Origin of the sequence: Achromobacter sp. GD03932, assembly GCF_029839485.1 — a bacterium.
Classification (GTDB): domain Bacteria; phylum Pseudomonadota; class Gammaproteobacteria; order Burkholderiales; family Burkholderiaceae_B; genus Achromobacter; species Achromobacter bronchisepticus_A.
This window is the reverse complement of the sequence record NZ_JAOCAT010000032.1, coordinates 1-54592: the sequence shown is the minus strand read 5'-3', so window position 1 is coordinate 54592 and position 54592 is coordinate 1. Positions and strand designations below refer to the sequence as shown.

At 66.9% G+C, this 54592-nt stretch carries 54 protein-coding genes (1 of these 54 cut by a window edge); 29 read left to right on the top strand and 25 right to left on the bottom strand.

From position 1 onward, the window contains the following. The 6 genes from N5C88_RS25475 to N5C88_RS25450 form a co-directional block, all read left to right on the top strand. Positions 1-996 carry the 3' portion of a beta-ketoacyl-ACP synthase gene (locus N5C88_RS25475; RefSeq protein ID WP_280016475.1) on the top strand. The gene continues 204 nt to the left of window position 1, outside the view, so 996 of the gene's 1200 nt are visible here — the last part of the coding sequence; its start codon lies off the left edge, out of view; it ends in the stop codon at positions 994-996. Then, positions 993-1448 carry a hotdog family protein gene (locus N5C88_RS25470; protein WP_280016474.1) on the top strand — a complete coding sequence of 152 codons (456 nt, stop codon included), beginning with the start codon at positions 993-995 and terminating at the stop codon, positions 1446-1448. The genes N5C88_RS25475 and N5C88_RS25470 overlap by 4 nt, the downstream gene beginning before the upstream one ends. Further along, a complete protein-coding gene (gene fabG / locus N5C88_RS25465; protein ID WP_118934558.1) occupies positions 1445-2176 on the top strand; it encodes a 3-oxoacyl-ACP reductase FabG in 732 nt (243 codons plus the stop codon). The genes N5C88_RS25470 and fabG overlap by 4 nt, the downstream gene beginning before the upstream one ends. Beyond that, positions 2176-3399 (top strand): beta-ketoacyl-ACP synthase, encoded by a 1224-nt coding sequence (locus tag N5C88_RS25460; protein WP_059380545.1) that lies wholly within the window; start codon positions 2176-2178, stop codon positions 3397-3399. Before fabG ends, N5C88_RS25460 begins: the two co-directional genes overlap by 1 nt. Before the next feature lie 47 nt (positions 3400-3446). After that, positions 3447-3887: a hypothetical protein gene (locus N5C88_RS25455; protein ID WP_059380544.1), complete on the top strand. Its 441-nt coding sequence runs from the start codon at positions 3447-3449 to the stop codon at positions 3885-3887. A 112-nt stretch (positions 3888-3999) separates the two neighbouring features. Next, positions 4000-4461, top strand: coding sequence for a GatB/YqeY domain-containing protein (locus tag N5C88_RS25450; RefSeq protein WP_280016473.1), 462 nt, complete (start codon positions 4000-4002; stop codon positions 4459-4461). A gap of 37 nt (positions 4462-4498) precedes the next feature. On the opposite strand, the gene dinB is transcribed toward N5C88_RS25450, so the two are convergent. Beyond that, on the bottom strand, positions 4499-5578 hold the full coding sequence (gene dinB / locus N5C88_RS25445; RefSeq protein WP_059380543.1) for a DNA polymerase IV: 1080 nt from the start codon (positions 5576-5578) through the stop codon (positions 4499-4501). A gap of 102 nt (positions 5579-5680) precedes the next feature. Here dinB and N5C88_RS25440 point away from each other — a divergent pair, with 102 nt between their 5' ends. After that, positions 5681-6103, top strand: a complete 423-nt coding sequence (locus tag N5C88_RS25440; protein WP_054458193.1) for a PaaI family thioesterase — start codon at positions 5681-5683, stop codon at positions 6101-6103. A 36-nt stretch (positions 6104-6139) separates the two neighbouring features. Here the strand turns inward: N5C88_RS25440 and N5C88_RS25435 are convergent, their stop codons facing one another. Beyond that, on the bottom strand, positions 6140-6595 hold the full coding sequence (locus tag N5C88_RS25435; protein WP_059378359.1) for a hypothetical protein: 456 nt from the start codon (positions 6593-6595) through the stop codon (positions 6140-6142). Between the two features lie 67 nt (positions 6596-6662). After that, a complete protein-coding gene (locus N5C88_RS25430; RefSeq protein ID WP_059378362.1) occupies positions 6663-7478 on the bottom strand; it encodes an IclR family transcriptional regulator in 816 nt (271 codons plus the stop codon). A gap of 108 nt (positions 7479-7586) precedes the next feature. Between N5C88_RS25430 and N5C88_RS25425 the strand changes: the two genes are divergently transcribed. The 3 genes from N5C88_RS25425 (at position 7587) to N5C88_RS25415 (ending at position 12693) form a co-directional block, all read left to right on the top strand. After that, complete coding sequence (locus N5C88_RS25425; protein ID WP_280016472.1) at positions 7587-9659, top strand: metallophosphoesterase; 2073 nt, start codon at positions 7587-7589, stop codon at positions 9657-9659. 29 nt (positions 9660-9688) lie between these two features. Continuing rightward, entirely contained in the window at positions 9689-10654 is a 966-nt protein-coding gene (locus tag N5C88_RS25420) for a tripartite tricarboxylate transporter substrate binding protein (RefSeq protein WP_280016470.1), read from the top strand. 122 nt (positions 10655-10776) lie between these two features. Beyond that, the gene (locus N5C88_RS25415; protein WP_280016468.1) at positions 10777-12693 is read left to right on the top strand and encodes a S9 family peptidase; all 1917 of its coding nucleotides are present in this window, start codon (positions 10777-10779) and stop codon (positions 12691-12693) included. Here N5C88_RS25415 and N5C88_RS25410 read toward each other — a convergent pair. Next, positions 12683-13894 carry a GGDEF domain-containing protein gene (locus N5C88_RS25410; protein WP_059378373.1) on the bottom strand — a complete coding sequence of 404 codons (1212 nt, stop codon included), beginning with the start codon at positions 13892-13894 and terminating at the stop codon, positions 12683-12685. The genes N5C88_RS25415 and N5C88_RS25410 overlap by 11 nt on opposite strands. Positions 13895-14442: 548 nt before the next feature. On the opposite strand from N5C88_RS25410, the gene pgaA reads away from it, so the two are divergent. Genes pgaA through pgaD form a run of 4 tightly spaced genes read left to right on the top strand, consistent with a single transcriptional unit; the run spans position 14443 to position 20748 of the window. After that, positions 14443-16914 (top strand): poly-beta-1,6 N-acetyl-D-glucosamine export porin PgaA, encoded by a 2472-nt coding sequence (gene pgaA, locus N5C88_RS25405; protein ID WP_280016467.1) that lies wholly within the window; start codon positions 14443-14445, stop codon positions 16912-16914. Between the two features lie 20 nt (positions 16915-16934). Beyond that, positions 16935-18968, top strand: a complete 2034-nt coding sequence (gene pgaB, locus N5C88_RS25400) for a poly-beta-1,6-N-acetyl-D-glucosamine N-deacetylase PgaB (RefSeq protein ID WP_280016466.1) — start codon at positions 16935-16937, stop codon at positions 18966-18968. Beyond that, the gene (pgaC, locus tag N5C88_RS25395) at positions 18965-20305 is read left to right on the top strand and encodes a poly-beta-1,6-N-acetyl-D-glucosamine synthase (RefSeq protein WP_118934541.1); all 1341 of its coding nucleotides are present in this window, start codon (positions 18965-18967) and stop codon (positions 20303-20305) included. The genes pgaB and pgaC overlap by 4 nt, the downstream gene beginning before the upstream one ends. Continuing rightward, positions 20302-20748, top strand: coding sequence for a poly-beta-1,6-N-acetyl-D-glucosamine biosynthesis protein PgaD (gene pgaD / locus N5C88_RS25390; RefSeq protein WP_118934539.1), 447 nt, complete (start codon positions 20302-20304; stop codon positions 20746-20748). Before pgaC ends, pgaD begins: the two co-directional genes overlap by 4 nt. A 62-nt stretch (positions 20749-20810) precedes the next feature. Here pgaD and N5C88_RS25385 read toward each other — a convergent pair whose 3' ends face one another. Then, on the bottom strand, positions 20811-22055 hold the full coding sequence (locus N5C88_RS25385; RefSeq protein ID WP_059378384.1) for an MFS transporter: 1245 nt from the start codon (positions 22053-22055) through the stop codon (positions 20811-20813). 182 nt (positions 22056-22237) lie between these two features. Between N5C88_RS25385 and N5C88_RS25380 the strand changes: the two genes are divergently transcribed. Continuing rightward, entirely contained in the window at positions 22238-23038 is an 801-nt protein-coding gene (locus N5C88_RS25380; RefSeq protein ID WP_251880838.1) for a helix-turn-helix transcriptional regulator, read from the top strand. Positions 23039-23145: 107 nt separating this feature from the next. Next, a complete protein-coding gene (locus N5C88_RS25375) occupies positions 23146-25743 on the top strand; it encodes a PBP1A family penicillin-binding protein (RefSeq protein ID WP_187774057.1) in 2598 nt (865 codons plus the stop codon). Positions 25744-25779: 36 nt separating this feature from the next. Here N5C88_RS25375 and N5C88_RS25370 read toward each other — a convergent pair whose 3' ends face one another. After that, positions 25780-26493 carry a metallophosphoesterase gene (locus tag N5C88_RS25370; protein ID WP_059378388.1) on the bottom strand — a complete coding sequence of 238 codons (714 nt, stop codon included), beginning with the start codon at positions 26491-26493 and terminating at the stop codon, positions 25780-25782. A 177-nt stretch (positions 26494-26670) separates the two neighbouring features. Here N5C88_RS25370 and N5C88_RS25365 point away from each other — a divergent pair, with 177 nt between their 5' ends. Both N5C88_RS25365 and N5C88_RS25360 read left to right on the top strand, forming a co-directional pair. After that, positions 26671-27846: a PepSY-associated TM helix domain-containing protein gene (locus tag N5C88_RS25365; RefSeq protein ID WP_059378389.1), complete on the top strand. Its 1176-nt coding sequence runs from the start codon at positions 26671-26673 to the stop codon at positions 27844-27846. Beyond that, on the top strand, positions 27843-28028 hold the full coding sequence (locus N5C88_RS25360) for a hypothetical protein (protein ID WP_054458208.1): 186 nt from the start codon (positions 27843-27845) through the stop codon (positions 28026-28028). The genes N5C88_RS25365 and N5C88_RS25360 overlap by 4 nt, the downstream gene beginning before the upstream one ends. Positions 28029-28061: 33 nt before the next feature. On the opposite strand, the gene N5C88_RS25355 is transcribed toward N5C88_RS25360, so the two are convergent. After that, positions 28062-28889, bottom strand: a complete 828-nt coding sequence (locus N5C88_RS25355; protein ID WP_059378391.1) for an aldo/keto reductase — start codon at positions 28887-28889, stop codon at positions 28062-28064. Between the two features lie 335 nt (positions 28890-29224). On the opposite strand from N5C88_RS25355, the gene N5C88_RS25350 reads away from it, so the two are divergent. Then, positions 29225-31030 (top strand): ABC transporter ATP-binding protein/permease, encoded by a 1806-nt coding sequence (locus N5C88_RS25350; protein WP_165867890.1) that lies wholly within the window; start codon positions 29225-29227, stop codon positions 31028-31030. 51 nt (positions 31031-31081) lie between these two features. Then, entirely contained in the window at positions 31082-31471 is a 390-nt protein-coding gene (locus N5C88_RS25345; RefSeq protein WP_118933301.1) for a Rieske (2Fe-2S) protein, read from the top strand. Between the two features lie 34 nt (positions 31472-31505). On the opposite strand, the gene N5C88_RS25340 is transcribed toward N5C88_RS25345, so the two are convergent. After that, positions 31506-32489, bottom strand: coding sequence for a bile acid:sodium symporter family protein (locus N5C88_RS25340; protein WP_059378394.1), 984 nt, complete (start codon positions 32487-32489; stop codon positions 31506-31508). A 107-nt stretch (positions 32490-32596) separates the two neighbouring features. Between N5C88_RS25340 and N5C88_RS25335 the strand changes: the two genes are divergently transcribed. Continuing rightward, the gene (locus N5C88_RS25335) at positions 32597-33439 is read left to right on the top strand and encodes a LysR family transcriptional regulator (RefSeq protein WP_118933302.1); all 843 of its coding nucleotides are present in this window, start codon (positions 32597-32599) and stop codon (positions 33437-33439) included. 194 nt (positions 33440-33633) lie between these two features. Here N5C88_RS25335 and N5C88_RS25330 read toward each other — a convergent pair whose 3' ends face one another. The 3 genes from N5C88_RS25330 to N5C88_RS25320 all read right to left on the bottom strand — a co-directional run bounded on the left by N5C88_RS25330 (position 33634) and on the right by N5C88_RS25320 (position 35900). Further along, a complete protein-coding gene (locus N5C88_RS25330; RefSeq protein ID WP_280016465.1) occupies positions 33634-33966 on the bottom strand; it encodes a hypothetical protein in 333 nt (110 codons plus the stop codon). A 72-nt stretch (positions 33967-34038) separates the two neighbouring features. Next, on the bottom strand, positions 34039-34908 hold the full coding sequence (locus N5C88_RS25325) for an N-formylglutamate amidohydrolase (protein ID WP_251880846.1): 870 nt from the start codon (positions 34906-34908) through the stop codon (positions 34039-34041). A 2-nt stretch (positions 34909-34910) separates the two neighbouring features. Next, on the bottom strand, positions 34911-35900 hold the full coding sequence (locus tag N5C88_RS25320) for a tripartite tricarboxylate transporter substrate binding protein BugE (RefSeq protein ID WP_054458219.1): 990 nt from the start codon (positions 35898-35900) through the stop codon (positions 34911-34913). Positions 35901-36012: 112 nt separating this feature from the next. Between N5C88_RS25320 and N5C88_RS25315 the strand changes: the two genes are divergently transcribed. Next, positions 36013-36945, top strand: a complete 933-nt coding sequence (locus N5C88_RS25315; RefSeq protein ID WP_118933303.1) for a LysR substrate-binding domain-containing protein — start codon at positions 36013-36015, stop codon at positions 36943-36945. Positions 36946-37044: 99 nt separating this feature from the next. Here N5C88_RS25315 and N5C88_RS25310 read toward each other — a convergent pair whose 3' ends face one another. The 6 genes from N5C88_RS25310 to N5C88_RS25285 form a co-directional block, all read right to left on the bottom strand. Next, a complete protein-coding gene (locus tag N5C88_RS25310; protein ID WP_042792993.1) occupies positions 37045-37260 on the bottom strand; it encodes a hypothetical protein in 216 nt (71 codons plus the stop codon). 103 nt (positions 37261-37363) lie between these two features. After that, positions 37364-38470: an AGE family epimerase/isomerase gene (locus N5C88_RS25305; RefSeq protein WP_280016464.1), complete on the bottom strand. Its 1107-nt coding sequence runs from the start codon at positions 38468-38470 to the stop codon at positions 37364-37366. 148 nt (positions 38471-38618) lie between these two features. Then, positions 38619-38831 (bottom strand): hypothetical protein, encoded by a 213-nt coding sequence (locus N5C88_RS25300; protein WP_008159938.1) that lies wholly within the window; start codon positions 38829-38831, stop codon positions 38619-38621. A gap of 326 nt (positions 38832-39157) precedes the next feature. Beyond that, positions 39158-39382 carry a hypothetical protein gene (locus N5C88_RS25295; RefSeq protein WP_118933304.1) on the bottom strand — a complete coding sequence of 75 codons (225 nt, stop codon included), beginning with the start codon at positions 39380-39382 and terminating at the stop codon, positions 39158-39160. 70 nt (positions 39383-39452) lie between these two features. After that, the gene (locus tag N5C88_RS25290) at positions 39453-40199 is read right to left on the bottom strand and encodes a sulfite exporter TauE/SafE family protein (protein ID WP_280016463.1); all 747 of its coding nucleotides are present in this window, start codon (positions 40197-40199) and stop codon (positions 39453-39455) included. A 98-nt stretch (positions 40200-40297) separates the two neighbouring features. Then, complete coding sequence (locus tag N5C88_RS25285) at positions 40298-41209, bottom strand: DMT family transporter (RefSeq protein ID WP_059378405.1); 912 nt, start codon at positions 41207-41209, stop codon at positions 40298-40300. A gap of 160 nt (positions 41210-41369) precedes the next feature. On the opposite strand from N5C88_RS25285, the gene N5C88_RS25280 reads away from it, so the two are divergent. Beyond that, a complete protein-coding gene (locus N5C88_RS25280; RefSeq protein WP_006226939.1) occupies positions 41370-41840 on the top strand; it encodes an Lrp/AsnC family transcriptional regulator in 471 nt (156 codons plus the stop codon). A gap of 100 nt (positions 41841-41940) precedes the next feature. Next, on the top strand, positions 41941-42174 hold the full coding sequence (locus N5C88_RS25275) for a hypothetical protein (protein WP_059378407.1): 234 nt from the start codon (positions 41941-41943) through the stop codon (positions 42172-42174). Between the two features lie 68 nt (positions 42175-42242). Here the strand turns inward: N5C88_RS25275 and N5C88_RS25270 are convergent, their stop codons facing one another. The 3 genes from N5C88_RS25270 to N5C88_RS25260 form a co-directional block, all read right to left on the bottom strand. Further along, positions 42243-42836 carry a YSC84-related protein gene (locus tag N5C88_RS25270; protein WP_059378409.1) on the bottom strand — a complete coding sequence of 198 codons (594 nt, stop codon included), beginning with the start codon at positions 42834-42836 and terminating at the stop codon, positions 42243-42245. A 120-nt stretch (positions 42837-42956) separates the two neighbouring features. After that, a complete protein-coding gene (locus N5C88_RS25265) occupies positions 42957-43433 on the bottom strand; it encodes a hypothetical protein (protein ID WP_251880851.1) in 477 nt (158 codons plus the stop codon). Continuing rightward, positions 43409-44272, bottom strand: coding sequence for a MurR/RpiR family transcriptional regulator (locus N5C88_RS25260; RefSeq protein WP_251880854.1), 864 nt, complete (start codon positions 44270-44272; stop codon positions 43409-43411). The genes N5C88_RS25265 and N5C88_RS25260 overlap by 25 nt, the downstream gene beginning before the upstream one ends. Before the next feature lie 117 nt (positions 44273-44389). Between N5C88_RS25260 and N5C88_RS25255 the strand changes: the two genes are divergently transcribed. Next, positions 44390-45388, top strand: a complete 999-nt coding sequence (locus N5C88_RS25255) for a tripartite tricarboxylate transporter substrate-binding protein (protein ID WP_280016462.1) — start codon at positions 44390-44392, stop codon at positions 45386-45388. Positions 45389-45399: 11 nt separating this feature from the next. Next, the gene (locus N5C88_RS25250; protein WP_054458229.1) at positions 45400-46353 is read left to right on the top strand and encodes a succinylglutamate desuccinylase/aspartoacylase family protein; all 954 of its coding nucleotides are present in this window, start codon (positions 45400-45402) and stop codon (positions 46351-46353) included. Positions 46354-46383: 30 nt separating this feature from the next. Here N5C88_RS25250 and N5C88_RS25245 read toward each other — a convergent pair whose 3' ends face one another. Beyond that, positions 46384-46818 (bottom strand): GNAT family acetyltransferase, encoded by a 435-nt coding sequence (locus N5C88_RS25245; protein ID WP_059378415.1) that lies wholly within the window; start codon positions 46816-46818, stop codon positions 46384-46386. Positions 46819-47067: 249 nt separating this feature from the next. Continuing rightward, positions 47068-47973: a PhzF family phenazine biosynthesis protein gene (locus N5C88_RS25240; protein ID WP_280016461.1), complete on the bottom strand. Its 906-nt coding sequence runs from the start codon at positions 47971-47973 to the stop codon at positions 47068-47070. A 142-nt stretch (positions 47974-48115) separates the two neighbouring features. Between N5C88_RS25240 and N5C88_RS25235 the strand changes: the two genes are divergently transcribed. After that, the gene (locus N5C88_RS25235; protein ID WP_280016460.1) at positions 48116-48544 is read left to right on the top strand and encodes a hypothetical protein; all 429 of its coding nucleotides are present in this window, start codon (positions 48116-48118) and stop codon (positions 48542-48544) included. 86 nt (positions 48545-48630) lie between these two features. After that, positions 48631-49269: a hypothetical protein gene (locus tag N5C88_RS25230; RefSeq protein WP_187523997.1), complete on the top strand. Its 639-nt coding sequence runs from the start codon at positions 48631-48633 to the stop codon at positions 49267-49269. A 19-nt stretch (positions 49270-49288) separates the two neighbouring features. On the opposite strand, the gene N5C88_RS25225 is transcribed toward N5C88_RS25230, so the two are convergent. Further along, positions 49289-50278 carry a 2-hydroxyacid dehydrogenase gene (locus N5C88_RS25225; protein ID WP_280016459.1) on the bottom strand — a complete coding sequence of 330 codons (990 nt, stop codon included), beginning with the start codon at positions 50276-50278 and terminating at the stop codon, positions 49289-49291. 134 nt (positions 50279-50412) lie between these two features. On the opposite strand from N5C88_RS25225, the gene N5C88_RS25220 reads away from it, so the two are divergent. Then, positions 50413-51306, top strand: a complete 894-nt coding sequence (locus N5C88_RS25220) for a LysR family transcriptional regulator (RefSeq protein ID WP_059378420.1) — start codon at positions 50413-50415, stop codon at positions 51304-51306. A 2-nt stretch (positions 51307-51308) separates the two neighbouring features. Here N5C88_RS25220 and N5C88_RS25215 read toward each other — a convergent pair whose 3' ends face one another. Both N5C88_RS25215 and N5C88_RS25210 read right to left on the bottom strand, forming a co-directional pair. Then, the gene (locus tag N5C88_RS25215; RefSeq protein WP_280016458.1) at positions 51309-53045 is read right to left on the bottom strand and encodes a dihydroxy-acid dehydratase; all 1737 of its coding nucleotides are present in this window, start codon (positions 53043-53045) and stop codon (positions 51309-51311) included. Positions 53046-53065: 20 nt separating this feature from the next. Next, on the bottom strand, positions 53066-54076 hold the full coding sequence (locus N5C88_RS25210) for a tripartite tricarboxylate transporter substrate binding protein (protein ID WP_118933312.1): 1011 nt from the start codon (positions 54074-54076) through the stop codon (positions 53066-53068). Positions 54077-54592 lie beyond the last annotated feature (516 nt).

Genomic DNA, 54592 nt, shown 5'->3' with positions numbered 1-54592 from the left:
AACAACCAATTGCTGCTGGCAGCCGCGTTGCAGATCGAGCCGCAATTGCGCGCCGCCGTGGCCCGCCATGGCGCCCACCGCGTCGCCGTGGTGCTGGGCACCAGCACTTCCGGCGTCAACGACAATGCGCCCGCCTTCCGCCAGTTGGCGGCGCAAGGCGCATGGCCGGACGGCTACGACTACCGCCGCCAGGCCTTGTCGTCTCCCGCCGCGTTTTTCGCGGACTGGCTGGGCGCCACCGGCCCCGCCTATACGCTGTCCACGGCCTGCACCTCCAGCGCCCGCGCCCTGCTGTCCGCGCGCCGCCTGCTCGCCTCGGGCCTGTGCGACGCCGTGGTCTGCGGCGGCGCGGACACCCTGTGCCGCCTGACCATCAACGGCTTCGCCACGCTGGAAGCCATCGACGACACGCTGTGCCTGCCCTTCTCCGCCAACCGCCGCGGCATCAACATCGGCGAAGCCGGCGTGCTGTTCCTGATGGAGCGCGAGCCCGCAGGGGAGCGCTCCGTGGCGCTGCTGGGCGGCGGCGCCAGCTCCGACGCCTGGCACATGTCCGCGCCCGAGCCCAGCGGCGCCGGCGCGCGGGCAGCCATGCAGGCCGCGCTGCAATCCGCCGGCGTGGACGCGGCCAGCATAGGCTGGGTCAATCTGCACGGCACCGGCACGCTCCACAACGACGCCATGGAAAGCCTGGCCATGCATGCCGTTTTTCCGCAAGGCGTGCCCTGCGCCTCGACCAAGGCGCTGACCGGCCACGCGCTGGGCGCGGCAGGCGCGCTGGAAGCGGCGCTGGCCTGGGCCACGCTGTCGGCCGGCAATGCCGAAGGACGGCTGATGCCCCACGTCTGGGACGGACAGCCCGATCCCGCCCTGCCGGCGCTGGATTTCAGCACCGCGCAGCACCGCTACGCCCAAGGCCGGCCGCGCTTGGCCATGAGCAATTCCTTCGCCTTCGGCGGCAACAACGCCAGCCTGATCCTGGGAGCCCAAGCATGACGACCTGGCCCGTCTCCAGCCTGCTGCCGCACGCCGGCGACATGATCCTGATCGACGAGGTCTGCAGCCACGACGCCGACAGCCTGACCGCGCGCGCCCTGGTCAAGCCCGGCCCCTACTCGCTGCCCGACGGCTCCTTGCCGCCGTGGCTGGGCATGGAGCTGATGGCGCAAGCCGTGGGCGCCTGGGCCGGTTGCCAGGCGCGCCAGGCGGGCGCCCCCGTCAAGCTGGGCTTCCTGCTCGGCACGCGGCGCTACGAAAGCCATGCCGACGCGCTGCCCGCCGGCGCCCGCCTGACCATACACGCGCGCCGCGGGCTGGTCGACGCCAGCGGCATGAGCGTCTTCGAATGCGAACTGCGCGACGACGCGCGCCTGCTGGCCGAGGCCAGGCTGAACGTCTATCAGCCCAAGGACCCCACCGCTTTTATCCAGGAAGAATCACCCGAATGAGCGCTGCCCCCATACTCGTAACCGGCTCGAGCCGCGGCATCGGCCGCGCCATCGCGCTGGCCCTGGCCGACGCCGGCCACGACCTGGTGCTGCACTGCCGCCAGCAACTCGACCAGGCCCAGGCCGTGCAGGCCGAGGTCCAGGCGCGCGGACGCCAGGCGCGCGTGCTGCAATTCGACGTGGCGGACCGCCAGCAATGCGCCGCCGCCCTGCAGGCCGACATCGACGCGCACGGCGCCTATTACGGCGTGGTCCTCAACGCCGGCCTGACCCGCGACGGCGCGTTTCCCGCTTTGACCGGCGACGATTGGGACCAGGTGCTGCGCACCAACCTGGACGGCTTCTACAACGTGCTCAGTCCGCTCGCCATGCCCATGATCCGCCGCCGCGCGCCTGGCCGCGTGGTCTGCATGGCGTCCGTGTCCGGCCTGGTGGGCAACCGCGGCCAGGTGAACTACAGCGCCTCCAAGGCCGGCCTCATCGGCGCCGCCAAAGCCCTGGCCGTGGAACTGGCCAAGCGCCAGATCACCGTCAACTGCGTGGCGCCGGGGCTGATCGACACCGACATGATCGACGAGCACGTGCCGGTCGAGGAAATCCTGAAGGCCGTGCCAGCGCAGCGCATGGGACGGCCCGAGGAAGTGGCCGCCACCGTCGTGTTCCTGATGTCTCCCGGCGCCGCCTACATCACGCGCCAGGTCATCGCCGTCAACGGAGGACTGTGCTGATGAAACGCGTCGTCATCACCGGCATGGCCGGCATCAGCGCGCTCGGCAACGACTGGGCCAGCGTGCAGCAGGCGTTCCAGACGGGCCGCAGCGCCATCCGCGTCATGCCCGACTGGTCGCGCTACGCCGAACTCAACACCCGCCTGGCCGGCCCCATCGAGGACTTCCGCACGCCCGCGCACTGGACCCGCAAGCAACTGCGCAGCATGGGACGGGTTTCCCAACTGGCGGTGCGCGCCGCGGAACTGGCGCTGGACGACGCGGCGCTGCTGGGCGATCCGCGCATCGCCGACGGCCGCATGGGCGTGGCCTGCGGCTCGTCGGTGGGCAGCACGGCGGAGATCCGCGCCTTCGGCAACATGCTGCTCAACGGCGTCACGGACGACCTCAACGCCAATTCCTACGTCCGCATGATGCCCCACACCACCGCGGCCAACGTCGGCATCTTCTTCGAACTGAAGGGCCGCATCATCCCGACGTCCAGCGCCTGCACCTCGGGCAGCCAGGGTATCGGCTACGCCTACGAGGCCATCCGCTACGGCCGCCAGGAGCTGATGCTGGCGGGCGGCGCGGAAGAGCTGTGCGCCAGCGAAGCCCTGGTGTTCGACGCGCTCTACGCGACCAGCCAGAAAAACGACACGCCCGAACTCACGCCCCGCCCCTACGACCGCGACCGCGACGGCCTGGTGATCGGCGAAGGCGGCGGCATGCTGGTGCTGGAATCGCTGGACCACGCGCTGGCGCGCGGCGCGCGCATCCATGCGGAAATCGTCGGCTTCGGCAGCAATTCGGACGGCACCCACATCACGCGCCCGGAAGCCAGCACCATGCGCATTGCGATGGAAATGGCGCTGGCCGACGCCAGCCTGCCACCGCAAGCCATCGGCTACGTCAACGGCCACGGCACTGCCACGGAACAGGGCGACATCGCCGAAACGCAGGCCACGCACGGCCTGTTCGGCAGCCGCATGCCCATCAGCTCGCAGAAGAGCTACCTGGGCCACACATTGGGCGCCTGCGGCGTGCTGGAGTCGTGGTTCAGCATCGAGATGCTCAACCGCGACTGGTACGCGCCCACGCTCAACCTGCGCAACGTCGATCCGCGTTGCGGCGAACTCGACTACCTGACCGAGGGCCGCAGCATGAGCAACGAATATGTCATGAACAACAACTTCGCCTTTGGCGGCATCAACACCTCATTGATCTTCCGCCGCTGGCGCTGAAGTCCGCAATACCCGCGTTTTTCCCTCTCACGAATGGAATGCCAGACATGAACGCTTCTTACCAGTTGTCCGCCGCCCTGCTCCTGTCGCTCGCATGCTCGGCGCAAGCCCTGGCGGCAGACCGTACCGTCCATCTGCCCATGCAGACCGCGATCGACGCCGCCCAGGCCGCCGGCAAGATCGATGGCAGCGTCAAGTTCTACCTGGCCGGCACCGGCCCCAAGGGCACGGTGCTGGAATCCGGCGTCGTCACCAACCGCAAGACCAACGCCTTCGCCAAGAAGGACGAGGACGCCTGCCTGTGGGTGGCCCAATCCGCCATCATCGCGCTGCATGAAGCGGCCAAGAAGGCCGGCGCGAACGCGGTGACCAATATCGTCAGCTACTACCGCAAGAACGAATACAGCAGCAAGACCGACTATGAATGCCATGCCGGCGCCATGGTGGCCGGCGTCGCCCTGCGCGGCGACCTGTCCAAGGTGAAGTAAGGCAGATCGCCAGCCGCCGGAAAACGCCGGCCGCCGGAACACGCCGGCCGCCGGAAAACGCCGGCCGCCGGTTTAAACTGCTTGTTTGTCGCCACACCACAAAGGTTTACCCATGAGCACTGCTACGCTCAAGACCCGCCTCTCCGATGCCGTCAAGGACGCGATGCGCGCCAAGGCCTCCGAACGCCTGACCACGCTGCGCTTCCTGCTGGCGGCCGTCAAGCAGAAGGAAGTGGACGAACGCCGCGACCTGAACGACGCCGAGATCACCGCCATCATCGAAAAGCAGGTCAAGCAGCGCCGCGAGTCCATCGCCGCGTTCGAACAGGCCGGCCGCACCGAAACCGCCGAACAGGAAAAGGCCGAACTGCTGGTGCTGCAGGAATTCCTGCCGCAAGCCGCCACGCCCGAGGAAGTCGCCGCCGCCATCGACGCCGCGCTGGCCGATGTGGCCGCCCAGGGCGTGACCGGCGCGCCCGCCATGGGCAAGGTCATGGCGCTGCTGAAGCAGGCCCTGGCCGGCCGCGCCGACATGACGGCGCTGTCGCAGCAAGTGAAGGCCCGCCTGGCCTAAACCCTGCCGGGGTTGGCTGCCAGCCGCCCCGCTCAGCTCAGAACGCGCCGCCGAACAGATCGGGCTGGCGCGACTGCTCCTGCGGGTCGGCGAAATTGCTCATCCCCACCCCCGCCAGCCGGTACAGCGTTTCCGGCGGCAAGTCCACGCGTTCGCACAGCAGCCTGGCGACGGCGGCCAGCTCCGCCGCCGATCCAGGCGGACTCAGGCTGGTCTGACTGCGCGTGAGGATCCGGAAACGGTCCGTCTTCAATTTGAGCACCACCGTGCGGCCCAGGGCGCCCTTCTTCAGCGCCTGGTCCCACACGCGTTCCGCCATGCGGTCGATGGCCTCGCCCACCGCGTCCAGGCGGATATCCTCAGAGAACGTGGTCTCCGACGAGACCTGCTGCAAAGGCTGGTCCGTCTGCACCTCGCGCTCGTCGATGCCGCGCGCCAATTCGTACAGGCGCCGGCCGTAGCGGCCGAAGTAATGCTCCAGTTCCTGGGCGCTGTGCGTGGCCAGGTCGCCCACGGTATGGATGCCCAGCTGTTCCAGGCGCGCCTGCGTCACCTTGCCCACGCCCGGCACCTTGCGCACCGGCAGGGGCTCCAGGAAGGCCAGCACCTTGGCGGGCCGGACCACGAACAGGCCGTCCGGCTTGTTCCAGTCGGACGCGATCTTGGCCAGGAATTTATTGGGCGCGACGCCGGCCGAAGCCGTCAGTCCGGTTTCCTCGCGGATCTGTTGCCGGATGACCTGCGCCACCTCGGTGGCCGAGGGCAGGCCCAGCTTGTTGACCGTGACGTCGAGATAGGCCTCGTCCAGCGACAGGGGTTCGATCATGTCGGTATGGCGGGCGAATATCTGCCTGACCTGGCGCGAGACCTCGCGGTAGCGGTTGAAATCCGGCGGTACATAGATCGCATGCGGACACAGGCGCTCCGCGCGGGCGGCGGACATGGCCGAATGGATGCCGAACCGCCGCGCCTCGTAGGACGCGGCGCACACCACCGAGCGCGGCCCGGTCCAGGCCACGACCACGGGCTTGCCGCGCAGTTCGGGGTTGTCGCGCTGTTCCACGGACGCGTAGAACGCGTCCATGTCCACGTGCACGATCTTCCGTAATTCAATCATGGTGGTGCTGCCCCCATGAGCCGTTCATCGCCTGAAACCCCGTGGCAAAACATATATTATGACCGGCGACAACCGACTTCCCATTCCTGCCCGCAACGGTCCATGACTGCAGCCTCAACGCCCCAAACCGACTACTTCGGCCTGACCATTCCCTTCATGCATTTCATCGGCCTGGTGCCCGAGAGCATCGCGCCGGCCTATGCCCGCACCTCGCTGCCCTGGCGCGCCGACCTGACCAACAGCCGCGGCGACGTGCATGGCGGCACGCTGATGAGCGTGCTGGACTTCACGCTCAGCGCCGCCGCCCGCGGCTCGGCCGACGGCACGGAAGGCATGGCCACCATCGATATGAACACCTCGTTCCTGTCGCCCGGCACGGGCGACCTGGTGATCGAGGCGCGCTGCCTGCGCAAAGGGGCCTCGATCGCTTTCTGCGAAGGCGAGGTCCGGCGCGCCGACGGCGAACTGGTGGCGCGCGCCACCGCCACCTTCAAGATCATCCGCCGCCGCCCGGGCGGGGACTGAGCGCGCCGGCGGCGGCAAGCCGCCGGCCCCTGCGCCTCAGTTGGGCAGGTCTCGCGAAGGCTTGACCGGCGGACGCGGATCCAGCGGCATATAGCTGCTGCACGACACCAGGCTGTAATAGATGGCGTCCTGCATGGCGCGCATGGCGGCCGCGTCCCAGGTGCCCTTGCCCCACACCGCGATGCGCACATCGGTGGTCTTGGGGCCGGCGGCCTTCAATTCGACCCGCGTCATCTCGTTGTCGCTGTAGGGCGCCAGCACCTGCACCACGCCGGACTGCGCGCTTTCGTTCATGGTGTCCACCACGCGGTAGGCGTTGTCGGTGCTGCGCAGGCAGGCATTGGCCTGCCGGATCGCCGCGTCGTAGGCGTCCTTGAAGGCCACCGGGGCCTTGAATTCGCTGTGCGGCGACGCGCTGCCGGACGAAATGCCCATCGAGCAGCCTGCCAGGCCCAGGGCCAGCGCCGAAGCCGCGACCAGTTTCCAGTACATGTGTATCTCCAGATCAGTGCCCGCGATTATCCCGCATATCGGCTGCGCGCGATAAGCGCAGCCGCGTTCACATGATCCCGATGCGGTACTCCAGGTTCTTCACCAGGGTCCGCAGGCGCGGGCCCAGGGTCTCGTACACGTGCTTTTCGTCCAGGTTATCGGCCGGGATCGTCACGTTGAAGGCCAGCGGCAAGTCATTGGAGCGATAGCGCATCGGCGTGGCGATGCCGCACAGCTCCGCCCGCCAGTCCTTGCTGACCACGCAGAAGCCGTGCTGATCGATGGCCTCGAACGCGGGCTGCAATGACGGCCCAAAACGCTCCCAGTCCTCGGGAAATTCCTCCGCGAGCCGCCCGCAGATAAGTTCACGCTCGTCCGGCGTCTGGGCATACAGCAGCGCGCGCCCGGTGGCGGTGCGCAGCAAGGGGCGGGCCGAGCCGATATCCGGGCGCGAGGCGTTCGACGCGCCGTCATGCACGGTTTCGACGTAGACCACCTGCAGGCGGTCGCGGATGGCCATGGACACCGGTCCCTTGGCATAGCGCGCCAATTCGATCATGTCGTGCGCCGCCAGTTGCCGCAGCGTCAGGTGCACCAGCAAGGGATAGCCCAGCGTCAACACGGCCGGACCCAGCGAGTACTTGCCGGTGCGTTCGTCGCGCCGCAGATAGCCCAAACCCACCAGCGTGAATGTCAGCCTGGACACCGTCGGGCGCGTCAGGCCCAGCATTTCCGCGATTTCCTTGTTGCCCAGCAGCGGCTCGGCCGCGGAAAAACACTTGAGCACGTCCAAGCCGTTGGAGAGCGTGGAGGCAAATCGCGGATGCGCTTCCAGCGAAGCGCGGGATTCGAGTTCGTAGTTGAGCGGCGTTTTCGAGTGCATGGCGGCCTAGGGATTCGGAGCATTGACAGTATATCGCCTGCCGAAATACAAACATTCCGTTCACTATAAACACTTGAATTCCATTTATTGAAATTAAAAGGCTGATTGATGACGAATTCCTGCTTTTCCCGCCAGCCGCTGGGCGCCCGCCTGTTCAGCTTTGCCGTGGTGGCCGACACCCACGTCAATGAATCGGAAGACACCTGCGCGTCGCCCTTTGCCACCAATGCCCGCGCCAATGCCCGGGCGCGGCACGTCTTCGCCGACATCGCCGGACTGGACCCCGCCCCCGCCTTCACCATCCACCTCGGGGACATCGTCCATCCGGTGCCCAGCATGCCCTCGTTCGAAGTGGCGGCCGACCGCTTCAAGGCCATCGCCGGCCAGATCGACATGCCGCTGCACCTGGTGCCCGGCAACCACGACGTCGGCGACAAGCGCATCGACTGGATGCCGGCCGACATCGTCTGCGACGACTACCTGGACAAGTACCGCCAGGTGTTCGGGCCGGACTATTACGCGGTGGACCATGGCGGCGTGCGCTTCCTGTTCCTGAACGCGCTGCTGTTCAACTCCGGACTGGCGGCGGACGACGCGCAACGCGCCTGGATCGACGAGCAATTGGCCAGTGCCAGCGGCCGCGTCTTCGCTTCGCTGCATTACCCGCCCTACCTGCATGACGCCCACGAACGCGGTTCCTACGACAACATCGACGAGCCCGGCCGCGGCTGGCTGCTGTCGCGCCTGGCCCATCCGCGCGTCGAAGGCGTTTTCGCCGGCCACGTCCACAATTTCTGGTACGACGTCATCGGCGGCGCGGAGATCTACATGCTGCCGTCGACCGCCTTCCTGCGGCACGACTTTTCCGAGTTCTACCGGGTGCCGCCGGCGGATGAGTTCGGCCGCGGCGATGTCGAGAAATTCGGCTACTTCATCGTCGATGTTCATGAGCAAGGCCATGTGGCCAAGCTGATCCGCACGCACGGCGCCATGCGTGGCGAGGCCGAAACGGACCGGGCTGCGGCGCGCACCCTGCCCACCGTCCATACCAAGACCGCCGCCTGTGACGGCATTGCGGTCGAAATGCGGCATCCCTGGGCCGAAATCGTCGAAATCCCCTGCACCGGCGGGGTGCAGGAGTTCGGCCGCAAGCTGGCCCGCAACGACTACCCGCTGATGTCCATGTGGGAAATGGGGCTGCGTACCCTCAAGATTCCCGTGCAGGATCTGCGCGACGACAAGACCCTGCGCCGCGCGCGTCTCATGTCCGACGTCGGCCACCGCTTCGTGCTGACCTCGCTGGGCTTGCCTGACGCCAGACTGCTGCAACAGGCGCGCGAGCACGGCGTGGCCATCGCCGCCATCGAGATCAACCTGAACGCCCAGGCGCTGGAAGAGGCGGGCGCGGCCCTGCAGCGCCTGCGCGAGCACACCGACGCCCGCCTCGTCTATTGCAAGATCCGCACGGGCGCGGACGACGCCCACTTCGACGGCAAGCACTACAGCCATTTCGTCAACACCGGACTGCGCGCCTCCGAGCTCGAAGCAGCGCAATCCACCCTGCTGCCGCACTTCGCCCAGAAGAACCTGGACGGCTTCACCGTGCGCCTGGACTGGGGTTCCGACCTGATCGCCACGCACCAGCAACTGGCCGCGCAGGCGCGCGACTGGGGCGCGACGGTGAACGTGGGCGTCAAGCTGGCCGACCGCCTGGCGGCGGCGAATAGCGACGACACCGCCATCGCCGCGCTGGTGGCGGAAGCCTTCCTGGCAGCCCGGGCCACAGACGCGGTGAGCTATTCCTTCGACACCTTCATGGACGTGGACCGCGGCTACTTTCCGCGCAACGGCCTGATCGACCGCCGCTACGATCCGCGGCCCGCCGGCCTGGCGCTGGCCGCGCTGAACGCGGTTTTTGCAGGGCAGGCCGCAGGCGCCGGATGGGTCGAACGCATCGACGGCGAAGCCGGCCTGCGCCTGTGCCGCTACCGCTGCGGCCAGCAGGCCTATGAACTGGCCTACGGCCCCGGTCCGGCCCTCCAGCGCCAGGTCGAGGCCGGCGCGTTCAAACGCGTCGTCGACCTGACGGCCCAGCGCGCGCTGCCGACCCGGGACGATTGGGACGAGTACGCGCGCCTGCATCTGCCCGCCCAGGCCGTGCTGCTGATCCAGCGCAACTGAATCCCCATCCCCCGCACAGGAGCCACTCCATGTTTCGACACGCAATCAAACTCGCGGGCATCCTGGCCGCCGCCTGCCTTCCCATGTTGGCGCAGGCGCAGCCCTATCCCGACAAGCCGGTGCGCCTGATCGTCGCCTACACGCCCGGCGGCGCCACCGATGTGATCGCCCGCATCCTCGCGGCGAAGCTGAGCACAAGCTGGGGCCAGCAGGTCATCGTGGAGAACAAGTCCGGCGCCAGCGGCATGATAGGCGCCGAACAGGTCGCGCGCGCCACGCCCGACGGCTACACCCTGCTGCTGGCCTACACGCCCGAGGTCTCGATCAACAAGCTGGTCTATAAACAGATGCGCGACGACCCGTTGAAGGACCTGCAACCCATCGCGCTCGTGGCGGATGCGCCGCTGGTGCTGGTCAGCGGTCCCAAGCTGCCCGCCACCACCTACGGCGATCTCAAGCGACAAGGCGCAAAGGCGCCGCTGGTCTACGGTTCGCCGGGCATGGGCGGCCAGCAGCATCTGGCCGGCGAACTGCTGCGGGTGCGTTCCGGCATGAACCTGACCCACGTGCCCTACCGCGGCACGGCGCTGGCCGTGGCCGATCTAGTGGGCGGCCAGATCGACATCTTCTTCGCCACGGCGCCAGCCATCATCGGCCAGATCGGCGCCGGCAAGCTGCACCCGCTGTTCATCGCCGGTCCCCAACGCCAGGACGTCCTGCCTTCGACGCCGACGGCCAAGGAGGTCGGCCTGGACGACTTCGACATTTCCAACTGGTTCGGTCTGTTCGGCCCCGCCGGCATGCCACCGGCCCTGGTGGAGCGCATTTCCAAGGACACGGCCCAGGCGCTGGAGGCCGCCGATGTAAAGGAAAAACTGCAGGGCCAAGGGCTGGCCATTTCCTATAAGCCGCCCCAGGAATTCAAAACCTTCATCGGCGCCGAAATGGCCAAGTACGGCGCCATCGTCAAGGCGACGGGGCTGGAGCCGCAGTAGGCCTGGGCACGGCCGACAGCGTCCGCGGGCGGTTCGACACCGCCCGCGCCGCTATGGCATTATCGACGGACCACCCGGCGGCCGGCCCCAAGCGCCCGCCGCGGCAACTTCGGAGGTCCCCCTTGTTCTCATTCCTCAAGCGCACCGTCCTGGCCGCCAGCATCATCGGCGTATCGCTGGGCGCCAGCGCCGCGCAACCGCCGCGCGCCTATCCCCTCAAGGATTTCTTCCGCAACCCCGAGCGGGGCTTCTTCCGCCTGGCCGACGACGGCCGCACACTGGGCTTCATGCAGCCCACCAGCGTGGACGGCAATCCCGCCCGCATGAACATCTACGTGCAGCCGCTGCAAGGCAGCACGCCTGTCGGCGACGCGCGCCAGCTGACCAGCGAAACCGCGCGCGACATCAGCAACTTCTTCTGGAAAGGCGCCGACGTGGTGCTCTACCAGAAGGACTTCGGCGGCGACGAGAACTTCCACGTGCTGGCCGTCAACGCCAAGACCGGCAAGATCACCGACCTGACGCCCTATGAAGGCGTGCGCGCCGGCATCGAGGACGATCTGGAAGACGACCCCGACCACGTCCTCATCAGCCACAACCAGCGCAATCCGGAAGTCTTCGACGTCTACCGCGTCAACGTGCACACGGGCGCCGCGGAGCTGGTGGCGCAGAACCCGGGCAACATCGTCGGCTGGCAGACCGACCACGCCGGCAAGGTGCGCGCCGCCGTCGCCAGCGACGGCCTGAACACCACCCTGCTTTACCGCGACGACGAATCGTCCGAGTTCCGTCCGCTCATCACCACCGATTACCGCACCAGCGTCAGTCCGGCGTTCTTCACCTTCGACGACAAGAAGTTCTACGCCCTGTCCAACCGCGGGCGCGACAAGCTGTCACTGGTGGTGATCGACCCCGCCAAGCCCGAGGCCGAGGAAGAGATCTTCACGCCCGACACCGTCGACCTGGATTCCGCCGGCTACTCGCGCAAGCGCCGCGTGCTGACGGTGGCCGCCTACCAGACCGACAAGCCGCAGTACAAGTTCTTCGACGCGCAGACCGAGACCCTCTTCAAGAAGCTGTCGGCCCAGCTCACCGGCTACGACTTCGCCATCCAGGGCTCCAACCGCGACGAGGACAAGTTCATCGTCGCCGCCTACAACGACCGCACGCCCGGCTCGCGCTACATCTACGACGCCGCCGCCGACACGCTGACCAAGCTGGCCGACATCAACCCCGCCATTCCCGAGGCGGACATGTCGCGCGTGCAGCCCATCAGCTACCAGACCCGCGACGGCCTGACGGTCCACGGCTACCTGACGCTGCCCGCCGGCCGCGATCCCAAGAACCTGCCTTGCATCGTGAATCCTCACGGCGGCCCGTGGGCGCGCGACGGCTGGGGCTACAACCCCGAAGTCCAGTTCCTGGCCAACCGCGGCTTCTGCGTGCTGCAGATGAACTTCCGCGGATCGACCGGCTATGGCCGCGCCTTCTGGGAAGCCAGCTTCGGCCAATGGGGCCTGAAGATGCAGGACGACATCACCGACGGCGTGCAGTGGCTGGTCAAACAGGGCATCGCCGATCCCAAGCGCATCGGCATTTATGGCGCCAGCTACGGCGGCTACGCCACGCTGGCCGGCGTGGCGTTCACGCCCGACCTGTATGCCGCCGCAGTGGACTACGTGGGGGTGTCCAACCTGTTCACGTTCATGAAGTCCATTCCGCCGTACTGGAAGCCCATGCTGGACAAGATGCAGGACATGGTGGGCGACCCCGAACGCGACCGCGAACGCCTGGCCGCCACCTCGCCCGCGCTGCACGCGGACAGGATCAAGACGCCGTTGTTCGTGGCCCAGGGCGCCAAGGATCCGCGCGTCAACAAAGACGAAAGCGACCAGATGGTCAAGGCGCTGCGCGCCCGCGGCGTCGAAGTCGAGTACATGGTCAAGGACAACGAAGGCCACGGCTTCCACAACGACGAGAACAAGTTCGAGTTCTACGAAGCCATGGAGAAGTTCCTGACGGAACACCTCAAGCCCTGAGTTCCTCCTCCAGCACCGCCGGGCCGCGCTCCTGCGCGCGGCCCGCGGGACGGCCGATCCAGGCCATCTCGACGCGGTCGCGCCCATGTGCCTTGGCGCGGTACAGCGCATCGTCGGCGCGCGCCAGGATGCCGTCCGCGCCGTCTCCGGACTGATACGAAGCCAGGCCGCCGCTGGTGGTCATCCGCACTTCGCGCCCTTGCAGGTGGAAAGGCGTGTCGCGCAGGGCGTCGCAAACGCGCTGCGCCTGCACCAGCGCGCGGGCCGGGTCGCAGTCGTACATCAGCAGCACGAATTCCTCGCCGCCCAACCGGCCGAAGCGGTCGCTGGCGCGCACCGCCCGCTGCACCACCTTCGAAAAATGGCGCAGCGCCGCGTCGCCAGCGGCGTGGCCGTAGCGGTCGTTGATGGACTTGAAGTGATCGATGTCCAGCACCAGCACCGCCAGTTTGCCGCCGGCGCGCTGGCAGCGCTGCAGCTCGCGCTCCAGTTCGTCCAGGATGCTGCGGCGCGAATAGGCGCCCGTCAGGCCATCGAAGGTCAGCGCAGCTTCCATCTGTTCGGACAGGCTGGTCTGGATCAGAAGCAGCAGCGCCAGGAACAGCCCGGGCACGGTCACCGTCCCGCAGACAATGAAGAACAGGCCCCAGGGACTGGGTTCGAGCAACGACGAGGGTTCTTGTCCGCCGATGCTGTAGACCGCCAGCCGCAGGGCATGCAGCGCGGCCAGGCCGAAGCTCGCCAGCATCAGGTACAGCATCACGCCGCGCGTGTGCAGGCGCCTGCGCTGGCGGAAGAACACCAGGCCCGTCGCCATCATGGCCACGAAGGTGTAGGCGGAAAACAGCAGCATGCGCGCCCGCAAGTCATCCGCCACGTACAGCAGCAGCGCGAACGCAGAGATACTGAGCGCGCCCAGCGCCGCCGTGCGCCGCGCCAGCGGGCGCAGGCCGAAGAACTGCCGCACGCCGACGTAGACCAGGCTGACCGCGCAGACCCAGGCGGCGTTCGAGACCATCACATAGACAGCGGACGGCAGAATGGGCGAAGCGGCATAGGCCAGCAGCGACAGCACTGCCAGCGCGTTGCCCGCCGTGAACGCGCCGACGCCGCCCACGTCGCGGGCGCGCAACGGCGCCAGCAATGGCAATGCCAGAGCCGTGGCCAGGCCCCACATCAGGAAGAAAAGAGAAGTCGTCATGGTGTTTGCCGGCTTGCGCCCCGAGGGCGCCCGCCGTCGCTCGTCATTGCTGTTGCACTGGGTTCATGCGCCTGGAGGGGTTACATCCCACCACTCCTGACGCTTTTTGTTACCCGTACAGCGACAGACCGGCACTACCTGGCGCCCGTCCGTCGCCGCACGCCGTTTCGCCCTGAACCTTTACCGCCCGCGCCAAGACGATTGCGCGGCAAGCGACGAAGAATACGCCACGGCAGGACTTTCGCCATGGCCCTTTGCACTAATTGACAGTTGACTGACAGTTAACACACTTATAATTCGTGCCATTGACGGTGCCATGAAGAGCGCCGCAATCACGCCCTACGGGCGTGGCGCGTACTAGCCATGCACTCCCATTGCGCGAGTGCGAAGGTCCCCGCAGCGGGCGCCGCGCAGTCCTAACCCAATGTTCCTTCCCGTGCCGCCGGCGCCTTTGCGCCAGGTGTCGCCTCGGCTCGCGCCGAAAAAAGGCATGCCCCTGGGCGGCCGGAACAGGAACGCCCCGAGTCGCAACTGCGGAAGTAAGACAGATGCAAAACAGAGGATCGACACCCCTGGGTGCCGTTGGACCGAGACTGAGCCTGCTGGCGGCTTGCGCCATCCTGGCGCCCGCCATGGCGCTGGCCGGCCCCGGCAATGACTATGACGCCCTGATCGCCCGGGCGCGCGCCGGCGACTACGAGCCCGCCCTGACGATGCTGCGCCAGCAAGGTCCGGCCGGCGGCAGCCGCGCCATCCACGACCACATCATCATCGCGGGCTGGGCCGGCAAGCCGGCCGAAGCCGTTGCCGCCTACGAGCAGTTGCCGCAAGGCGCGGCGCTACCCGCCGACATCCAGCTTGCCGTCGCACGCGCCTACCGCGACCTGCAGCGCTGGCCCGAGGCGCTGGCCGCGTATCAGGCGGGCGCGCGCCGCCATCCCGGCCAGTCCGCCTTCCCCGCCGGCGAAATCATGACGCTGGCCGACGCCGGCCGCTACCCCGAGGCGCGCGACGCCGCGGCGCGCTGGCTCAAGCGGCATCCCCGCGATGTCGACGCCCGCCTTGCCCTGAGCTACGTTCACGCCCGCCAGGGCGAGCCCTACGAGGCGCTGCACCAGGCCGACCTGGCCCTGGCCGCCGCGCCCAACACGTCTTACGTGCTGCGCGAATACATCTGGGCGCTGCAGCGCGCGCGCATGGCCGACGTGGCGCTGGACCTGGCGCGCCGCCACCAGGACCTGTTCGACGCAGGCCAGATGCGCGGCTTCGAGGCCGACGCGCTGGCCCAGCAGGTACGGCTGGCGGCCATGCCCACGCGGTCGGAGGCCGAGCGTTTCGTGTTGGCCGACAAGGCATTGGCCCGTTACGACGAACTGATCCCCGCCTGGCAGCAGCAGGAGGACGCCCGCGCCGACGCGCTGCGCGCCCGCATCGACCGCTTGCACGCCCTGCACGTCCGCGTGCGCATGGCCGATCTGGTCCGCGAATACGAAGCCTTGCTGGCCGAAGGCGTCACGGTGCCGCGCTACGCCTTGAACGACGTGGCATCGGCCTACCTGTACGTGCGCCAGCCCGAACGCTCCCGCGACATCTACCGCCAGGTCGCCGCCAACGATGCCCTGCGCGGCGACGATGCCGAACAGCGCCTGGCGACCGAAACCGGCCTGTACTACTCGCTGGCCGAGGGCGAGCAGTTCAACGAGACCGGCGCCGTCACCGACGAGGTCGAATCGGGCTATGCCCCCTGGCTGTACTACAAGGGCCAGGCCACCCGCATGCCCAACGACCTGAACCTGGAAAGCCGCCAGACCCTGGCGTCGGCCCGTCTGCAGGCCAATGACACCGTCGCCGCCCAGCAGCGCCTCGAAGAGATGGTCGCGAACGCGCCCAACAACTCTGGCCTGCGCAGCGATCTGGCCACCGTCTATCGCGCCCGTTCGCTTCCCCGCGCCTCGGAGGTCGAATTGAAGATGGGCGAGACGCTGGCGCCGCGCAGCCTGGGCGTGGAGAACGGCCAGGGCTTCACTGCGCTGGACCTGCAGGAATGGCGCCAGGCCGAAGCCCTGTCGCAGGACACCATGGCCCGCTCGCCCGAAAACCTGACCAGCCGCCGCCTGGCGCGCGAATGGGAAGTGCACAACAAGGCCGAGCTGCGCATCAACGGCTACCGCGGCCTGGCATCGGACAGCCCGGTCAACGGCAGCGGCGACTTCGGCATCGACGCCGTGCTGTACTCCTCTCCGCTGGACTACAACTGGCGGGTCTTCGGCGGCGGCGGCTATGCCTCCGGCGACTTCGAGGAAGGCCGCGGCAACTACCGCTGGCTGCGCACCGGCGTGGAATGGCGCGGCCGCGACCTCACGGTCGAAGGCGAAGTCTCCACCCACGACTACGGCCACGGCGTGAAGCCAGGCGCGCGCCTGTCGGCCGCCTACGACCTGGACGATCATTGGCAGGTGGGCGGCTCGGGCGAAATCATGTCGCGCGAAACGCCGCTGCGCGCGCTGACCAGCGGCATCACCTCCAACAGCGTGTCGGCCTACGTGCGCTGGCGCGCCGACGAGCGCCGCGAATGGACGCTGGCGCTGTCGCCCTCGCACTTCAGCGACGGCAACAACCGCTGGGCGCTGGGCCTGGCCGGGCGCGAGCGCGTCTACACCGCGCCACACCTGCTGGCGGACCTGGAGTTCGAAGCGTCCACCCAGCGCAACAGCCATGACAGCAACGTGCCCTACTTCAATCCCCGCTCGGATCTGATGCTGCTGCCCGGCGTGCGTCTCACGCACACCCTGTACCGCCGCTACGAAACCGCCTGGGAACAGATCGGCACCCTGGGCGCCGGCGCCTACACCCAGCAAGGCTACGGCACCGGCGGCGTGATCGCGCTGGGCTACGGCCAGCGATACCGCGCCAACGACGTCCTCGACATGGGCGCCATGATCACCGGCACCAGCCGCCCGTACGACGGCGAACGCGAGCGCGAACTGCGCATCGTGTTCGACCTGACGTACCGCTTCTGAACCCGGCACCGAGTAACGCCATGATGCTTAAAACCCATACCCGCCTGATTCTCGCCGGCCTGCTGCTGCTCGCGATCCTGGCGCTGACCGCCTGCGCCAAGGACATCCCGGTCTACACGCCGCCGCACCAGCGCCCGCTCGCCCCCGCCGAACAGCCCTGGGTCCAGGGCCAGTTCCTGGCCCTGGCCTACCACGACGTCGAAGACGAAGACCCCGACCAGGGCTTTCTCAGCGTGCGCACCGACCGTTTGGTCGAACAGTTGGCCTGGCTGCGCGCCAACGGCTACCAGGCCGTGACCGTGGACCAGATCCTGGCCGCGCGCCAGGGCGGCAAGCCGCTGCCCGAGCGCGCGGTACTGCTGTCCTTCGACGACGGCTACCGCAGCTTCTACACCCGCGTGCTGCCCATCCTCAAGGCCTATCAATGGCCTGCGCTGCTGGCGCCGGTCGGCGTCTGGATGGACACGCCAGCCAACCAGCGCGTGGACTTCGGCGGCAGCCCTGAAGACCGCAAGCGCTTCCTCAACTGGGACGAGATCCGCGAGATCTCGCGCTCGGGGCTGGTCGAGATCGCCGCGCACACCAACGCCTCGCACTACGGCGCGCTGGCCAATCCCCAGGGCAATACCGAGCCCGCCGCCGCCATCCGCGCCTATGACGCGCAGACCCGCCGCTACGAAACCGAGGCGGAGTTCGACGCGCGCATGGGCGGCGACGTCGCCGCCATCACCGAGAAGATCCGCCGCGCCACCGGCAAGAAGCCGCGCGTCTGGGTCTGGCCTTATGGCGCCGAAGGCGGCTCCACCTTGCGCATCACCGCCGAACACGGCTATCAGCTGGCGCTGACGCTGGAGGACGGCCCGGGACGCGTCGGCCGCCTGATGTCCACGCCGCGCCTGCTGCTGTCCAGCGACCCCACGCTCAAGCCCTTCGCCAACAGCGTGGTCGGCATGGAAGCCCAGCCCTTCATGCGCGTGGCGCACGTGGACCTGGACTACGTCTACGACCCGGACCCGGCGCAGACCGACCGCAACCTGGGCGAGCTGGTGCAACGCATCCTGGACATGCAGATCAACACGGTGTTCCTGCAGGCCTACTCGGACCCGGTGGGCGACGGCCTGGTGAAATCGGTCTACTTCCCCAACCGCTGGCTGCCGATGCGCGCCGACCTGTTCAACCGCGCCGCCTGGCAGTTGCACAACCGCGCCAACGTGATGGTCTACGCCTGGATGCCGGTGCTGTCCTTCGACCTGGATCCCGCCCTGCCGCGCGTCACGCGCTGGCAGGAAGGCCAGGCGCAGCCAGAGCCGGATCCCGACCAGTACCGCCGCCTGTCGCCGTTCGACGCCACCGTGCGCGCGCGCATCGGCGACCTGTACGAAGACCTGTCCCGCTACGCGATCTTCGACGGCATCCTGTTCCATGACGACGCGCTGCTGTCGGACTTCGAAGACGGCAGCCCCGGCGCGCTGGCCGCCTATCGCGCCGCGGGCCTGCCGGGCAGCATCGCCGAACTGCGCGCGGATCCCGACACCCTGCAACGCTGGACCCGCTACAAGAGCCGCGCGCTGGTGGACTTCACCGCCGAACTCACGCAGCGGGTGCGCGCGGTGCGCGGCCCGCAGATCAAGACGGTGCGCAACATCTTTGCCGAACCCATCCTGAATCCGGGCAGCGAAACCTGGTTCGCGCAGAACCTGGACGACTTCCTCGGCGCCTACGACTGGACCGCGCCGATGGCGATGCCGCTGATGGAAAACGTGCCGGCCGGCCAGGAAAACGCCTGGCTGGACCGGCTGGTCGATACCGTCGCGCAGCGCCCCGGGGCGCTGGACAAGACCGTATTCGAACTGCAGGCGCGCGACTGGCGCACCGGCCCGGGCCGTCCTGAAGCCACGCCGGTCGACACCGCCGTGCTCGCCGGCTGGATGAAGCGCCTGCAGTTGCGCGGCTCGCGCAGCTTCGGCTACTACCCCGACGATTTCTCGCAAGACCAGCCCCGGCTGCAAGGCATCCGGCCCGCCATTTCCGAAGCCTGGTATCCGATCAAATGATAGACCGACTGATTGCCCTGCTGATTCTCTGCGCGGTGCTTGGCGCGCCCTTCGGCTTCACCCTGATGCTGACCGGCGAGGCGTTGCTGGGCTTCGTGTTCTTCTACCCCCTGTTCATGTCCGGCATGTGGATGGCCGGCGGCATCTATTTCTGGTGGCATTGGGAGCGGCACTGGAAATGGGGCAAGGACAGCCAGCCGCCGGTCCTGGCCGGCAACCCGCTGGTGTCCATCCTGGTGCCTTGCTACAACGAGGCCGACAACGGCGAAGAGACGCTGCTGGCCGCGCTGGGCCAGAACTATCCGCACATCGAGGTCATCGCCATCAACGACGGCTCCAGCGACGGCACCGCCGACATGCTGGACCGCATGGCCGCCGCCCATCCGCGGCTGCGCGTGGTGCACCTGGCGCAGAACCAGGGCAAGGCCATGGCGCTGCGCATGGGCGCCATGGCCGCACGCAGCGAGTATCTCGTCTGCATCGACGGCGACGCCATGCTGGACCCGGACGCAGCCGCCTACCTGGTGGCGCCGCTGATCGACAATCCGCGTGTGGGCGCCGTCACCGGCAACCCGCGCATCCGCACCCGCTCCACCATGATCGGGCGCATCCAGGTCGGCGAGTTCTCTTCCATCATCGGCCTGATCAAGCGCACCCAGCGCGTCTATGGCCAGGTGTTCACGGTGTCCGGCGTGGTCGCCGCCTTCCGGCGCGCGGCGCTGGACCGCGTGGGCTACTGGAGCCTGGACATGATCACCGAGGACATCGACATCAGCTGGAAGCTGCAGCGCGACCACTGGTCGATCTTCTACGAGCCGCGCGGCCTGTGCTGGATCCTGATGCCCGAAACCCTGCGCGGACTGTGGAAGCAGCGGCTGCGCTGGGCCCAGGGCGGCGCCGAGGTCTTCCTGAAGAACCTGCGTTCCATCTGGGTCTGGCGCCACCGCCGGCTGTGGCCGCTGATGGCCGAGTTCTGCCTGTCCACCGCCTGGGCCTTCGCCTTCGGCGTGTCGGTGCTGCTGTGGGCCGTCAGCCAGGTGGTCACGCTGCCCAACAACATGCAGATCGCCAGCCTGATGCCGCCCGCCTTCACCGGCATGATGCTGGCCGTGGTCTGCCTGCTGCAATTCGTCGTCAGCATCCTGATCGACCGCCGCTACGAGCCCGGCCTGGCCCGCTCGCTGTACTGGGTCATCTGGTATCCGCTGGCCTTCTGGATGGTGAGCCTGTTCACCACCCTGGTCAGCTTCCCCAAAGTCATGCTCCGCAAGCAGGCCCGGCGCGCGCGCTGGACCAGCCCGGACCGGGGCATCAAATCACCGGACGCAACGTCATGATCATCACCACGCAACGTTCCCGCGCAGGCTATCTGTTCGACCTGGTCCTGACCGCCATCGGCTGGTTCGCCTTCGTGTATCTGTTCGGCGCCGGCATCCTGGCGATCCTGCGCGCCGCCGCCGGCGGCCCCGATGTCTCGCTATGGCCGGTGTTCCTGCCCACCGTGCACACGCTCTGGGGCTATGCGCTGCTGGCGCTGATCAACGCGGGCGTGCTGGTGGGCTGGGCCGTCTACAACCACCGCAAGTTCGCCGGCCGCGACCGCCGCAAGCCGATCAAGCCGGTGGGCGACCGCCGCGTGGCGGCCAGCTTCGCGATCAGCACGGCGCAGCTGATGCAGGTGCGTTCCGCGCACACCTGCATCGTCCACCACGGCGCGGCCGGCGACATCACCGGCATCGAAATCGGCCGCCCTCGCCTGAACGCGGTGCAGGCCGGCTGATGTTATCGCTGCCTGGCGCCGCGAGCCGGATGGCTTGACCGCGCCAGGCCCGGCGCCCGCCTTCAGCGGCGCGCCTTCTCCACATCCGGCAGCAGGATCGCGACCACGCCCAGCAGCGGCAGATAGGCGCAGACCTGGTACACGTAGCCGATGCTGGTGGCATCGGCCAGCTTGCCCAGCGCTGCGGCGCCCACGCCGCCCATGCCGAAGGCAAAGCCGAAGAACAGTCCGGCGATCATCCCCACCTTGCCCGGCACCAGCTCCTGCGCATAGACCACGATGGCCGAGAACGCCGAGGCCAGCACCATGCCGATGATCACCACCAGCACGCCGGTCCAGAACAGGTTCATGTAGGGCAGCAGCAGCGTGAACGGCGCCACGCCCAGGATCGACACCCAGATCACGATCTTGCGGCCGATGCGGTCGCCGACCGGCCCGCCCACCACGGTTCCCACCGCCACCGCGGCCAGGAACAGGAACAGGTAGAGCTGCGCCTCGCGCACCGACAGCGCGAACTTGTCGATCAGGTAGAAGGTGAAATAGCTGTTCAGGCTGGCCAGGTAGAAATACTTGGAGAACACCAGCACGCCCAGCACCGCCAATGCGCCCAGCACCTGGTTGCGCGACAGCCCGTTGCCCGCGCCCTCGCGCCGCGCGCGCGGCTTGAGCAGCACGCGGTTGGCGCTGTACCAGCGGCCGATGCCGGTCAGCACGACGATGCCGAACAGCGCCGCCAGCGAAAACCAGGCCACGCTGCGCTGCCCGTGCGGAATGATGAACAACGCGGCCAGCAGCGGCCCCAGCGCCGAGCCCACATTGCCGCCCACCTGAAATAGCGACTGCGCCAATCCATGGCGTCCGCCGGACGCCATGCGCGCCACGCGCGAGGACTCCGGATGGAACACCGACGAGCCCGTGCCCACCAGCACCGCGGCCACCAGCAGCCAGCCGAACGACGGCGCCATCGACAGCAGCAACAGCCCCAGCAGGGTGAAGCCCATGCCCACCGGCAGCGAGTACGGCTTGGGGTTGCGGTCCGTATAAAAGCCGATGAAAGGCTGCAGCAGCGAGGCCGCAAGCTGATAGACCAGGGTGATCAGGCCGATCTGCGCGAACGACAGGCTGAACGAATCCTTCAGCATGGGATAGATGGCCAACAGGATCGACTGGATCATGTCGTTCATCAGGTGCGCCACGCTGATCGCGCCCAGCACCTTGAAGGCGGTGGACGGATCCGATGAGGCGGCGGGCGGTGGAGCCGTATTGGCGGCGGTGACGCCGGCGGCGGAATTCTGCGGTGGATTCATGGGTGGCGGACGCGGATAAAGTGGGAGCATGCCCGGCAGCGCGCCGGGACCTGTAGCCAGTGTAGGAATCCGGGACGGAACCGATCTGCCAATTTTCGTCGCACAAGTGACAAAATACCGTGACAAAAACCGAAAATCACGCCTGAGCCGCCCTGCTCATCCTTATGCCGGAAGTGACACGCATGCCCGCCCGACTCCTTTTGCCCGACCCCGCCCGCAGCGTCAATCCGCAGGACTACCAGCATCGGCCGCGCGCCGTCACGGCCATGGCCAAGGAATTCCCGCCGGGCACCCGCACGGGCACCCACTCGCACCCCCGAGCGCAACTGGTCTACGCGGTCGAAGGCGTCATGCGCGTCACCACGCCCAGCGGCTTCTGGGCCCTGCCGCCGCTGCGCGCGCTGTGGGTGCCTGCCGGCGTGCCGCATGGCGTGGACATGGTGGGCGCGGTATCCATGCGTTCGCTCTACCTCGAAGCCGAGACCGCCCGCGACTACTGGCCGCAGTGCCAGGTGGTCGAGGTCGGCGGCCTGCTGCGCGAGCTGATCCTGGCCCTGACCGCCGAGCCCATCGACTATCCGCTGGACGGCCGCGCCGGGCAGGTCGCCGCCCTGCTGCTCTCCGAACTGGCCGCCGCCCGCGTGGCGCCGCTGCAGATCCCCTGGCCGCGCGACCGCCGCCTGCAGACCATATGCGCGGCCATCCTGGACGATCCCGGACTGCAGCGCGGCATCGAAGACTGGGGCGACGAAGTCGGCGCCAGCGCGCGCACGCTGATCCGCCTGTTCCAGGCGGAACTGGGGCTGAACTACCGGCAGTGGGTGCAGCAGGTCCGGCTGGCCGAGGCGGTGTGCCGGCTGTCGCAGGGCGTGCCGGTCGCGCGCATCGCCGCCGACCTGGGCTACCGCAGCGCCAGCGCCTTCTCGGCCATGTTCCACCGCGCGCTGGGCGCGCCGCCGCAACGTTACCTGAACAATAGCTGACGCCTGCAACCGGATTTGGCGTCATCCGCGACGCAATTCATGTTTAGTTACTGAAACCTTATGACCCTCTGGGCGGTCCATCGTGTTCTGCCCTAGAATCGCCTGCAATGAGCACCCCCCAGCAATCCTCCGCCACCCCGGGCGGCAAACCGGGCCTCCCCTGGAAACGTATCCTCGTCAAGACCGGCGTGGCCGCCGGCGGCCTCGCCGTGTGCGGCGGCATCGCGCTCGGCCTGGCGCTGGCCCTGGCCTGGCCCAGCCTGCCCGACCTGCACGCCATGACGGACTACCGCCCCAGGGTGCCGCTGCGCATCTACACGGCGGACAAGGTGCTGATCGGCGAGTACGGCGAAGAGCACCGCAACGTGCTGCGCTTTGACGAAATTCCGCCCGTGATGCGCCAGGCGGTGCTGGCGGCCGAGGACGACCGCTTCTACAGCCACGGCGGCGTCGACTGGATGGGCGTGGCGCGCGCGGTGCTGACCAACCTCGTCAAGGGCTCCAAGAGCCAGGGCGGCAGCACCATCACGATGCAGGTGGCGCGCAATTTCTACCTGTCGTCGGAAAAGACCTATTCGCGCAAGTTCTATGAACTGCTGCTGACGTTCAAGATCGAATCCGAGCTCTCCAAGGACCAGATCCTCGAGCTCTACATGAACCAGATCTACCTGGGCCACCGCGCCTATGGTTTCGCGGCCGCCTCGCGCACCTATCTGGGCAAGCCCCTGTCGGAAGTCACGCCGGCCGAGGCCGCCATGCTCGCCGGCATCCCCAAGGCGCCGTCGCGCTTCAACCCCATCACCAATTTCCCGCGCGCCGAGATCCGCCAGCACTACGTGCTGGGCCGCATGAAAACGCTGGGCTATCTCACGCCCGAACAGGCCGACGAAGCGCTCAAGCAGCGCCTGACCATCCGCGGCGCGGACGGCGCCAGCGCGCGCGGCTTCGCGATCCACGGCGACTACCCAGCCGAATTGGCGCGCCAGCTGATGTACGGCGTGTTCCAGGAACAGACCTACAGCAAGGGCATCGACGTCTACACCACCATCGATTCCAAGGACCAGGAAGCCGCCTACCGCGCCGTGCGCGACGGCGTGATGGACTACACGCGCCGCGCCGTCTATCCGGGTCCGGAAGACCAGATCGACCTGCCCGAGGGCGTCGAGCAGGACCCGGCCGCGCTGGATGAAATCCTGGACGGCGTGCAGGAAAAAACGCCTGACAGCGAAGACCTGCTGACCGCCGTGGTGCTGGCCGCCAGCCCCACCGAAGTGACGCTGGCGCGCAGCGCGCGCGACATCATCACCATCAATGACAAGAAGGCACTGGCGGTGGTGGCGCGCGCCCTCAACCCCAAGGCCAGCGACAGCCAGCGGCTGCGCCGCGGCTCGGTCGTCTACATCCACAAGAACGGCGACGGCTGGGAAATCATCAACATGCCGACGCTGCAGGCGGCGCTGGTCTCGATGGTGCCCCAGGACGGCGCCATCCGCGCCATGATCGGCGGCTTCGACTACAACCGCGGCGGCTTCAACCGCGTGACGCAAGCCTGGCGCCAGCCCGGCTCCAACATCAAGCCCTTCGTCTACGCCGCGGCGCTGGAGCGCGGTCTGACCCCGGCCACCCAGATCTCCGACCAGCCATTCATGCTGACCGCGGAGCAGACCGGCTCCAAGGCCTGGCAGCCCAAGAACGACGGCAACAAGTACGAACCCATGCTGACCCTGCGCCAGGGCCTCATGCGTTCCAAGAACATGGTGTCGATCCGCATCCTGCAGGCCATCTCGCCGCAGTATGCGCAGGACTACCTGACCCGCTTCGGCTTCGACAAGTCGCGCTGGCCGGCCGTGCTGCCGCTGGCGCTGGGCGCCGGCGGCGCCACGCCGCTGCAGGTGGTCAACGGCTACAGCGTATTCGCCAATGGCGGCTACCGCGTCACCCCCTATCTGGTGGACCGCGTCACCGACCGTTCGGGCAACGTGCTGATGCAGGCGCAGCCGGTCGTCGCCGGCGACGCCCTGGCGCGCGCCATCGATCCCCGCACCGCATGGGTCATGGACGACATCCTGCGCGGCGTCACGGTCAGCGGCACCGCCGCCCGCGCGCACCAGGTGCTCAAGCGCAACGACATCGGCGGCAAGACCGGCACCACCAACGAGGCCGTGGACGTGTGGTTCTCGGGCTTCACGCCCAGCCTGGCCACCACCGTCTGGATGGGCTTTGACCAGCCCAAGTCACTGGGCACCAACGAATTCGGCAGCGGCCTGGCGCTTAGCACCTGGCTGGACTACATGCAGCCGGCGTTGAAGGGCGTGCCGGAAGCCAAGCCCGCGCCGCGGCCAGACGGCCTGATCGTGGACAACGGCGAATACTATTTCTCGGAATTCCCGCCGGGCCAGGCCGTGGCCTCGCTGGACCTGTCCTCGGGCGACGCGCTGACCGATTTCCTGAACAACAACCGTTCGACGGACGGCGTGGACACCTCGGTCAAGCCCCTGCCGCCCGGCGGCGGCGCAATGCCGCAAAGCAGTCCCGCCCAACCGCCGGTGGCCGTGCCCGTTCCCGTGGCCCCTGCGGGCGGCGCGCCGGCAGGCAACGCGCCGCCCGCCATCCCGCCCATCCCCGTGCCGCGCGTGGACGCGGACGCCCCCGCCCGCGCCAGCGCCGTCAGTGGCGCCGCGCCGGTGGCCGCCCGGCCGCTCTGACCGCGGCCGGCGCCAGCCGCCGGGAATCCAGGCCTGCTATTCCTGCTCCGCGAGTTCGGTCACGACCTCGCGCGGCCAGGCCCGCAGGGATTCCAGATCCAGGAAAGTGAAGTAGCCGGATTTCCAGCCTTCGGTATCGATGTGGTAGACGTTGCCCAGCAGCAGCGGCGCCGGGACCGGCGTGTGTCCGGCCACCACCGCCCGCACCCCGCGGATGCCGGTGCGGTCCATCTGCCGCAGGCGGTCGCGCGACCACTGGCAGGCGGCGCTGGTGCGCCGGTAGCGATCCTGCAAGGCGGATTCCAGCCGCGGCCAGAACAGCACCGGACAATCCGCGTGCAGCAGCCCCACCGCGCCGTCCAGGGTTTCAACCTCGATGGCGATGGGCAATTGCGCGAAAGCCTCGGCAAAGACCTTTTGGCGATCAGCAGGCAGATCCAGGAACCAGCCGCCGCCGTAGCCGCGCCAGTTGTCCACGTCCACCTGCCCCGTACGCACGTGGCGGATCGCGTAATCCTCGTGATTGCCCTGGACCGCGTGGAACCATGGCCGGGCCAGCCACTCCAGGGCGGCCTCGCTTTCCGGCCCCCGGTCCACCAGGTCGCCGACCGAAAACAGGCGGTCCCGGGACGGATCGAAGCCGAACTCGTCCAGGCTTTCCTGCAGGCGGGAAAAATGCCCATGCAAATCGCCCACCGCGAAATCGCGGCCTAGCTCGTTGCGCGGGACTTTGAGAAAACGCTGCTCCATGATGATCCGGGGCTACCACTGGTTGATGCTCGATCCCTCTTTTTAACCCGCTTTCGCGCCGCCCCATCCATCCCCTTTTGCCCCGTCATGGTCAAAATTTGGTTACGAGAATCGAAACTATTCGCGATAATATTCAGCTTTCTCAAATCCGCGCCTGCAAGGGCCCCGCCCTCCCCCATGACTGCCGCGTCCACCATCAAAACCTGGTATCTGGTCCATAAATGGACCAGCCTGGTCTGCACGATATTCCTGCTCGTCATCTGTCTTACCGGCTTGCCGCTGGTGTTCCACCACGAGATCGAACATTGGCTCGACGACGGCAAGCCGCTGTCCGACGTGCCGGCCTCGACCCCTCGCGCCGACCTGGACAAGCTGGTCGGCAGCGCCCGCGCCATGTATCCGGGCGAGGTCGTCGACTATCTGTTCTTCGATCCCGACGAGCCGCAGGTCTACGTGGGCATGGCGAAAACGCCCGGCGACGGCCAGGTATCCGGCCACGCGGTGCGCATGGACGCCCGCACCGGCGACGTGCTGCTGGACGGCCCGCTCTACACCCAGGACAAGTTTTCCTTCATGGGCATCATGCTGGCGTTGCACGTGGACCTGTTCGCGGGGCTGCCCGGCGAGCTGTTCCTGGGCTTCATGGGGCTGCTGTTCTGCGTGGCGATCGTTTCCGGCGTGGTGCTCTATGGCCCCTTCATGAAGAAGCTGGAATTCGGCACGGTACGCGTCGCCCGCTCCACCCGCCTGAAATGGCTGGACCTGCACAACCTGCTGGGCATCGTGACGCTGGTCTGGGCCTTCGTGGTGGGCGTGACCGGCGTGATCAACGAACTCTCCACGCCGCTGTTCCGCCTGTGGCAGTCCACCGAACTGGTGCGCATCCTGGAACCCTACAAGGGCCAGAGCGTCCCCACCGAGCTGGCCTCGGCCCAAGGCGCGGCCGATACGGCCAGAAAGGCGCTGCCCGGCAACGAGGTATCGTTCATCGCCTTCCCCGGCAACGCCTTCGGCAGTCCCCACCACTACATCACCTGGATGCGCGGCGACACGCCGCTTACCTCCAAGCTGAATACGCCCGTGCTGGTGGACGGCAAGACCGGCGAACTGACCACCGTGGCCAAGATGCCCTGGTACCTGACCGCGCTGGAACTGTCGCGGCCCCTGCACTTCGGCGATTACGGCGGCATGCCGCTGAAGATCATCTGGGCGCTGCTGGACGTCATCACCATCATCGTGCTGGTCAGCGGCCTCTATCTCTGGCTGGCCCGCCGCCGCGCCACCGAGGCGCGCATCGCCGAACTCGTGCGCAAGCACCAGGCCGCCGCCATCCCGAAAAGGACTCCCGCATGAGCAAAACGGCCCGTGGTTTCATGTTTGTCTGGGGCGCGCCGATCCTGCTGGGCGTACTCAGCGTGTTCGGCCTGCTGGCCGCCCTGCTGGGCACGGGAGGCTGGCACTGGGCGTCCTGGATCGCCCTGGCCATCCTGCTGGCGGTCATCGTGCGCTACTGGGTGTTCCCGCTGCAGCGCTAGACGCGACCGCCAGGCCCGTGCCGGCGTCCGGCATTATTTGCCGAAGGTCTCGGGGTCCGGCCCCAGGCGCGCGCCTTGCTTGATGCCGTCGATGGCGGCCATGTCGGCCGCCGACAGTTCGAAGTCGAAGACGTCGATGTTCTCGCGGATGCGGGCGGGCGTCACCGACTTCGGGATCACGATCAGATCGTGCTGCAGATGCCAGCGCAGCGTCACCTGGGCCGGCGACTTGCCGTGCTTCCTGGCCAATTCCAGGATGACCTTGTCCTTGGCCACGCCGCCCTGGGCCAAGGGGCTCCATGACTCCGTCGCGATGCCGTGCTTGGCGTGGAAAGCCCGCAGCGCCTGCTGGGTAAAGCCGGGGTGCAGTTCCACCTGGTTCACGGCCGGCGTCACGCCGGACGCGTCGAGCAACCGCTCCAGGTTGGCCTGGGTGAAGTTGGACACGCCGATCGAGCGCGCGCGGCCGTCTTCCTTCATTTCGATCATGGCCTTCCAGGCATCCAGGAACTTCGTGCTGCCGGCGACGGGCCAATGGATCAGGTACAGGTCCACATAGGCCAGGCCCAGCTTTTCGAGGCTCTCGTCCATGGCCTTATGGGCCTCGTCGTAGCCGTGCCTGTCGTTCCAGAGCTTGGTCGTGACGTACAGATCCTTGCGCGCCACGCCGGCCGCGCGCAAGCCCGCGCCCACGCCAGCCTCGTTGCCATAGATGGCCGCGGTGTCCACCGAGCGGTAGCCTGCCGCCAGCGCCTCTTTCACGCTTGCGGCGGCCTGATCGTTCGGCACCTGCCAGACGCCCAGGCCCAGCTGGGGAATCTTGCCGCCGTCGTTCAATTGCATTGCCGGTACTTTCGCCATAAGACCCTCCGTAGCTTGCGACGCGACGTCCGCGCGGCGAATATGCGCCGGGTCGCGCAACCAAGGGGCAGCCAGGCTTCATCCTTGGTTGAGACAGTAAAGAACGGGCCCGCCAGGCTGCGCCCGAGTCACCATGCCGGATTGAAAACCCCCGGGAGAGGTCTACACATCCCAGGGGTCGTGAGGCCGATATTACCCCCAGAGCCGCAAAATCCCTGAATGCCCTCTGCCAAAGCAGGCGTTTTCGCCCCTGGGCGCGGTGCTGCGGCAGAATTGGCGCCTGTGGCCGATAATGCGCTTCCGACGGCCCGACGGCCCATGCATCCCCCCAGACCATGAACGCTCCTGACACGCGGCCCGAACGCCGCGGCGGCTTTTCCACCCTGCGCACCCTCTTTCCCTATCTCTGGCCGCCCGGCGAGACGGGCCTGAAAACGCGGGTGATCGCGGCCCTGCTGTGCCTGTTCGCGGCCAAGGTGGCCACGGTCTATGTCCCGCTGCTGTACAAGCACGCCATCGACGAGCTGGGCCAGGGCGCCCCGGGTTCCGTCACCGTGCCGCTGGGCCTGATCCTGGCCTATGGCACGGCCCGGGTGCTTTCGCTGCTGTTCTCGGAACTGCGCGACGCCATCTTCGCGCGCGTCGGGCAGCACGCCATCCGCGCGGTCGGCCTGCAGGTCTTTCGCCACTTGCATGCGCTGGCGCTGCGCTTTCACCTGACGCGCCAGACCGGCGGCCTGAACCGCGCCATCGAGCGCGGCACCAAGGGCATCCAGACCCTGCTGTCGTTCCTGCTCTTCAGCATCCTGCCGACCTTCTTCGAGATCGGGCTGGTCTGCGTGGTGCTGTGGAAGATGTTCGACATCTGGCTGGCGCTGGCCACCGGCGCCACCGTCACGCTGTACATGGCGTACACGCTGCTGGTCACGGAATGGCGCGCCAAGTTCCGGCGCCAGATGAACGAAACCGACTCCGAGGCCAACACCAAGGCCATCGAGAGCCTGCTGAACTACGAGACGGTCAAATACTTCGGCAACGAGGAACACGAGGCGCGCCGCTACGACGCGTCGCTCAAGCGCTATGAACGCGCCGCCGTGCGCAGCCAGGTCAGCCTGTCCATCCTCAACATCGGCCAGGCCGCCATCATCTCGGTGGGCCTCACCCTGGTCATGTGGATGGCTGCCACCGGCATCGCCGAGGGCCGCTACACGCTGGGCGATTTCGTGCTGGTCAACACCTACCTGCTGCAGCTGTACCAGCCGCTGAGCTTCTTCGGCTTCGTCTACCGCGAGATCAAGCAAGCCATCATCGACATGGAGCGCATGTTCGAACTGCTGGGACAGGACCGCGAAGTGGCCGACCGGCCCGATGCGCAGCCCCTGCGCGTGGCGGGCGGCGCAGTGGAGTTCCGCGACGTGCATTTCGGCTACGACGCGCGCCGCCCCATCCTGAAGGGCGTCAGCTTCACCATCCCCGCGGGCAGGACCGTGGCCGTCGTCGGCACCTCCGGCGCCGGCAAATCGACCATCGCGCGCCTGCTGTTCCGCTTCTACGACGCCGACGGCGGCGCGATCCTCATCGACGGCCAGGACGTGCGCAGCGTGACCCAGGCCAGCCTGCGCGCCGCGATCGGCGTCGTGCCGCAGGACACCGTGCTGTTCAACGACACCATCCTCTACAACATCGGTTACGGCCGCCCCGGCGCCAGCGAGGAAGAGATCCAGGCGGCGGCTCGCCTGGCCCACATCCACGACCTGATCATGGCCATGCCGGACGGCTACCAGACCATGGTGGGCGAACGCGGGCTGAAGCTGTCCGGCGGCGAAAAGCAGCGCGTGGCGATCGCCCGGACCATCCTGAAGAACCCGCCCATCTTCCTGTTCGACGAAGCCACCAGCGCGCTGGACACCCACACCGAACGCGAAATCCAGGCCAATCTGCGCGAAGTCAGCCAGGGCCGCAGCACGCTGATCATCGCCCACCGCCTGTCCACCGTGGCGGATGCGGACGAGATCATCGTGCTGGCCGAAGGCCGCATCGTCGAACGCGGCCGCCATGCGCAGCTGCTGGCGCAGGACGGCATCTACGCCGGCATGTGGGCCCGCCAGCAGCAAAGCGCCCTGACCGGCGCGCCGGATTGACAAGCCCTTCCCCCTGTCCGAACATCGCACCCTTTGATTTCCAGGCCCACCATGCAGGATTCAGCCCCCGTCCCCGCCGTCCGCGTCTGCGCTTCCTCCGACCTCGCCAACGGCGGCCTGGGCGTGAAGCTCCCCGTGTCGGATGCCGCCGGCCGCACCACGGCCTTCTTCGTGCGCTATCAGGACCGCGTGCACGGCTATCTGAACCGCTGCGCGCACGTCGGCGTAGAACTGGATTGGGAAGGCAGCTTCTTCACCCGCGCCGGCGACCTGATCATGTGCGCGCGCCACGGCGCCACCTACCAGCCGGACACGGGGCTATGCGTGGGCGGCCCCTGTAAGAACGGCCGCCTGACCGCGTTGGCCGTCGAGGAACGCGACGGCGCGGTCTACTGGCAGCCGGCCGGCAAGATCCGTCCTTGGGAAGACGCGGCCGCCTAGAACGGTACGCTCCAGCAGAACCCTTGCGCGGATTTCATGCCCGCGCCGCCGCCGCTTCCGCCGGCGCCTGCCGTTCCGCGTAGCGCCGCGCCAGCACCGCGCAGACCATCAGCTGCATCTGGTGGAAGATCATCAGCGGCAGCACCACCACGCCCATCTGCGAGGTGCCGAACAGCACCGTGGCCAGCGGAATGCCCGAGGCCAGCGACTTCTTCGAGCCGCAGAACACCAGCGTGATCTCGTTTTCCTTGGACAGCCCCAGCTTGCGGCTGCCCCAGGTCGTGATCAGCAGCACCGTTCCCAGCAACAAGGCGTTCACCAGCACCATGGAGGCCAGGTCGATGGGCGGGAACGCGTGCCAGATGCCCTGCGCCACCGCCTCGCTGAACGCGGTGTAGACAGCCAGCAGGATCGAACTGCGGTCCACTTTCGACAGCGTGCGGTTGTTGCGCTGGGCCCAGGCGCCGATCCAGGGCCGCAGCAGGCTGCCCACCGCGAACGGCAGCAGCAACTGCAGCAGGATGCGGCCGGCGTCGGCCAGCCCGTGGCCCCCGCCCTGGCGGTGCAGCAGCACCGCCACCAGCAGCGGCGTCAGCACCGTGCCCAGCAGGTTCGACGCGGTGGCCGCGCAGATCGCGCCCGGCACATTGCCGCGCGCCATGGAGGTGAAGGCGATCGACGACTGCACGGTGGACGACAGGGTGCAGACGAACAGCACGCCCAGCCACAGCGACGGCGTCAACAGGTTGGGAAACAGCGCCCGCAAACCCAGCCCCAGCGCGGGAAACAGCAGGAAGGTGCAAGCCAGGATCAGCGCGTGCAGGCGCACGTCCTTCACGCCGGCCACGATGGCATCGGTGGACAGCCGGGCGCCGTGCAGGAAGAACAGCAGCGAAATGGCGATGTTGCTGGCCACGGTCATGAACGCCGCGCCCTTGCCCACGGCCGGGAAAAAGCTGGCGAAGACCACCGTGGCGATCAGGATGAGCGTGAATTGGTCGGGCAGGAAGCGGCGCATGGCAAAGGTTTCCGTAGGGATTGCGGAAACTATAGGCACGGCGCTTGCCATCGTGAAGCCCACTAGGTACTTTAACTGTCATCGGACTTTCCTATGACCAGGCCGCCATGCTCAATCCCCTGTGGCTCAAGACCTTCGCCGCTGCCGCCGCCGCGCCCAGCTTCACCGAAACCGCCCGGCGGCTGGGGCTGACCCAGCCCACGGTCAGCGAGCACATCCGTCAGCTGGAACAGGCCCTGAACCGGCGCCTGTTCCAGCGCGACACGCACTCGCTCGCGCTCACCAGCGACGGCCGCAGCCTGCTGGTGCATGCGCAGATCATCCTTGACGCGCACGAGCGTGCCGAGCGCCTGTTCGACGCGCCCCGCCTGCGCGGGCGCGTGCGCCTGGGCACCTCGGACGACCTGGCGATGGGCCCGCTGCCAGACGTGCTGGCCGCCTTCCGGCTGGCCCACCCCGAGGTGGAACTGGACCTGACCATCGGCGTCACCAGCGAGCTCTACAAGCTGCTGGACGACAATGGCCTGGACGTCATGATAGGCAAGCGCCGCAAGGGCGACCGCCGCGGCCAGACCCTGCACAAGGAAGCCCTGCTGTGGCAGGCCAAGGAAGGCCTGCGCGTGGCGCCCGGCGAACCGCTGCCGCTGATCCTGCTGCGCGAACCCAGCGTGACCCGCAGCCTGACGCTGGACGCCCTGGCCCGCGCCGGCCGCAGCTGGCAGATCGTGTGCACCAGCACCAGCTACGCCGGCTGCCAGGCGGCCGCCCGCGCCGGCCTGGGCATCACGGTGCAGCCTTCGCACCTGTCCACCCTGGGCCTTGCCGCTCCGGCGGGCGCCGCGCAGCTGCCCGCGCTGCCACAGGTGGAATTCATCGTGATCTCGGCGCCCGCGCCCAACAAGCCCACGCGGGCGCTGACCGAGATCCTGATGCGCAGCACGCTGACCTGAGGCTTTCTTTCTGACTGCCTCGCTTGGGGTTGGCATGTGTTCGGGCAAGCGCCGCGGCCAATGTTCGCGACGTCTATCCGGAATGACCACATGGCGATGCTTGCCATGCGGCATCATCGGCCTGCGCTCTGGGGCTCGACAAATACAAAGGCGGGATAACAATATGAGCGGCGCGTTGCCGCCCCATGGCCGGACTATTCGGGCAAGTGGTCCGGAACGCCGTCCTCATCGACCAGCTTGACGCGGTCCAGCGCGTTGCGCGCGGCCGACATGGCCTCGACCGTGCTGCGGAAGCGTCGGCTGATAAAGATCTCGAAAGCCTGGGTGTCGGGCTCGGCTTCCTGCTGCGCGGCTTCATCCGGCGGCGCTGAGGCATCAGCCTGGGGCGCGGCTTGCGCGTCCAGTTCGGCCTGGCTCTTTTTCTTCGGCAGCCGCCGCGTTTCGATGAAAGCGCGCGGCGGCACGCGCCCCTCGGGTTGGGTCGCGTACGCGAGCACCGAAAATCCGTTGATGATCTTCTCAGCCATTGCGGTTCCGTGTGGCCGCGCCCAAAAAAAGCGCGGTTCCTTGTTACCGACTACGGCCAGCCGCGGGGAAACTTAAGCCGGCGCCGCCTGGCGCGCGCGCACGTAGGCCGCCACCTGGGCCAGCACGTCGGACAGGTCGGTCTGCAGCGGCGCAAAGCCCGAGTTGCGCTCGCGCGTGGCTTCGTCCATGTACAGCGGACGGCGGATTTCCACCTGCAGGCTGTGGCGGTTCAAGGCCGGCTGGCCGATCTGCGCGATCAGCTGCACGCCTTTGTAGGGGTCGTTGCGCGCCACGGTGTAACCCTTGTCGCGCAAGGCGGTCTCGATCAGGGCGATGAACTCGGGTTCGCAGGTCGTGCCGTCGCGGTCGCCCAGCACGAAGTCCGCCAGCGGATGCTCGCTCTGGCGGCCCAGGCGCTCGTAGGCATCGTTGGGCATGGAATGCAGGTTCAGATGCCAGACCGCGCCAAAACGCTGCCGCACCTGCTGAATCGCCTGGGACAGCGCAGCATGGTAGGGCTCGTAGTACGCCTGGATGCGGTGGCGCACTTCGGCCAGCGTCAGCTTGCGATCGTAGATCGGCGTGGACTTGTCCATCCTGCGCCAGATCAGACCCTTGCCCAGGCGCGTCTTCTCGCCCGGGTCCAGCGGTTCGGGCCAGGGCTGCGCCAGCAGCTCCGGGTCCAGGTCCTGCAACGTGCGGTTCGGATCGATATAGACGCGCGGAAAGTTCGCGGCAATCAGCGTCGCGCCCAGGGCCGGCGCCGCCGACCACAACGCGTCCACGTGCGTGTCCTCGCCCTGGCGCAATTGCGCCAGGGTGGCCGCGGCGCCGAAATCGTCAGGATAGCGCTCGCCGCTATGCGGCGAATCGCAAACCAGCGGCAAGGCCGGGCCGGTGGGCTCGTGTACGGAAACAGCGTCGAAGTCGGCGTGGGTCATCGTCAATCAGCCTGAATGTTGGCAGTCTTGGCGACCTTGGCGTAGCGCGCCAGGGCCTGCTGGATCTGCGCCTCGAATTCCTGGGGCGTGGTGCGCACCAGCGTACCACCCACTTCCTCGGCCTTCTTGCGGAATTCCGGATCGTCCTGGGCGGCGCGCACCGCCTTGTTCAGGCGCTCGATCACGGCCGGCGGGGTGCCGGCGGGCGCCACCAGGCCGAACCAGCCGCCCGTGCCCATGTCGGGGTAGCCCAGCTCGATGTAGGTCGGCACGTCGGGCAACAGCGGCGAGCGTTCGGCGCCCAGCACGGCCAGCGCGCGCAGCTTGCCGCCCTGCACCTGCGGCAGGGTCGAGGACAGGTTGTCGGTGATCGCGTCCACCTGGCCGCCCATCACGTCGTTCAGCGCCGGACCGGCGCCGCGGTACGGCACGTGCAGCAGCTTGATGCCGGACAGCATCATGAAATTCTCGATGTTCACGTGACCCAGCGAACCCACGCCCGGCGAAGCGAAGCTATAGCGTTCCGGCTGCTTCTTGGCCAGGGCCACGAACTCGGCCATGTTCTTGGCCGGGAGACCCGGGTTGATCGCGAAGATGCTGGGCACGGCGACCACGTTGGCCACCGGCACGAAATCCTTCACCGGGTCGTAGTTCATCTTGCGGAACACGGCCGGATTCGAGCCATGCGTGCTCATCGTGGCCATGCCGATGGTGTAGCCGTCGGGCGTGGCGCGGGCCACCTGCTCCATGCCCATGGAACCGCCGGCGCCGGCCTTGTTCTCGACCACGATGGTCTGCTTCAGGTCACGGCCGGCGTACTCGGCCACCAGGCGCGCCACAATGTCGGTCGAACCGCCGGCGGCGAACGGCACCACCAGCTTGATGGGACGGGCGGGATAGTCGGCGGCTTGGGCGATGCCGGCGAAAGACAGGGTAGCGAACATGCCGGCGAGCGCGAAGCGCGCGGATCGGCCCAGAAGGCGGCGGGACATGGGGATGACTCCGAAAGTTGAAGGTCAGTCGACAAGGCCGCCAGTGTCCGAACTTTACGATCCCCTTTCAAACGACTATATTGCACGGCTTCATTACCAATGGTCATGCTAGATGCGACTGCACTCGCCCTCCATGTCCGAACTGCACGCCTTCGTGACGGCGGCACGCCTGGGCAGCTTCACCCGCGCCGCGGAGGTCTTGTGCGTCACCCAGGGCGCCGTCAGCCGCGCCATTTCCCGCCTGGAAGCGCATTTCGGCCAGCCGCTGATGCATCGCAACGCCCATGGCCTGACCCTGACTGAAACCGGACGCCGCCTGTACGACGGCACGCAAGGCCCGCTGCAGCAGATCGAATCGCTCAGCGCCGGATTGCGCGCCAACGACCGCCGCCTGCGCCTGACGCTGTCGACGGTGCCGACGCTGGCCAGCGCCTGGCTGGTGCCCCGCCTGTCCGACTTTCACGCGCGCCATCCGGATATCCAGCTCGGCTTCGCGGCCTACCGCCGCAACGAGGACTTTTCGGGCGCGACGCCCGATGCCAGCATCCTGTCCGGCCTGCCCGAGCAATGGCCTGGCTGGCAGGTGGATTACGTGATCGGGCGCGAACTGGTCGTCATCTGCCACCCCGCCCGGCTGGCGGCGCGGCGCGCGCAGGGACTCTGGGAGACCCCGGCCGGCCTGCTTGGGGAGCCGCTGCTGTATCACTCGAATGGCATGGACAACTGGATGCAGTGGCTGGCCGCTGCTGGCGTGCCGCGCGCCTCGGTCCAGCTGTCCAATGGTTTCGACCAGGTTTCCATCCTGGTCCGCGCCGTCATGGCCGACATGGGCATTGCCGTGCTGCAGCGCTGCCTGGTCCGCGACGACCTGCAGGCGGGACGCGTGGCGGCCCCGTTTCCCGACCTGCCCATACGCATCGCCCGCGGCTATCACTTATGCGCGCCGGCCCAGCGCCGCGACCACTATGCGCTGGCCTGCTTCCGGCTATGGCTGCTGGAGACTGCCGGGCAGGATCCCGACGTGGTGGCCGCCGGCCCGGGTTGAGCGGCAGAAAGCAACATGTGGTTTCGTGTGACGGAGAACAACTGCGACGAAATGAAAACGGGCTCCTGAGGAGCCCGTCTGGATGGCGCAGCGAATAGCTCAGGGTGCGAGCTTGAACCCCAGGTCCACGCCCCACTTGTCGGTTTCACGCAGCCATTTCGCCCCGCAATTCAGGCAGCGGAAGTGGTCTTCACGGCTTTCTTCCCGGCCCTTCTGCGTCGGGTTGGTGAATCCCTGATGCCCCAGATGGGCATGCGGCGCAACGCCAGCAAGCCCAGGGTTAATGCGTTGGCAAGCCAGGCACATAACGCTCATTGATGCTTCCCTACAAACATAGTAACCAAATTGTAAGGGATTCCACCAATACTTTTCTATCAATATATGACGATAAATCCAAAAATAATTGTTAACGCCACAATTAAACAACGGTCGGCATGGCGGACAGGCAGGTAGCCAGGTGGTATGGGGAGGTCGAAGGCATGTCCGCGCGCACCACCGCCCCGTCCGCGTCCAGGCATTCGTACCAGCCGCCAGCGTGCAGGAAACGCGCGCGGAACATGGCCAGGCCGGCCTCCAGCGCGGGCAGATCCCCCAGCACGCCGAGCACCCGCAAATACTCGGTCTGCGCCCAGATCCGGCGCGTATCGTCGATCACGGCGCCGGACTCGTCCAGCGATGCCGCCACCCCGCCCGCGTCCACGCCATGGCGGCGCGACCAGCGCACCGCGCGCGGCAGCGACTCCGTCAGCTCCAGGCCGTCGAAAACCTCGGCCGAGCCTTGCACCAGCGACAGCCACTCGAACTGATGCCCGGGCTCCAGCCGGTTGCCGGCCGTACCCTGCCGCTGTTCCGAGATGCACTGGGAGGCCGCATGCACGAAAAAATGGCTGATGCCTTGCGCCAGGCCGCGCAGACGCTGCGCGTACAGCGCCGGCTCCGCGACCTGGGCCGCGGCCAGATATGCCTCGGTCAGATGCATCATGGGATTCTGCGCGGGCGGGCGCAGCGGCTGGCTCAGGTCGGCGCTGAGCGCCGCGTGATACAGCCCGTCGGCAGTCTTGAAGCGCGCCTCGATGGTCGACGACGTCGACAACATGAGCTTGCGCGCATCGGCATTGCGGCTGCGGCGGAAATAGGCGGCGCAGGCCAGCACGATGAACGCGTGGGTGTACAGGTCCTGCGTGTCGTCCAGCGCATGTGCAGCGGCGTCCACGCTGTAGCGCCATCCGCCATGGGACTCGTCGCGGAATACGCGGCGCAGCGATTCGAACAGCACATCGGCATGCGCGCGCGCGGCGGCGCCAGACGCTTCTGAAAAAACGTAGAGCTGGCGCGCGCAAGCCATGGCGCGGTAGCGCTCAGCCGGCAGCGGGCGGCCGGTAGCTGCGTCCAGCGATTCAAAAGGCAGACCCAGCGCGCCATTGAAACCCTGCCCCATCCAAAGAGGCAGGACAACGGAATCAAAATGGTCGCGGAATGCGCGGATGTGTTCCGCAAGTGAAGAGTTGGTCTGTGCGGCAGTCATCTTGGAACGGCGCATACCCACTGAGGGCCCCAGATTTTGGAGCAGCAACGATAACCGAAATTTTCGTCGCAAACCTTTGAGTATTCTCCGAAGCGTCATGCTCACACAGACCGGTCCAGCCAATCAGCTCCGTCCAGGGCGGGGCGCCCTATCGGAAGATGTTTTCCTCTACCCAGTTCTGCGCGAATACTTCCGCGCGATCGCGTGCTTCGTCCAACGAAGCGCAGTTGCCCAAGTGGGAAAACGCGGCATCCACTTCGGTGCCGCCCTCGGCCGTAACCGTCAGCAGTACGCCATATCCGCCGGTATCCATGGCCGCTGTGGAAACGTCGATCAGAACTTCCTGGTCACGATGCTGCATGTGCTACCTCCCAGTCGGTTACCTAAACGCGTGAACCACGCGTGACGTTGCGGGGGCAGAATCCCCGCGCAAATGAATAGACCTGCAAACGTCACGCAAGTTCATCTTACTGGCGACTCGTGGCCTGCGATACGTCGAAAAGCAGCCAAATCGCGCATTCCGTCTCAGGAAATTCCCGTAGCACGGCCCTAGTGGTCGCGAACTCGCGAAATACTGCGAAAACATTCGCAAATTGTGTGGAAATTCCCGCGCCAAACGGTCAAGACGCAGCGAAACGCGGAGAGCGGCCCCGGGCCGCTGCTGTCGACATAATCGGATTTCGCGGGTCAGCGCAAGTGGATGGCGCCTGGCTCTTCCATGCGCAGGGCGAGCTTGCCCTTCTCGGTGATGAGCCAGCGGCCGTCGGCGTCGGCTGCAATGCAACGCAGCGTCTCCAGCGCCTGCGCGACGTGCGCGGGCACTTCGGTCTGGACGGCGCCGGGCGCGCAATTGTCGGCCACGATGCGCAGCCAATGTCCCAACTCGCCTTTCTCGAAACGGTGCAATGCCATGCGGTGATTCTCTCTTGAATACCCAACGATAGCATGTCGCCGGTCCCGCCCCGATGACCGGTCAAGGACGCTAGGCAAGCAGCTTGGGCAAGGATGACGCCAGCAGCGCCACGCCCGACACGGTGAGCAGGCCCAGCACGATGCGGCGAAACGACACGTCGCTGATGCCCACGTACACGCGCGTGCCCCATAAGGTTGGCACCAGCATCGCCGGCACGATCACCGCGAACAGCGGCAGCATGTCGCGCGTCACCACACCGGTGTAGACATAGCTCGCCATCGTCACAACCAGCATCGACAGGTTGAAGTTCTGGATCACCGCGCGCTGTACGTCGCGGTCAAAGCGGCGCAAGGTGCACCACAAGGTAGGAATGACGCCGGTGAATCCGCCTATGCCGCCCATGACGCCGCCCATCGCGCCCACCACCCCATCGGCCAATCGCCCCCCCGCCTTGATGGGAGGCAAGCGCGTCGCGAACAGCATCACTGGACACCAAACCACCAGCAGCCCGCCCACCAGCGCTTTGAACATCAGCGGATCCAGGTATGGCAACAGCTTGACGCCCAACGGCATCCCCAGCAATCCGCCTGCCACGAAGGGCAGCAGATGCACCGCCGCGAATCCGCGGCGCATGGTAAAGGCGGCCAGCAACTGGCCAGTCAGCGAGCCGAACACCACCATGGCGGCAGCGAGTTTCGGATCTATCGTCCAGGCCCAGAACGACATGGCCACCATGCCGAAGCCGAAGCCCGAGAGGCCCTGCACGAACCCGGCGGCCATGGCGCCCGCCGCGACCAGCACATATAAGGAATCCATACCCGCCGCATGCCTGCAAGAGAAGCCGGAACGGTTCCGGCGCTCGACATTCTAGACCGCATCGCTGGCTGGTTTCGCGGCGGCGGCGTGCAGGCGGACTACGAAGCGCGCAGCGCCAAAGGCCGCTTCAGGCGCGTCGCCGCCGCCGACGCCGCCACGCTGGCGCCGATCAGGGCCAGGCCCAGCGCCAGGTCGGCCGAGATGCGCTCCTGGAATACCAGCGAGGACACGATCAGCCCGATCACCGGCACGCACAGCATGGCGATCGAGGTCGCCACCGGCGGCATCTTCTGCGTCATGCCCAGCACCACAATAAAGGTCAGCGCGGTAGCCAGCGGGCCGGTGTACAGGATCACCGGCCATGCCTCGGGCTGCGCCAGGAAGACGGGCGCGCCATCGCGCATCCACGCCAGCGCGGCCAGCGGCAGCGCCGCGATGGCGGTCTGCCAGGGAATCATGTCCGCGCCCAGACGGATATGCCGGTAGCCGCGCAACTGGATGATGTTGCAGGCCCATGCAAAGGACGCGCCCAGCAGCATCGCCAGGCCGACCACCGTGTGCGCCTGCCAGGGGCTGAACGCGGGCGCGACGATGACGGCGATGCCGGCATAGCTCAGCGCCGTCGCGAGCCATTGCGCCATCGACAGGCGTTCCTTCAGGATCAGCGAGGACAGCGGAATGACCCAGATGGAAGTGGCGTAGGCGATCACGGACGCGCGCCCCGGCGCCACGTATTGCATCGCCCACAGCGCCAGCGCCGTGAACGCGCCCATCTGCAGCAACGCCACGCCGGCCACCAGCGGCATTTCCTGCCGCGTGGGCAGGCGCAGGCGGCCCAGCATGCCCAGCACCAGCGCGCTGATCAGCGCGGCCGAGCCGAAGCGGCTGGCGGCCAGCCAGAGCGGGCTCATGTGCGTCAGCCCCAGCTTCATGACGGGCCAATTGCCGCCCCAGATGGCTACCGCGCCGACCAGCGGCAAAAACCTGCCCAACGTGCTCTGCTGACTCATTACTGCCCAATCTACTGCTTGAATATTCCGCGCTTTGGCACAATTGCCAAACGATGGAATAGTCTATAGGGTTAACCCCAGCATATTTCACTGCATTCAAGGGCGATACCCGTCATACTCAGCACACATGAATTGCTGAATGACCATACCTGGGTGACTTATGCCGGAAATCAACCTGGATGCCACCGACATCCGTATCCTCAACGAACTCCAACGCGATGCGCGGCTGACCAATGTCGAGCTCGCCGCGCGCGTGAACCTGTCCGCCTCGCCCTGTCTGGCGCGCGTGCGCCGGCTCGAAACCGAGGGCCTGATCGACCGCCGCGTCACCTTGCTCAATGCCCGCAAGCTGGGCCTGAAGGTCAACGTGTTCATCCAGATCTCGCTGGACAAGCAGCGCAAGGCGGCGCTGGACGTGTTCGAACGCGAGATCGCGGTCCTCCCGGAAATCATGGAGTGCTACCTCATGTCAGGCGACGCCGACTACCTGATACGCGCCCTGGTGCCCGACGTGGACGCACTGGAGCGGCTGATCGTCGAACACATCACCCGCATCCCCGGCGTAGCCAGCATCCGTTCCAGCTTTGCCTTGAAGCAGGTGCTGTACACCACTGCCGTCCCGCTCGCGTGAGGCCCGCGGCGGCAACTTGCGGGATCCGCGACGCCCCTCCACAATGAAAGCGCCGCGCCCCGCGCCGGCGCCCCTCCCATCGCCTAGCAAGGAGAACACCATGCCTGAAACCGACTGGTTCCCCGGCGGCACGCTACCCGATCGTCAGGGCTACTTCGAAGTGGAATTCGAAACGGGTCAAACCGAAATCACGCGCTACGGCCTGCTCGGCTGGGAGCCCGAGCAGGATCGCGGCCGCATCAAACGCTGGCGCGGCCTGGACCCGGACATCGAAGCTGCCGAAATGCAGCGCGAGAGTTCGGTGCGCAACAACGGCGATACGCTCATGGGCTGAAGCGCCGGCTGCCGCGCCAAACAAAAACGCCGCGGAGACCATCCGCGGCGTTTTGCTTGGCAGGCAGCTCAAAGATCCAGTTTGGAGATCTTGGTGCCAGCCAGGGACACGCCTGCCATCAGGCCGCCGTTGTTCATCACGAAACCGACAATGGGCTGCTGCGCCGTGTTGGTGTCGATGCGGCCATTGGCGCCCACGTTGACGACCGCGACCGTCGCGTCGGCGCCCACGGTCCAGCCGCTGCTGTTGCGGAACTTGGCAAGCGCCTCGTCCGTCATGAACAACAGCACCATCGCCTTGGACTGCGCGCCCGCTTGGAAGCCGACGGAACCCGCCGTGGTGCTGTAGTAGCCAGCGGTGGAGCTGCCGACGCGCAGCACGCCCTTGCCATGTTCGGCGCCGATGATGAAGCTGCCGCTCAACACATCGGGAAAGATCAGCACGCCCCGGGCGCGCGCGACCAGTTCCCTGGACTGCGGCGAGGCTTGATAGAGCTTGCCCAAGGTGGCGTCGGCCGCACTGTTCAGCGATTGGCGCTGTTCAGTCGCGGTTGCCGAGGATTTGGGACTGGTGGTGGTGCAGCCGGTAAACATCAGGCCGGCCACACCGATCGCCGCGGCGGCCAGGCCAGCGCGGCGCAAGACAGGAAAAGTATCAAACATGGAACTCTCCTTTGTTGTTGTCACCCTACACCAATGTACCGGGCAAATCCGCCAGCGCAAAGCATGCGATTGTGTGAAAAGAAACAAAAACCTGCCTGCCGCCGCGGGTCGGGCCCGCCGCTACAGGATGCCGTAGCGCGGTTCACCCGTGGCTTCATCCACCGACACGATGCCGGACAGCACCAGTTCGGCATGGCGTCTGGCCGTCCCGGGATCCTCGAAGGTCACGAAGCGCGGCAGCGACCAGCGGCGCTCGAATTCGCCTGCCACCCTGCGGCATACCGCAACCTCGATCGCCAACATGCCGGTATCCAGCCGGATGACCTGGCATTCCACCTCGAATCCATCAATATGACGCTGTGGCCACGCGCCCATTCCTTGCTCCTCGAAATTGCTTTTCCCGGCCGCAATATGCCAAAAAATTTTTGGCTTGAAAAGCAATGTTTTCAAGGAGTTATGGAGTACTAGAGCAGGTAGTGCGAACGCATCTTGCCGCGCCTCCAAATGGCCGAAAATCGGTCCGAATCCAGGCCTTTGGCACTCGCCGCGCACAACGGTGCGGGCCGCGTCTTTCAGCCGCCCGGCGGGCGTATCCATTGCGCATCCCACAAGCCTTCGCCGCGCTCCAACGCCGCGCCCAAGGCCTGTTTGCTGCGCTGCGCCACCGCCGCGAGCAAGGCATTGCAGACGGAAAAGGCCGCGGTGTAGGAATCGAAAGGCGATGCGCTGGAGCTGCGCGCGATCAGCACGTGGTGTGCCGACGCCGCAGCGGGCGCCGACGCCGAATCGGTGATCAGGATCACCTTGCCGCCGCGCTGCCGGAAGTACTGCACCGCCTTGGCCGCGGCAACTGAATAGCGCCTGAAGGTAAACGCCAGCAGCACGTCGGCCTCGTCGATCCAGAGCAACTGGTCTTCCAGGAACAACGGACCGGCGGCGACCATGGGCCTGACCGAAGGCAGGCACAGGTTCAGGTACAAGGCCACGTGGCTGGCCAGCGGCGCGGCCTGGCGCAGCCCCAGCACGTGCACCCGCCCCTTGCGCTGCGTCAGCAGCCGCACGGCGGCCTCGAAAGCCGCCACGTCGATCGACGCGTAAGTCTCCTTCAGGTTGTGCTGGTCGTGCAGCAAGGCGTTGTGCAGGCAGGCGCGCGGCGACGGCTTGTCGGCGCCCACCGCGTCCGCGCGTTCGCCGGGCGAGGCCAGGCGCGCCGTCACCTCCGCGCGCGCCTCCATCTGCGCCTGCGCATAGCTTTCGTAGCCGAGCTTGGCCAACAGGCGCACCACGGTGGAAGCGCTGGTGCCGACCTGCCTGGCCAGCGCCGTCGCCGATTCCAGCAAGCTCTGCGGATAGCGCGCCTGCATTTCCTCGACCAGCATTTGTTCGCTCTTGCTGAGCTTGCGGCCGTAGCCGGCGATACGTTGGTGCAGGTTCATCCTTGCATGGCCCTAGGTGATAACCCCAAATCTCACAACACACATTGCATCTTATATTGCAGCCTGCAATTTTCATTGCAAATTAGACCAAACCCGCAGACATCACAAGAGAGTTCCATGAAGCATCACCCCCAGGGGCCGTCCATGACCCGCCGCAGCCTGGTCCTGGCCGGCCTGGGCGCCGCCTTGCTGCCGCTGGCCGCGCGCGCCGACGCCTATCCTTCGCGCCCCATCACGCTGGTCGTCCCCTTTCCTGCGGGCGGCTCCGTCGACCTGATCGGCCGGCTGTACGCGGACGCCCTGGGCAAGGCGCTGGGTACCAGCGTCATCATCGAGAACCGCGACGGTGCGGGCGGCGCCATCGGCAGCAAGCGCGTCGCGCGCGCCACGCCGGACGGCTACACCTTGGTCGCGTCCTCGCAAAGCTCGCACCTGGCCAACCCGCTGATGCGCAACGACCTGGGCTACGACCCGATCAAGGACTTCGTCTCGATCTCGCAGCTGTCGCGCACGCCCAATGTGCTGGTGACCAACGCCGCCGTGCCGGCCCGCAACCTGGCGGAATTCGTGGCGCTGCTGAAGGCGCGCCCCGACCAGCTGCACTATGCCACCGCGGGCATCGGCAGCATGGGTCAGCTCAACGCCGAACTGCTGAAGAACACCTTGCAGTTGCAGGCCGTGCACGTGCCCTATCGCGGCGGCGCACCGCTGATCAACGCGCTGCTGTCCGACCAGGCGCAGTTCGCGCTGGACAACCTGGCGCCCTTCCTGCCCCACATCCAGGTCGGCAAGATGCGCGCGCTGGCGGTGGCCGCCCCCAAGCGCCTGGACTCCCTGCCCGACGTGCCGACCTTCGAGGAACTGGGCTATCCCGTGCTCAACTCCATGTCGTGGATCGGCCTGGCCGCGCCCGCCGGCACGCCGCCCGACATCGTCCAGAAGCTGCTGGCCGCCGTGCGCACCGCCGCCACCGAGGACGGCATGCCGCAATCCCTGGAAAAGGCCGGCGCGCTGCCCCCCGAGAACCAGACTCCGCAGCAGTTCACCGCCATGATGTCCGAGCGCCTGGCGTTGTACAAAGACCTGATCGACCGCGCCGGCATCCGTCCTGAATAGGCCCTACTCCCATGAAAAATCCCGCTTTCGAACCCGACACCGCTCCGCTCGAAGTCCTGCCGCGCGATCTCTCGGCCTACCGCGAGGGCAATGTCGGCATTCCCTACGTGCACCGTTTCGAGTCTGGCCGCCCCGGCCCGCACGTGCTGATCAACGCCATCACGCACGGCAACGAAATCTGCGGCATGGTGGCCGCGACCCATCTGCTGGACAGCGGCGTGCGCCCCAAGATCGGCACGCTCACCGTCAGCTTCGCGCACGTCGAAGCCTATGAAGCCTTCGATATCGAAAACCCCTACGAGAACCGCCAGCTCGTCCACAACCTGAACCGCATCTGGTCGGCAGCCATGCTGGACGGCCCGGAAGACAGCCCCGAACTGCGCCGCGCCCGCGAGCTGCGTCCGGTGCTCGACGCTGCAGACTTCGTGCTCGACATCCACTCCACGCGTGCGCCGGTGCAGCCCTTCTGGGTCTACACCGAGATGGACCGCAACACGGCGCTGGCCAGCGCCGTCGGCGTGCCGCAGGTGCATCTGGTGATGCCGCCCGACCTTTTTCCTGGCACCGGCGTCATGGGCTACGGCCGCCATGGCGATCCGCACTCCGACAGCAGCGGATCGCTGGTGGTCGAATGCGGCCAGCACTTCGCGCAATCCGCCGCCGACCTGGCCACGGACGTCACGCTGCGCTTCCTGGCGCACACGGGCCTGATCGACATGCCTGCCGGCACGCCGCCCCCGCCCGCGCCGCAGCGCTACCGCCTGCTCGAAGTGCATATGGTGAAGTCCGAGGACTTCACCTTCACGCGCCCAGTGATCGGCTTCGAGACCTTCGCCAAGGGTGAACTCATCGCCATGAACGGCACCGAGGAAATCCGTTCGCCCTGCGATGACTGCACCATCTTCATGCCCACCCGCATGCCCATCGTGGGCCGCGAAGCGGTATACCTGACCGTGGCGATCTGATCGCTGCCGCGCGCGCCTGGTCCGGTGCCGTCAAAGGTCCGGAATCAGGCGCTTGCCCAGGCTGATGACCTCGTCCTGCTGAAAGCCCAGGGTCGCGTAGAAATCCTTCACCGCGGCATTGCCGGACCGGATCAGCAGATTGATCTTGGGGCAGCCCATTTCCAGCAACCTGCGTTCGACTGCCTGCATCAGCGCGGTCGCGTGGCCGCGGCGCTGATGCGCGGGCGAGACCGCCAGGTAGTTGATCCAGGCGCGATGGCCGTCATAGCCGCCCATCAGCGTCGCGACGATCGCGCCGTCCGCCTCTCCCACCAGGAACAGATCCGCCTGCACCGCAAGCTTGCGCTCGATGTCCTTGCGCGGATCGTTCCATGGGCGGGTCAGGCCGCAGTCATGCCACAGCTGGATGATCGCGGCTTCATCGGTCGAATGGTAGGGCCGGATGGCGAGGTCTTGCGCACTCATGCTTCGTTCCTTCAAGGATGGCAACGAAAGCCTTGCGATACGCCTCGACAGCGGGACCAGCCAGAAACAGAAAAGCCACGAGGAGTATCGTGGCTTTCAGGGATAGGCGCCGAGGGTTCGGCGCCTGGACGTGACTGGCCACTCAACGTAAACGTTGAGCGATTCGTCGGCAGGTTGCGCCGGAGATCGGCGCGAAATGCGGTGCGTTCATGCGGTCAGCATACACGAGGCCACGTGGAGCCGCCAGGCTCAAGACACATCAGGCGCCGCCAGCGTACCTTCCATCACCACCACGGCCTCTCCCGCCACACCCGCCCAGACGCCATCTGCGCGCGGTTCGGCGTGGGCCAGCAGCACGCTGGCGCGTCCCATGTCCACGCCCTGTTCCACCCGCAGGCGCAGCGCGCCCGCGCCGCCCTGGGCCGTGCGCAAGGCTGTCATGGCCGCCGTCGCGCTGCCGGTCGCGGGGTCTTCGGTCATGCGACCCGTGAACATGCGAGCCTGGACATCCGCCTGTGCACCCGCGCCCGTATCGGTGGTGTAGGCATAGATGGACTTTGCGCCGTCCAGCGGCAGCAAGGCCGCGTAGCCTGCCGGGTCTGGCACGGCCCGGCGCAAGGCGTCGCGGCTGGCCAATTGCACCACCAGGAAGATCAGGCCTACCGACGCCACCTGCGGCGCATGCGTGGAGCTATCGATGTCCGCAGGCTCCAGGCTCAAGGCCCGCGCGACCGCGGCGGCCGGCGCCTCGCTGGCGCGCGACAGCGGTTGCGGCGCAAGCAGCTGCGCACCGGCCGAGCCGCTTGCGCCCGTGCGCAGCGCAATGCGCACCAGTCCCGCCTCTTCCTCGAACACAAAGGTTTCCGGCACAGTCCGGCCGGAGGCAGCCATTTCTCGTGCCAGCACCACGGCCGTACCGACGTTGGGATGCCCCGCGAACGGCACTTCGCGGTCGGGCGTGAAGATACGCACCCAAGCGGTATGGGCCGGATCCCGCGGCGGCAGCACAAAGCTGGTTTCGGAATAGTTGAACTCGCGCGCGATGCGCTGCATCTGCGCCGCGCTCAGCCCCTGGGCGTCGAACACGACGGCCAGCGGATTGCCGCCGTACGCTTGGCTGGTGAACACATCGGCGGTGACATAACGGTAGCGCATGGAACGTCCTCTCAAACCGTGCGGACTGCGCGGCGACCTGTAAAGTTTGCGGGGCCAGCGTGTGGCCCGCCAGACACAGAGGCGGTGAATCGGGACCGTAACAGCGGGGGGATTTGGCATAGACTATTTCCCCAAGACTGGCATGCTTGCCTTCCAGCCACCGGCACATGACGATTTGCTCACGCCCGGAACCCGCCATATGTCCACGGTACGCACCTACTTCGAGAACCGCCTGCCTGCTGGTGAACTTGTCCGCCTGATGCTGGCGCAGGAGCCGTTCTTTCTTGAGGACATCGTCGACATCGATCAAACCGCCGCGGCGATGCAGGCGTTCTGCCATGAACACGGACTGACCGCTCGGGTGCTCAAGCAGCCCTACAACACCGGCATCACGGGTTGGGATCTGGCCAGTTTTCTTCCCGCCTGGATCGGCGCCCTGGGCCTCGGACTGCTTGCAGCCACCGCCCCGGGCAGGCAACCAATGGACGTCACCATCAAATTGCGCAGCAACAGTCTGCTCGAAGTGTGTTTCTCCCGGCCTGCCCCAGGTCCGGGCGCCGCCCTGCCTTGATCTCCGCGGCGCATCGCCCTCCTGTCTTGCATCAACTCGCCCCCACGCAGGCCTAGTACAATGTCCCATATATGGGGATGAAAAAGATGAAAGACAGTGCAAGACCCGCGGGGGCTCTTACCGTCGAAGCGGCGGTACGTCTGGCAGAGAACTGGGCCCGCGCGCATCACGCGGACGCCGATCGAAGCCGGAAGTTCGCCACCCAATGGCATCGGGACACGAGCCCCGACGACAGGCAAGGCGACGTGCTCCTGAGGGATCTCGCCTTCTTTTTCCAGGCCGCTTCCAACGACGCCGCTTACTGGCGCTCGGTCGGAGACTTCACCGAGGAAGCCACTGGCCCCTGGGGAGTCCAGGCGCTGAAAGCCTTGGCCGGCTTGAACCTCATCGGCCTGGCGGCGTCCCTTATCCTGTTCGCCGCGCGCGACAGCTCGGCCTTCACGGCGGGCGCAATCAGCGCCTGCGCTTTGTTCCTGGCCGGGCTGCTGCTGGCCTATCCGGCGCTGCGGCTCACTCGCATTTCCCGCTCCACGGCGAACGCCGCCTCGGCCTTGCAAAGCCGCGAAGCGGGCGCCGCGTGGACCTGGGAACAACTGCGCTCCGCCAACGTCGGCAACCCCAACGTCGGCCGCAAGGAACGCAAGATCGCCTTGCGCCTGGCCGTCATCATGGCAGCCACCGCGACGGCGGGCTGCGCGCTGTTGATTGCCACGGTGTGGTTCTAGCGGGCAGCCCAACGTCCAGCTACGCCACTGGCGTAACTGCCCTCCCCGTCGTAAAGAACGACACCAGGTTCCGTATCGCCAGCTCCGCCATCTGGCGGCGAGTTTCGTGCGTGGCGCTGCCGATATGGGGCGCCAGGATCACGTTGGACAGGTGCCGCAGCGGGCTCTCGCCCAACGGCTCGCTTTCGAAGACGTCCAGCGCGGCGCCCTGGATGATGCCGTTGGCCAGCGCATGGCACAGGTCGGCCTCGTTGATCACCGAGCCGCGGGCGACGTTGACGACCAGCCCCTCCGGCCCCAGCGCACTCAACACGGCGGCGTCGACGATATGGTGCGTCGCCGCCCCGCCGGGGCACGACAGGACCAGCACGTCCACATGGCTGGCCATGGCAGGCAGAGAATCAAAATGCCGCCACGGCGCCTCCTGGCGCGTGCGGCCGAAGTAGCTGAGGTCCACTTCAAACGGCACGAGCCGCTGGACGATCTCTTTGCCGATGCGCCCTAAACCGACGATGCCGACCTTCCTGCCCGCCAGGCTCGCCCCCAACGGAAAGGGCGAGGCTTCCCATGCGCCCGCGCGCACAAAGCTGTCGGCCGCAGGCAGCTTGCGCAGCAGGGCGAGCAACAGCCCCACCGCCAATTCGGCCACGGCCTTGTTCAACACGTCCGGCGTGTTGGTCACGACGATGTTCTTTTCACGCGCGCGGTCCAGCGCGATGCCGTCGTAGCCGACGCCGTTGGTGGCGATGATGCGCAGCCCAGGCAAGCGATCCATCAGCTCGGCGGGAATCCGGTAGTTCGAGCGCGTGACGATGCCGCCGATCGCCTCGGCCTGCGCGGGATCGTTTTGCAGCGCCTCCTCGTCGATCAACGTGAACCTCGAACGGAACTGCGCTTCCACCGACTCGGGAAAAACCCCTACCTTGAGCAGAGGGGGAAACCTGCCGTCCCCCTTGCCGGGGCCATTTGCTGCTGCCTGGCGCGCTTGGGCCAGTTCATGCTCGATCATGGATTTCAACCTCGACGCTATAACATACGAAAAATTGGCGCGATAAGCCTGCAACCATCGCAGCCGGGTTCGTAGCGGTTCGTGCGATCTTCAACCTGAAGTTTCTCCTTTCAGGGCAATAGGCCCATCGCATCATGGACATCAAGTGCATGCAGAGCTTCGTCGCGGTCGTCGAAGCCGGTTCGTTCGCCGAAGCGGCGCGCAAGCTCGATCTGACCTCGGCCGCCATCGCCGCGCGCATCAAGGCGTTGGAGATGGACCTGGGCGTGGCGCTGGTCAAGCGCTCCGGGCGTTCGGTGCGGCCGACCGAGAGCGGCATGCGCATCCTCGAAGGCACCAAGGCGGCCATCCGCAATATCCGCGATCTGCGCGCCATGGCCGTCGACGGCGACCAGCCGGGCGAATTCCGCATCGGCTGTTTCGTGTCCGCGTTGACGAACGTGCTGCCGCCGATACTGAAATCGCTGTACCGCAAGCATCCGGACGCCTGCGTCTTCGTCACGCCCGGCGGCTCCATCGACCTGTGCGGCAAGGTGGTCAGCGGCGAACTGGACGCTGCCATCGTGGTGGAACCGCAGTTCGCCGTGCCCAAGAGCTGTCTCTGGCAGCCGTTCATGGAAGAGCCGCTGGTCGTGGTGGCGCCGTCCCATCTTGCGGACCAGGACGCCCACACCCTGCTGTCGACCCAACCCTTCATACGGTATGACCGCAACATCTACGGCGGCCAGTTGGCCGACCGCTATCTGCGCGACCATCAGATCTGGCCCAAGCAGCGGCTGGAAATCGACGGCCTGCTTGCCATCGTCGCGCTGGTGCACGAAGGCCTGGGCGTTGCGCTGATTCCGGACTGGTCGTCCATGTGGAAATCGCTCGACGTGGCGCGCATCCCGCTGCCCAACCGCGCGCCCGTGCGCCGGAACGGCCTGATCTGGAATACCCGCGGCCATCATGCCAAGATGGCCGCGTCGATTTCCCAGGATGCCCGGACCCTCTTCGGCAACATGGAAGCACGCCGGGCAACGCCATAGCCCTACTTCGACTTGCCCGGCACGCCGCGCAGGAAGTCGAAATCCACGCCCTTGTCGGCCTGGGTCACCGTATCGAGGAAGAGCTTCTTGTAGCCACGCTCGGCCGTGGGCGGCGTGACCGGCTGTTCGCGGCGGCGGCGGTCCAGCTCTTCGTCCGGCACCAGCAGGGAGATCTCGCGCCGGCTCACGCTCAGGCGTATGCGGTCGCCGTTCCTGACATAGGCCAGCGGCCCGCCTATGGCCGCTTCCGGCGTGACGTGCAGCACGATGGTGCCAAAGGCGGTGCCGCTCATGCGGCCGTCCGAAATCCGGATGATGTCCTTCACCCCCTGCGACGCCAGTTTCTTGGGGATCGGGATGTAGCCCGCCTCCGGCATGCCGGGCGCGCCCTTGGGACCGATGTTCTTCAGCACCAGGATGTCCTGCGGCGTGACGTCCAGATCGGCGGCGTCGATGCGGCCCGCCAGATCTTCGGCGTTCTCGAACACCACGGCGCGGCCTTCGTGCTCCATCAGCCCGGCGTTGGCGGAAGACTGCTTGATGATGGCGCCCTCGGGCGCGAGGTTGCCGGACAGCACCGCTATCCCGCCCTGCGGATAGATCGGATTCTGCCTGGTCCTGACCACGGTCTGCGGGAACCCCGGCCCCGCGCGCTCGATCTCCTCGCCCAGCGTCCTGCCGGTCACGGTCAGCGCGTCGAGCTTCAACAGCGGCTTGAGTTCGCGCAGCAGCGTGGCCATGCCGCCCGCCTTGTGGAAGTCCTCCATGTAGTGCTGGCCCGACGGTTTCAGGTCCACCAGCACGGGCGTCTCGCGCCCCATGCGGTCCAGCGCCTGCAGATCCAGGTCCAGGCCCAGCCGGCCGGCGATGGCGATCAGGTGGATGATGCCGTTGGTGGACCCGCCGATGGCCAGCAGCACGCGCATGGCATTCTCGAAGGAATCCGCGGTCAGGATCTTCGAGACCGACAGGCGCTGCCTGGCGATCTCGACGGCCTGTGTGCCCGTGAGTTCAGCGATACGCATCCGGTCCGCCGTGACGGCCGGCGGCGTGGCGCCGCCAGGCACGGTCATGCCCAGCGCTTCGGCGATACAGGCCATGGTGCTTGCCGTGCCCATGACCGAACAGGTGCCCACGCTGGCCACGAGCTGGTTGTTGACATCTGCGATCTCCTGAGCGTCGATCTCTTCGGCGCGGTACTTGCCCCAGTACCGGCGGCAATCCGTGCATGCGCCCACCCGTTCCGAACGGTGCGAACCCGTCAGCATCGACCCCGTCACCAGCTGGATCGCCGGGATGTCCGCCGACGCGGCCCCCATGAGCTGGGCGGGCACGGTCTTGTCGCATCCGCCTATCAGCACCACCGCATCCATGGGCTGGGCGCGTATCAGCTCCTCGGTGTCCATGGACATGAGGTTGCGCAAGTACATGCTGGTGGGAAAGGAAAAGCTCTCGTGGATGGAGATGGTCGGGAAGTCCATCGGCAGCCCGCCGGCGAACATGATGCCGCGCTTCACGGCCTCCAGCAGCTGCGGCGCGTTGCCGTGGCAGGGGTTGTAGGCGCTGCCCGTGTTGGCGATGCCGATCACCGGCCGGTCCAGCGCGCCGTCCGTGTAGCCCGCGCCCTTGATGAAGGCCTTGCGCAGGAACAGCGAAAAGCCGCTGTCGCCATAGCTGGTTAGGCCTTTGCGCAGGCCGCCGGCCTCGCCCTGCGACGCCTCGGTGTTTTTCTTGCTCATCTTGTTCAAGCTGCTTCCAGTTAATTTGCGGTAATGCCGCCGTCGCGGATGACCTTGGCCCATTGCTCGATTTCAGCGTTCAGGCGCGCCTTGGAGGCTTCGACGTCTAACGCGTCGGCGTAGACGCCTTGCTGCAACAGCTGGGCCTTGGCATCGTCCTTGGCCAGCGCCGTGGTCAGCGCCTTGTTGATCTTGGCGACGATGGGAGCCGGCGTGCCGGCCGGCGCCATCACGCCAAAGAGCGAACTGACGTTGAAGCCGCTGAAGCCTTGTTCCTCGGCGGTGGGGATATCCGGCAACATCGAAACGCGCTGCGGCGTCAGCACGGCCAGCGGACGCAACTGGCCGGACTTGATGAAGGAGATCGCGGCGGGCACCGTCTCTGTCATCGTCTCCACCTGGCCGCCGACCAGGTCCGTCATGGCCGGGCCGCTGCCGCGATAGGCCACGTGCACGATGTTGACGCCTGCTATCTGCTTGAAGAGTTCCATCGCCATGCGCTGCGGCGCGCCCGCTCCCGACGAGGCGAAATTGAGTTTTCCAGGATTCGCCTTGGCGTAGCTCACCAGATCGGCCAACGAGTTGATCGGCAGCTTGGGATTGACCACGGCCACCAGCGGCACGAAACCGACCACTCCGGCGGGCGCGAAGTCCTTGCGCAAATCGTAGGGAATGGTGTCCTTCTCCAGGGTCGCCATGACCGAATGCGAAGTCAGCGCCCCCATCAACAATGTGTAGCCGTCGGGCTGGGCACGCGCCACTTCGGCCGCTCCGATATTGCCGCCCGCTCCGCCCCGGTTCTCGATCACGACCTGGCCGCCGATCTGTTCGCTCAGGCGCTGGCCGACGATGCGCCCGATCACGTCGGTCGCGCCTCCCGGCGGGTACGGAATGATCAGGCGGATGGGCTTGCCGGGATAGCTATCGGCGCCCTGTGCGTAGGCATGGCCAGGAACGGTGAAGGCGGCTGCCGCGATGAAGGCGGCCACGGCGATGTGAATGCGCTTGCGCGCGGCATTCTTACAGAACATTGTTGTCTCCCGATGCGTTCTTATGGCTTGAAAGCTCTAGGCGCATGTTCGCAAACTCTCGTCTGCGAAAAGAGAAAAAAATTTATGTTCTGTCAAAAAAATCCGTGCGAGTCCTGGGGCGTTCGGATGAGGAAAATCCGGATCGCACTTCGGTATTGTGAAGCAGGGTTCTTGAGTCGCCGGCGTCCGGCCTGCGGGATTCCGATGCTCGCCCCGGTGGGGCTGCGCTTCGGATCCCTCCGCCCCGCCACCGGCTCAAGGCATCTGCCCATGAAGGGGGCTGAAACCAATGCACTAGGCGACTGCCAGCCGAGGCGGCCCGGAGCCATCCGAAGCGCAGCCCCATTGGGGCGAGCATCGGAATGGCGCAGGGCTGCCTTGGCGGTTAAAGAACCCTGATATCTGCAAGCTCGGAGCCCTGCCGTCTCGGTTTTGCGAGGTAGGGTTCTTGAGCCGCCGGCGTCCGGACTGCGGGATTCCGATGCTCGCCCCGGTGGGGCTGCGCTTCGAATCCCT

What these genes read in the sequence shown, in the direction of transcription:
- N5C88_RS25325 (WP_251880846.1), bottom strand. Translation starts at nt 34,908, where the DNA reads ATGACCCACGCCGACTTCGACGCTGTTTCCGTACACGAGCCCACCGGC.
- N5C88_RS25275 (WP_059378407.1), top strand. Translation starts at nt 41,941, where the DNA reads ATGCCTGAAACCGACTGGTTCCCCGGCGGCACGCTACCCGATCGTCAG.
- N5C88_RS25250 (WP_054458229.1), top strand. Translation starts at nt 45,400, where the DNA reads ATGAAAAATCCCGCTTTCGAACCCGACACCGCTCCGCTCGAAGTCCTG.
- N5C88_RS25265 (WP_251880851.1), bottom strand. Translation starts at nt 43,433, where the DNA reads ATGGATACGCCCGCCGGGCGGCTGAAAGACGCGGCCCGCACCGTTGTG.
- N5C88_RS25385 (WP_059378384.1), bottom strand. Translation starts at nt 22,055, where the DNA reads ATGAATCCACCGCAGAATTCCGCCGCCGGCGTCACCGCCGCCAATACG.
- pgaB (WP_280016466.1), top strand. Translation starts at nt 16,935, where the DNA reads ATGATGCTTAAAACCCATACCCGCCTGATTCTCGCCGGCCTGCTGCTG.
- N5C88_RS25300 (WP_008159938.1), bottom strand. Translation starts at nt 38,831, where the DNA reads ATGCAGCATCGTGACCAGGAAGTTCTGATCGACGTTTCCACAGCGGCC.
- pgaC (WP_118934541.1), top strand. Translation starts at nt 18,965, where the DNA reads ATGATAGACCGACTGATTGCCCTGCTGATTCTCTGCGCGGTGCTTGGC.
- N5C88_RS25355 (WP_059378391.1), bottom strand. Translation starts at nt 28,889, where the DNA reads ATGGCGAAAGTACCGGCAATGCAATTGAACGACGGCGGCAAGATTCCC.
- pgaA (WP_280016467.1), top strand. Translation starts at nt 14,443, where the DNA reads ATGCAAAACAGAGGATCGACACCCCTGGGTGCCGTTGGACCGAGACTG.
- N5C88_RS25460 (WP_059380545.1), top strand. Translation starts at nt 2,176, where the DNA reads ATGAAACGCGTCGTCATCACCGGCATGGCCGGCATCAGCGCGCTCGGC.
- N5C88_RS25230 (WP_187523997.1), top strand. Translation starts at nt 48,631, where the DNA reads ATGAAAGACAGTGCAAGACCCGCGGGGGCTCTTACCGTCGAAGCGGCG.
- N5C88_RS25320 (WP_054458219.1), bottom strand. Translation starts at nt 35,900, where the DNA reads ATGTCCCGCCGCCTTCTGGGCCGATCCGCGCGCTTCGCGCTCGCCGGC.
- N5C88_RS25450 (WP_280016473.1), top strand. Translation starts at nt 4,000, where the DNA reads ATGAGCACTGCTACGCTCAAGACCCGCCTCTCCGATGCCGTCAAGGAC.
- N5C88_RS25455 (WP_059380544.1), top strand. Translation starts at nt 3,447, where the DNA reads ATGAACGCTTCTTACCAGTTGTCCGCCGCCCTGCTCCTGTCGCTCGCA.
- N5C88_RS25235 (WP_280016460.1), top strand. Translation starts at nt 48,116, where the DNA reads ATGCTTGCCTTCCAGCCACCGGCACATGACGATTTGCTCACGCCCGGA.
- N5C88_RS25350 (WP_165867890.1), top strand. Translation starts at nt 29,225, where the DNA reads ATGAACGCTCCTGACACGCGGCCCGAACGCCGCGGCGGCTTTTCCACC.
- pgaD (WP_118934539.1), top strand. Translation starts at nt 20,302, where the DNA reads ATGATCATCACCACGCAACGTTCCCGCGCAGGCTATCTGTTCGACCTG.
- N5C88_RS25410 (WP_059378373.1), bottom strand. Translation starts at nt 13,894, where the DNA reads ATGACGACTTCTCTTTTCTTCCTGATGTGGGGCCTGGCCACGGCTCTG.
- N5C88_RS25435 (WP_059378359.1), bottom strand. Translation starts at nt 6,595, where the DNA reads ATGTACTGGAAACTGGTCGCGGCTTCGGCGCTGGCCCTGGGCCTGGCA.
- N5C88_RS25365 (WP_059378389.1), top strand. Translation starts at nt 26,671, where the DNA reads ATGACTGCCGCGTCCACCATCAAAACCTGGTATCTGGTCCATAAATGG.
- N5C88_RS25210 (WP_118933312.1), bottom strand. Translation starts at nt 54,076, where the DNA reads ATGTTCTGTAAGAATGCCGCGCGCAAGCGCATTCACATCGCCGTGGCC.
- N5C88_RS25315 (WP_118933303.1), top strand. Translation starts at nt 36,013, where the DNA reads ATGCGACTGCACTCGCCCTCCATGTCCGAACTGCACGCCTTCGTGACG.
- N5C88_RS25440 (WP_054458193.1), top strand. Translation starts at nt 5,681, where the DNA reads ATGACTGCAGCCTCAACGCCCCAAACCGACTACTTCGGCCTGACCATT.
- N5C88_RS25375 (WP_187774057.1), top strand. Translation starts at nt 23,146, where the DNA reads ATGAGCACCCCCCAGCAATCCTCCGCCACCCCGGGCGGCAAACCGGGC.
- N5C88_RS25215 (WP_280016458.1), bottom strand. Translation starts at nt 53,045, where the DNA reads ATGAGCAAGAAAAACACCGAGGCGTCGCAGGGCGAGGCCGGCGGCCTG.
- N5C88_RS25330 (WP_280016465.1), bottom strand. Translation starts at nt 33,966, where the DNA reads ATGGCTGAGAAGATCATCAACGGATTTTCGGTGCTCGCGTACGCGACC.
- N5C88_RS25220 (WP_059378420.1), top strand. Translation starts at nt 50,413, where the DNA reads ATGGACATCAAGTGCATGCAGAGCTTCGTCGCGGTCGTCGAAGCCGGT.
- N5C88_RS25295 (WP_118933304.1), bottom strand. Translation starts at nt 39,382, where the DNA reads ATGGCATTGCACCGTTTCGAGAAAGGCGAGTTGGGACATTGGCTGCGC.
- N5C88_RS25335 (WP_118933302.1), top strand. Translation starts at nt 32,597, where the DNA reads ATGCTCAATCCCCTGTGGCTCAAGACCTTCGCCGCTGCCGCCGCCGCG.
- N5C88_RS25260 (WP_251880854.1), bottom strand. Translation starts at nt 44,272, where the DNA reads ATGAACCTGCACCAACGTATCGCCGGCTACGGCCGCAAGCTCAGCAAG.
- N5C88_RS25370 (WP_059378388.1), bottom strand. Translation starts at nt 26,493, where the DNA reads ATGGAGCAGCGTTTTCTCAAAGTCCCGCGCAACGAGCTAGGCCGCGAT.
- N5C88_RS25255 (WP_280016462.1), top strand. Translation starts at nt 44,390, where the DNA reads ATGAAGCATCACCCCCAGGGGCCGTCCATGACCCGCCGCAGCCTGGTC.
- N5C88_RS25430 (WP_059378362.1), bottom strand. Translation starts at nt 7,478, where the DNA reads ATGCACTCGAAAACGCCGCTCAACTACGAACTCGAATCCCGCGCTTCG.
- N5C88_RS25470 (WP_280016474.1), top strand. Translation starts at nt 993, where the DNA reads ATGACGACCTGGCCCGTCTCCAGCCTGCTGCCGCACGCCGGCGACATG.
- N5C88_RS25290 (WP_280016463.1), bottom strand. Translation starts at nt 40,199, where the DNA reads ATGGATTCCTTATATGTGCTGGTCGCGGCGGGCGCCATGGCCGCCGGG.
- N5C88_RS25285 (WP_059378405.1), bottom strand. Translation starts at nt 41,209, where the DNA reads ATGAGTCAGCAGAGCACGTTGGGCAGGTTTTTGCCGCTGGTCGGCGCG.
- N5C88_RS25240 (WP_280016461.1), bottom strand. Translation starts at nt 47,973, where the DNA reads ATGCGCTACCGTTATGTCACCGCCGATGTGTTCACCAGCCAAGCGTAC.
- N5C88_RS25280 (WP_006226939.1), top strand. Translation starts at nt 41,370, where the DNA reads ATGCCGGAAATCAACCTGGATGCCACCGACATCCGTATCCTCAACGAA.
- N5C88_RS25340 (WP_059378394.1), bottom strand. Translation starts at nt 32,489, where the DNA reads ATGCGCCGCTTCCTGCCCGACCAATTCACGCTCATCCTGATCGCCACG.
- N5C88_RS25425 (WP_280016472.1), top strand. Translation starts at nt 7,587, where the DNA reads ATGACGAATTCCTGCTTTTCCCGCCAGCCGCTGGGCGCCCGCCTGTTC.
- N5C88_RS25305 (WP_280016464.1), bottom strand. Translation starts at nt 38,470, where the DNA reads ATGACTGCCGCACAGACCAACTCTTCACTTGCGGAACACATCCGCGCA.
- N5C88_RS25225 (WP_280016459.1), bottom strand. Translation starts at nt 50,278, where the DNA reads ATGATCGAGCATGAACTGGCCCAAGCGCGCCAGGCAGCAGCAAATGGC.
- dinB (WP_059380543.1), bottom strand. Translation starts at nt 5,578, where the DNA reads ATGATTGAATTACGGAAGATCGTGCACGTGGACATGGACGCGTTCTAC.
- N5C88_RS25420 (WP_280016470.1), top strand. Translation starts at nt 9,689, where the DNA reads ATGTTTCGACACGCAATCAAACTCGCGGGCATCCTGGCCGCCGCCTGC.
- N5C88_RS25360 (WP_054458208.1), top strand. Translation starts at nt 27,843, where the DNA reads ATGAGCAAAACGGCCCGTGGTTTCATGTTTGTCTGGGGCGCGCCGATC.
- N5C88_RS25270 (WP_059378409.1), bottom strand. Translation starts at nt 42,836, where the DNA reads ATGTTTGATACTTTTCCTGTCTTGCGCCGCGCTGGCCTGGCCGCCGCG.
- N5C88_RS25245 (WP_059378415.1), bottom strand. Translation starts at nt 46,818, where the DNA reads ATGAGTGCGCAAGACCTCGCCATCCGGCCCTACCATTCGACCGATGAA.
- N5C88_RS25310 (WP_042792993.1), bottom strand. Translation starts at nt 37,260, where the DNA reads ATGAGCGTTATGTGCCTGGCTTGCCAACGCATTAACCCTGGGCTTGCT.
- fabG (WP_118934558.1), top strand. Translation starts at nt 1,445, where the DNA reads ATGAGCGCTGCCCCCATACTCGTAACCGGCTCGAGCCGCGGCATCGGC.
- N5C88_RS25380 (WP_251880838.1), top strand. Translation starts at nt 22,238, where the DNA reads ATGCCCGCCCGACTCCTTTTGCCCGACCCCGCCCGCAGCGTCAATCCG.
- N5C88_RS25345 (WP_118933301.1), top strand. Translation starts at nt 31,082, where the DNA reads ATGCAGGATTCAGCCCCCGTCCCCGCCGTCCGCGTCTGCGCTTCCTCC.